Raw genomic sequence first — 55,914 nt, 5'->3', positions numbered from 1 at the left:
ATCGCACCACGGCCGCCTGTGGGCAGACCCCAATCCCGCCGGCGGCACCATTTTCCGCTTTACCCTGCCCTGCGCTGCACCCCAGCCGCAGGCCCAGAATGACCAGTCAGAGGAGTTGCACGCATGAACACGCCCCACCTGTCGAGCACGGTATTCATTGTTGACGACGACGAAGCGGTCCGCGATTCGCTGCGCTGGCTGCTGGAGGCCAATGGCTATCGCGTCCGTGCCTACGCCAGCGGCGAGTCCTTCCTGGAAGACTACGATCCGGCCCAGATCGGCGTGCTGATCGCCGACGTGCGCATGCCCGGCATGAGCGGCCTGGAACTGCAGGAACAGCTGATCGCCCGCAACGCCCCGCTGCCTATCGTCTTCATCACCGGCCACGGCGACGTGCCCATGGCCGTATCCACCATGAAGAAGGGCGCGGTCGACTTCCTCGAAAAGCCGTTCAACGAATCGGACCTGCGCGAGATCGTGGCGCGCATGCTGGAGCAGGCGACGCAGCGCGTCAGCAAGCACCAGGCCCAGAAAGACCACGAAGCCATGCTGGCGCGCCTGACCGCGCGCGAGCAGCAGGTGCTGGAGCGCATCGTCGCCGGCCGCTTGAACAAGCAGATCGCCGACGACCTGGGCATCAGCATCAAGACCGTCGAGGCGCACCGCGCCAACATCATGGAAAAACTTGAAGTGACCACCGTAGCAGACCTGATGAAGGTTGCCCTGGCCAAGCCCGAGGCGCATGCATGACAGCAAGAATCATTGACGGCGTCGCGCTCTCGCAGCGTATCCGCGAAGAAGTCGCCCAGCGCGTTGCCGCGCTGGCCGCGCAAGGCGCCCGCCCCGGCCTGGCCGTGGTGCTGGTGGGCGAAGATCCCGCCTCCCAGGTGTATGTGCGCAACAAGGTCGCCGCCTGCGAAAAGGCCGGCCTGCATTCCGTGAAAGAGCAGTACCCGGCGGACATGACCGAGGCCGATCTGCTGGCCCGCATCGACACGCTGAACCGCGATCCGGCCATCCACGGCATCCTGGTGCAGCTGCCGCTGCCCAAGCACATGGACGCGCACAAGGTCATCGAGGCCATCGCCGCCGAAAAGGACGTGGACGGTTTCCACGTCAGCAACGCCGGCCTGCTCATGACCGGCCAGCCGCTGTTCCGCCCCTGCACGCCCTACGGCGTGATGAAGATGCTGGAATCCGAAGGCGTGGCCCTGCGCGGCGCCGAGGCCGTCATCGTGGGCGCCAGCAACATCGTCGGCAAGCCCATGGCCATGCTGCTGCTGCAGGCGGGCGCCACCATCACGATCTGCAACTCCAAGACCCGCGACCTGGCCGCGCAGACGCGCCGCGCCGACGTGCTGGTCGTGGCGACCGGCAAGCCGGGCATGATCGACGGCTCGATGATCAAGCCGGGCGCCGTCGTCATCGACGTGGGCATCAATCGCGGCGCCGACGGCAAGCTGTGCGGCGACGTGGACTTCGCCTCCGCCAGCCAGGTGGCCGGCGCCATCACGCCCGTGCCGGGCGGCGTGGGCCCCATGACCATCGCCATGCTGCTGGTCAACACGGTCGAGGCCGCCGAGCGCGCGGCCGGGCTGACCGCCTGAGCGACCGGGGCCGTCCGGCCCCACTCCCGTCCGCCCTATCCCGGCCCGTCGCGGCCCGGCGGGCGGGCGGCTCTCCCCAGCCAGCGCGACAGCACAGGATGTTCTATCCTGCCCTTGCGTTCGGGCCGATCGCCCCTACCTGTTAGGCATATGCCGCGCCGCCATCCGCCGCGTCCCGCAACCCCTTCCCACCCGCTACCGCCATGACCCAGAATCCCCTGCTTGCCCCCGTCTCCGACCTGGTCGACTACGCGGCCGTCACGCCCGCGCACATCGTGCCCGCCGTCGAGGAACTGCTAGGCATCGCGCGCCAGGCCGTCGAGCACGCCGCCGACCCGTCGCTGCCGGCCACCTGGGAAGCCGTGGCCGAGCCGCTGGACACCGCGTCCGAGCGGCTGTGGCGCGCCTGGTCGGTGGCGGGCCACCTGAACGCCGTGGTCAACACGCCCGAGCTGCGCGAGGCCTACAACGCCGCGCTGCCGCTGGTCACCGAATTCTCCACCTGGGTCGGCCTGCACGAGGGCCTGTACAAGCAATACCAGCGCCTGGCCGCCGCGCCGGACTTCGCCGCCTGGACGCCGGTGCGCCGCCGCATCGTCGAGATGGCGCTGCGCGACTTCCGGCTGAGCGGCGTCGAGCTGCAGGGCGCCGACCGCGAGCGCTACGCCGCCATTTCCGACCGCGAGGCCCAGGCCTCGCAGAAGTTCTCCGAGAACGTGCTGGACGCCATCGACGCCTGGTCGCTGTTCGTCGAGGACGAAGCGCGCCTGGCCGGCATCCCGGCCGACGTGCTGGCCGCCGCCCGCGCCGCCGCCGAGGAAGACGGCAAGCCGGGCTGGAAGCTGACGCTGAAAATGCCCTGCTACCTGCCGGTGATGCAGTACGCCCGCGACCGCGACCTGCGCGAGGCGCTGTACCGCGGCTATGGCACCGTCGCGTCGGAACAGGGTGACGCGCAGTTCGACAACTCGCCGCTGATCGAAGAGCTGCTGTCGCTGCGCGCCGAGGAAGCCGGCCTGCTGGGCCTGGGCACCTTCGCCGGGCTGCGCCTGCAGACCCGCATGGCGCGCGACGCCCGCGAAGTCACCGAGTTCCTGCGCGACCTGGCCGCGCGCGCCAAGCCCTACGCGCAGCGCGACCTGACCGAGCTGCGCGCCTATGCCGACGCCGAGCTGGGCCTGGCCGAACTGCAGCCCTGGGACGTGCCCTATGCCTCCGAGCGCCTGCGCGAATCGCGCTACGCCTACTCGGAAGACGAGGTCAAGCAGTACTTCACCGAGCCGCGCGTGCTGGCCGGCCTGTACGAGGTCATCGAGACCCTGTTCAACGTGCGCCTGGTGGAAACGCCGGTATCGTCCTGGCACGCCGACGTGCGCGGCGTGCGCGTGGAAAGCCCCGAGGGCGCGCTGATCGGCCATCTGTACCTGGACCTGTACGCGCGCGCCGGCAAGCAGAGCGGCGCCTGGGTCGACAGCGAACGCACCCGCCGCCTGGCCGGCGGACGCCTGCAGACGCCGGTGGCCTACCTGACCTGCAATTTCTCGCGCCCCAACGGCGAGCGCGCCGCCGTGCTGACGCATGACGACGTGATCACGCTGTTCCACGAGACCGGCCATGCACTGCACGCGCTGCTGTCGGAAGTGGACGAACCCGGCGCGGCCGCCTTCTCCAGCGTGGAATGGGACGCCATCGAACTGCCCTCGCAATTCATGGAGAACTTCTGCTGGGAATGGGCCGTGGTGCAGAAGCTGTCGGCCCACGCCGACACCGGCGAGACGCTGCCGCGCGCGCTCTACGACCGCATGATCGCGGCGCGCAACTACCAGAGCGGCATGCAGACCGTGCGCCAGATCGAGTTCGCGCTGTTCGACATGCTGATGCACGACCGCGCCCAGGGCATTTCCATCGCCCAGGTGCTGGCCCTGCTGCAGGAAGTGCGCCAGGAAGTCGCGGTGCTGTTCCCGCCCGCCTGGCACCGGCTGCCGCATGCCTTCTCGCACCTGTTCGCCGGCGGCTATGGCGCCGGCTACTACAGCTACAAGTGGGCCGAGGTGCTGTCGGCCGACGCCTACGAGGCCTTCGAGGAAGCCGCCGCCCGCCAGCCGTCCGGCTCGGCGCTGGGCACGCTGGACCCGGAGACCGGCGCGCGCTTCCGCCGCGAAGTGCTGGCCGTGGGCGGTTCGCGTCCGGCGGCGGAATCCTTCGCCGCCTTCCGTGGCCGCGCGCCGCGTATTGACGCGTTGCTGCGCCACAGCGGCATGAGCGCCGCCTGACGCGACGATGCAGGTTGCAGGACAAGACGGCCCGCGCACGCGGGCCGTCTTTGCGTGCGCCGGGACTGCGCGGGCCGCGCGGCGCCACGGCATGCGCGCCTGCGGCCCGTCCCTGTCAGGCCGCCATGTCCTCGACCGACCGCCGCGCCGACACCACCAGCCAGCGGCCATGCACCGACTGGTCGCGCGCGGCTTCGCGCCAGAACTGCCGCGCTTCCTCGCTTTCGGCGCGCTTGATCCGCTGCCGGTAATACAGGCGCGACGGCAGCGCCAGCAGATGCTCCAGCATCCGCTTGGGCTTGACCTCGTCGACCTCGTGCAGCGTGATGTCCACGTAGCCGTAGTGCGACAGCAGCAGATGCAGCTGCGGATAGCTCCAGGGGAAATACGTGATGTAGTCCTGCCCGCGCTGGCGGCCCACCATGGGCCGGAAGCCGGAATGGAAGCCGCGCAGCAGGAACTGCAGGCGCGAGCGGAAGTACCAGGTGTTGGGCGTGGTGATGACCACGGTGCCGCCCGGCCGCAGTGCGCGCCGCAGGCTCTCGACCAGCACGCCGGGATTGGTCACCAGGTGGATGGCTTCGCAGCAGACGGCGGCGTCGTACTGGCGATTCAGCGACAGCGGTGTTTCCAGGTCATGCTCGATGACCTCGCGGTAGCCGCCGCCGACTTCGGGAAACTCCCACAGCCCCACGCCGTCCAGTTCGACGCTGCCCCGGGCCGTCGCGTGCAGGTTGTCGCCAAGCCAGCCGGTGCCGCAAGGCGCGTCTAGCACCTGCTCGGCGGCGCGCGAATGAAGAATGTCGAGGACGACGGGAAAGTATGGATAGTACGGGTAGCGCATGGTCCAGCCTCGTGTGCTTGCAGTCATCGGCCTGACCGATGGCTGAATATAGTTCGGCCGATGCCGCCGCCAAGCCCGAAAACGCTTTTCACGACAAAGCTCCGACAAAACTTCACAAACGCCCGCGCGCGGGGCTTGCGCCAGCGCAAGCGGTTCGCGTGCGCCCGGCGCGTCCGCCCCCGGGCATACGGGTAGAATCGACGGGTTTATCTTTCTCGACCGGCCTTGGGATACATGAGACACCTCACTTGCGGCCGCGCCTGGCGCGGCCTGCTGCTGACCCTGTTCATCCTGCTCGCCGCCTGCGGCGACCGGAACGTGAACTGGACCCTCTACGACGTCAAGGGCCACCTGCCCGACCTGAAGTTCTCGCTGCCCGGCGCGGGCGGCAAGACCGTCAGCAGCGACGACCTGAAGGGCAAGACCGTGCTGCTGTTCTTCGGCTACGCCAGCTGCCCGGACATCTGCCCCACCACCATGGCCCAGCTGACCGCCGTGCTGCAGAACCTGGGCGACAAGGCGCGCGACGTGCGCATCGTGTTCGTCAGCGTGGATCCGCATCGCGATACACCCGACATCCTGCAGGCCTATGTGGACGCGTTCAACAAGAACGCCATCGGCGTGACCGGCGACGAAAAGCAGATCGCCGACCTGGCGCGCCGCTACCGCGTCGCCTACCAGATCGAAAAGCCCAAGCCCGGCGACGACGCCGAGATCTACGATGTGACGCACAGCCGAGGCGTGTACATTTTCGACAACAAGGGCCGCGCGCGGCTGCTGGCCTCGGAAACCGACAGCATCGAGGCGCTCACCCGCGACATCCGCCAGCTCATAGACATGACGTCATAGACCCGTCGGCGTCCATCGCGATGCAGCATGTTGCGGGCGCGCCGCGCATACGTGTTGTTACACCCCATGAACGCGGCGCGTGAGTATGATCGGGACGCATCGCAACCTTTTCCTTACGCAAGGAGCACGCGCATGAGCATCATCATCATGATCATCGTCGGGTTCATCGTCGGCCTGATCGCCCGCGCCGTCATGCCCGGGGACCAGCCCATGGGCATCGTCATGACGACCATCCTGGGCATCGTCGGCTCGGTGGTCGCCGGCTTCCTCGGCCGTCAGCTCGGCTGGTACCACGACGGCGAGCCGGCAGGCTGGATCGCCTCGGTGGTGGGCGCCATCATCGTGCTCTTCGTGGTCGGCCTGATCGCCAAGAAACGCGCCTGACGCAGCGCCCTGCCCGGCCAGTTCCGGCGCGCAGGAAAACGGGCCGGCCCCTCGCGGGGTCGGCCCGTTGCTTTTGCTGCCTAGCCGCCAGCCGGCCCGCGGATCAGCCGCCGGCGGCTTGCGCCGGTTGCGCCGCGCCCGCCGCCGAGGCGGTGCGCTCGGTCCAGCCGCCGCCCAGCGCCTTGTACAGGTTCACCAGGTTGGACAGACGCGCGCGGCGCGTGTCCACCAGAGACTGCTGGGCGCTGTACAGCGAACGCTGCGAATCCAGCACGCTCAGGTAGTTGTCGATACCCTGGCGGAAGCGCTGGTCGGACACATCGTAGGCGCGCTGGCTGGCGTCCACCAGCAGGCGCTGCGCCTGGATCTGCTCGTCCAGCGTGCCGCGCCCGGCCAGCGCGTCGGCCACTTCGCGAAAGCCCGACTGGATCGCCTTTTCGTACTGCGCGATCTGCACGTTCTTCTGCACATGGGCCAGGTCCAGTCCGGCCAGCAGCGAGCCGCCGGCGAAGATCGGCACCGTGATCTGCGGCGTGAAGCTCCAGGCCCCCGAACCGCCATCGAACAGGCCGCCCAGGCTGGAGCTGGCCGTGCCCGCCGTGCCGGTCAGGCTGATGGTCGGGAAGAAGGCCGCGCGCGCCGCGCCGATGTTGGCGTTGGCGCCCTTGAGCTGGTGCTCGGCCGCGCGGATGTCCGGGCGGCGCGCCAGCAGGTCGGACGGCAGCCCGGCCGGCAAGGCGGTGGGCAGCATGCCGTCGTCCAGCCTCACGGCCTGGTCCAGCGCCGCCGACAGGTCGTCAGGCAGCGGCTGGCCCGCCAGCAGCACCAGCGCATTGCGGTCCTGCGCGGCCTGGCGCGTGTACTGCGACAAGTTGCGTTCGGCGGTGCGCAGGCCGACCTCGGCCTGGCTCAGGTCCAGCGCGGTCGACAGGCCGATGTCGTAGCTCTGCTGCGTCAGCTTGAACGAATCCTGCTGGCTCTTGAGCGTGTCGCGCGTCAGCGCCAGCAGCTCCTGGTCGGCGCGCAGCGTCAGGTAGGCGTTGGCGACTTCGGCGACCAGCGACAGCTGCGTGGCCGTGCGCGTCTCGTCCAGCGCCAGATACGACTCCAGCGCCTTGTCGCTCAGGCTGCGGATGCGGCCGAACAGGTCCAGCTCCCAGGTCGACAGCGCGGCGCCCACCTGGTAGTTGTGGCTGGTGGTGGCCTCGCCGCTGGGCGTCAGGCTGCCCGGCGTGCGCTGCGCGGTTTCCTTGCCGGCCAGGCCGACGCTGGGCATCAGGTTGGAACGCTGAATGCGGTATTGCGCGCGCGCGGCCTCGACGTTCAGCGCCGCCACGCGCAGGTCGCGGTTGTTGGCCAGCGACATCTCGATCAGCCGCTGCAACAGCGGGTCGGTGAAGAAGTCGCGCCAGCCGACGTCGGCCGTGGCCACGCCGGGGGGGTTGACCGCGTCGGGCTTGTAGGCCGCGCCGGCCGGATAGGCGGCGCTGACCGGCGCGTCCGGGCGCTCGTAGGTCGGGGCCAGCGAGCAGCCCGCCAGGGCCGCCGCCAGGGATACGGACAACAGGGTTCTCATCGGAATCATCATTGCGCAGGTCCCTCCGCCGCGACGTCGGTTTCGTGCTTGTCGCGCTGTTCGCTCATGCGCTTGACCTTGAACAGCTTGAGCATGACCACGAAGAAGGTGGGAACGAAGAAAATGGCCAGGAAGGTGGCGGTCAGCATGCCGCCGATCACGCCGGTGCCGATGGCGTTCTGGCTGCCCGAGCCCGCGCCCGAGGAAATCGCCAGGGGCACCACGCCCAGGATGAAGGCCAGCGAAGTCATCAGGATGGGCCGCAGGCGCTGGCGCGCGGCATGGATGGCCGACTCGATCAGCCCCGCCCCCGACTCGTAGTGCTCCTTGGCGAATTCCACGATCAGGATCGCGTTCTTCGCCGCCAGGCCCACGGTGGTCAGCAGCCCCACCTGGAAGTACACGTCGTTGGACAGCCCGCGCAGCAAGGTCGCGGCCAGCGCCCCGATGATGCCCAGCGGCACCACCAGCATCACCGCCGACGGGATCGACCAGCTCTCATACAGCGCGGCCAGGCACAGGAACACCACAATCAGCGAGATCGCGTAGAGCGCCGGCGCCTGCGCGCCCGACAAGCGCTCTTCGAACGACATGCCGGTCCATTCGTAGCCCACGCCGGTCGGCAGCTGCGCGGCCAGGCGCTCCATCTCCTGCATGGCGGCGCCCGAGCTGTAGCCCGGCGCGGCCTGGCCCTGGATGTTGAAGGACGGCGAGCCGTTGTAGCGGTTCAGCTTCTGCGGGCCGTAGGTCCAGCTGGCAGACGAGAAGGCCGAGAACGGAACCATGTCGCCGTTCTTGTTGCGCACGTACCATTTCTCCAGGTCCTCGGGCAGCATGCGCGCGGATGCGTCGCCCTGCACGAACACCTTTTTCACGCGACCGCGGTCGATGAAGTCGTTGACGTAGGACGAACCCCAGGCGGTGGCCAGCGTGCTGTTGATGTCGGACACCGCCACGCCCAGCGCGCGCGCCTTCTCGCGGTCGATGTCGAGCTGGTACTGCGGCGCGTCCTCGATGCCGTTCGGGCGCACGCCCTGCAGCACCGGGCTCTTGGCCGCGGCGCCCAGCAGCTGGTTGCGCGCGGCCAGCAGCTTCTCGTGGCCCACGCCGGCGCGGTCCATCAACATGAAGTCGAAGCCGGTCACGTTGCCCAGCTCCATCACCGAGGGCGGCGGCACCACGAACAGCATGGCGTCGCGCACGGTCTTGCGGAAGTGGGCGTTGGCGCGCGCGGCCACGGCGCGGGCCTTCAGGCTGGCGGCGCCGCGTTCGTCCCAGTCGCGCAGCTTGATGAACAGGATGGACGCGTTCTGGCCACGGCCGCCGAAGTTGAAGCCGTTGACGGCGAACACCGAGGTGACAGCGTCCTTCTCTTCTTCCAGCAGGTACTTGGTGGCCTCGTCGATGACAGCCTTGGTGCGCTCGGCGGTGGCGCCCGACGGCGTCTGGATCTGGGCGAAGAGAATGCCCTGGTCCTCATCCGGCAGGAACGCGGTCGGGATGCGCGTGAACATCCAGGCCATGGCGATGACGATGGCCAGATAGACCAGCATCAGCCGCTTGCCACGGTTCAGCACGCGCGACACCGTGTTGGCATAGCCCTCGGTGCTGCGGTCGAACGTACGGTTGAACCAGCCGAAGAAACCGCGCTTGGCGCCATGATGGCCCTTGGGAATCGGCTTGAGCATGGTGGCGCACAGCGCCGGCGTGAAGACGATGGCCACGATCACCGACAGCACCATGGACGAGACGATGGTGATCGAGAACTGGCGGTAGATCACGCCCGTCGAACCGCCGAAGAAGGCCATGGGAATGAACACGGCGGCCAGCACCATGGCGATGCCGATCAGCGCGCCCGTGATCTGGGTCATGGACTTGCGCGTGGCCTGCTTGGGCGTCAGCCCTTCCTCGGCCATCACCCGCTCGACGTTCTCCACCACCACGATGGCGTCGTCCACCAGCAGGCCGATGGCCAGCACCATGCCGAACATGGTCAGCGTGTTGATGGAATAGCCGAAGGCCGCCAGCACGCCGAAGGTGCCCAGCAGCACCACCGGCACCGCCAGCGTCGGAATGATGGTGGCGCGGAAGTTCTGCAGGAACAGATACATCACCAGGAAGACCAGCACGATGGCCTCGGCCAGCGTCTTGAACACTTCCTCGATCGACAGGCTGACGAACGGGGTCGTGTCATACGGATAGACCACGTCCATGCCCGGCGGGAAGAACGGCTTCAGGCTGTTGATGGTGTCGCGCACCGCCTGCGCCGTGTCCAGCGCATTGGCGCCCGGCGCCAGCTTGACCGCCAGGCCCGAGGCCGGCTTGCCGTTGAAGTAGCTGTCGATGGCGTAGGTCTGGCCGCCCAGCTCGATGCTGGCCACGTTGGCCAGGCGCACCTGCGAGCCGTCCTGATTGACCTTCAGCAGGATGCGGCCGAAGTCTTCCGGCTTCTGCAGGCGCGACGGTCCGATGATGGTGGCGTTGAGCTGCTGGCCGCGCACGGCCGGCAGGCCGCCCAGCTGGCCGGACGACACCTGGACGTTCTGCTCCTTGATGGCGTTGACCACATCGGTGGTGGTCAGGCCGTAGTTGATGAGCTTGTCCGGATTCAGCCAGATGCGCATCGCGTACTGCGAGCCGAACAGCTGGAAGTCACCAACGCCTTGCGTGCGGCTGATCGGATCCTGCACATAGGACGCCACGTAGTCCGCCAGATCGTCCTTGGTCATGGTGCCGTCGGTGGAGACGAAACCCGCCACGATCAGGAAGTTCTTGGTGGCCTTGGTGACGCGGATGCCCTGCTGCTGCACTTCCTGCGGCAGCAGCGGCTGCGCCAGCGACAGCTTGTTCTGCACCTGCACCTGCGCGGTGTCGGGGTTGGTGCCCTGACGGAAGGTCAGCGTGATGGACATGCTGCCGTCGGAGTTGCTTTCCGACGAGATGTACTCCAGCCCGTCCAGGCCGTTCATCTGCTGCTCGATCACCTGCACCACGGTGTCCTGCACCGTCTGCGCCGAGGCGCCGGGATAGGTCACCGCGATGCCGATGGCCGGCGGCGCGATGTTGGGGTACTGCGAGACCGGCAGCTTCAGGATGGAAAGCGCGCCGGCCATCATCAGCACGATCGCGATCACCCAGGCGAATACCGGCCTGTCGATAAAAAACTTTGCCATGCGTGGCTCCCTGACTTACTGCTTCTTCGCGTCGGCGGCCGCTGGCGGCTGCTGCGCCGTCTGCGGCTTGGCGCCGGCCTCGGTGGCCACGACCTCGACGCCGGGACGCACCATCTGCAGACCCTCGACGATCACCTTGTCGCCCGCCGCCAGCCCCGAGCTGACCAGCCACTGGTCGCCCACGGCGCGGTCGGTCTTCAAGGTGCGCAGTTCGACCTTGTTCTCGGCGTTGACCACCATCGCCGTCGGCTCGCCGCGCTGGTTGCGCGTCACGCCGCGCTGCGGCACCAGCAGGCCCTGGCTGGCCACGCCGTCGACCAGGCGGGCGCGCACGAACATGCCCGGCAGCAGCCGGCGGTCAGGATTGGGGAACACCGCCCGCAGCGTGACCGAACCCGTGCCCGGATCCACCGTGACTTCCGAGAACTGCAGCTTGCCCTGCTGCTTGTACTGCGTGCCGTCTTCCAGCGTCAGCGTGACCACCGCGGACTGCTCGCCGTCGGCGCGGGTCAGCTGGCCGCTGGCCAGCGCTTCCTGCAGGCGCAGCAGTTGCACGCTGGACTGCGTCACGTCGACGTACATCGGATCGATCTGCTGCACGGCGGCCAGCGCGGCGGCCTGATTGGCGGTCACCAGCGCGCCCTCGGTCACCGAGGAGCGGCCAATGATGCCGTCGATGGGCGACAGCACCTTGGTGTAGACCAGGTTGATGCGCGCCGTGTCCAGCGCGGCCTTGGCCGACAGCACATCGGCGGCCGCCTGGTCGCGCGAGGCGACGGCGTTGTCATAGGTCTGCTGGCTGACGGCGCGCGTGGCCACCAGCGGCTTGTAGCGTTCGACCAGCAGCGCGGCGGTCTTCTGCTGCGCCTGGGCGCGCGCCAGGGCGGCCTTCTGGCTGTCCAGCGTGGCCTGGTACAAGGCGGGATCGATCTGGTAGAGCTGCTGCCCGGCCTTGACGTCGCCGCCTTCGGTGTACAGCCGCTTCTGCACGATGCCGTTGACCTGCGGCCGGACCTCGGCCACGCGGAACGGCGAGGTGCGGCCCGGCAGCTCGGTGGTCAGGGAAACCGCCTTGGTGGACAGGGTCACGACCGAAACCTGCGGCTTGCCCGCCTGGGGCGCGTCCTGCTTCTTGCCGCAAGCGGCCAGGGTGAGGGCCGATGCCGTCAGCGCGACGACCGCCGCGCCGCGCCACATAGCGCTTTTCTTGTTCATACGTTCAGTTCCCAATCACGATAAAAGTTGCCCCCCGACCGGCCGCGCGGACTGACGCGCGACGCAACGGCGGAAGACGGCCTTGCCCGGAAGCGCCGAGCGTACCTCGCCCGGACGGCTTGTGTACGGCCCGCCCGCTCTACATTTTGGAAAACAACAGCTCTGGGTCCACGCGGCGCGCGGATCGGGTAGCGGTTCGGGGAAATGGTGGACTCGGACGGTCAGGCAGGGCGTTGCTGCAATGCAGAACTCGCATTCTGCGTTATCCCGCACGAGAAACAAAGAGCAATCAAGAGAAAACATCATTCCATCTGTGGGACAATCTTACGACTCCCTCTATGACAAAATTCCGCCATGAAACGTTTACAAGGCATGGAGCTCTTCGTCGAAGTGGCCAAGACGCATAGTTTCAGCCGCGCCGCCGCCAGCCTGGGCATCCCCAAGTCGACTTTGTCTCGCCAGGTGGCCGAACTCGAACGCTCCGTGGGGCTGCGCCTGCTCAGCCGCACCACGCGCAAGGTCGAACTGACCGACGCCGGCCGCCTGTACTTCGAACGCTGCCAACTGATCGTGGCCGAGGCCCAGATCGCCCATGAAGAATTGCAGAAGCTGGTCGACACCCCGGTCGGCCCGCTGCGGGTCAACATGCCCGCCGACTTCGGCACGGACTTCCTGGCCGAATCGTTCATGGAATTCTCCCTGCGCTATCCGGACGTCACCTTCTATCTCGACCTCGCCAACCCGGACCACGCGCAGCGCGTGTTCCAGACCTGCGACGTGTCCATCGAGATCGGCGAACTGCCCGACTCGACGCAGATCGCGCGCCTGCTGGGCATGCTGCCGGCCTATCTGTACGCGTCGCGCGAGTACCTGGAAAAACACGGGGAGCCCAAGCATCCCAGCGACCTCACCCGCCACGAGTGCATCGAGTTCCGCGCGGAAGGCGCCGGCCGCGTCACGCGCTGGCCGCTGAACAACGGCGACCAGCACATCGAGTTCACGCCCGGCAACCGCTTTTCGGTCAACGGCGTCGCCATGGCGCGCCGGCTGGCGATGCTGGGCGCGGGCATCGCGGTGCTGGTCGGCGGCCAGCGCGAGGAACAGCGTTCGGGCCAGCTGTTGCGGGTGCTGCCCGACTGGCAGCTGGGGCCCTTCCCCGTCTATGCGGTCACCGAGACCAGGCTCCTGCCCGCCAAGACCCGGATCTTCATCGAATTCCTGATGGAGCGCCTGGGTAGCGGGCCAACGAAGGATAGCGCCGCTTTCATGAAATGACGGCGCGCTGGAAACAGACTGAAAAATCTGTGTGCGGATAAGGCCCGGGGCGGCGCCCGGACCGGGACGGGGCAGACCTAGAAGCGCTCGTCCTCGCGCAGATAGCGCCACTGCCCCAGCGGCAGGTCGCCCAGCGCCACGCGGCCGATGCGCACGCGCTTCAGGCCCACCACCTTGAGGCCGACCAGCTCGCACATGCGGCGGATCTGACGCTTCTTGCCCTCGCGCAGCACGAAGCGCAGCTGGTCGCTGTTCTGCCAGCGCACCTGGGCCGGCCGCAGGGCCTTGCCGTCCAGCGACAGGCCGTGATTCAACAGTTCGAGGCCGCGATCCGACAGGCTGCCCTGCACGCGCACCAGGTATTCCTTGTCGACCTCGGAATCCTCGCCGATCAGCTGCTTGGCGATGCGACCGTCCTGCGTCAGCACCAGCAGGCCCTGGGAATCGATGTCCAGCCGGCCGGCCACGGCCAGGCCGTCCAGATGGCCGCGCTCGAAGCGCTGCGGCGCGCGGTCGGCGGCGAAGCGCGAACGCGCGTCGATCAGCGCCACGGCCGGGGTATAGCCCTTCTCGGCCTGGCCGGACACATAGCCCACCGGCTTGTTGATCAGTATCGTGACGCGCGAGGTCTGGCGCGCCTGCGCGGCGCGTTCCAGCGTGATGACCTGGTCGGGAAACGCGCGGGCGCCCAGTTCGGACACCACCACGCCGTCGACGCGGACCCAGCCGCGCTCGATATAACCATCGGCCTCGCGGCGCGAACAGAGCCCACGCTCGGACATGAGCTTGGAGATGCGTACTTTTTCCATGGCCGCCATTGTATGCCCAGCCCCGCCGCCGCCCGGCCTGCGGCATCACGCCGCAAGGGCCCGGGCGCGGCTCTTGGCATAATACGCAGCCATGATCCTTCCCGCAGCATTCCGCCCTCCTCTCGCCGCCGGCTGGCTGGCCAGCGCGCCGCCCGCCCTCACCCCCGCCCAGCGCCACTGGCTGTTCCGTCCTGGCGCCCTGACCGCCGGACTGCGCCAGGTGGGCCAGGTGCGGCTGCGGGTGCTGGCCGAGTACGCCGACGGCGCGCCGCAGGATGAAGCGCGCGCCATGCGCATCGCGCCCGGCGCGCCGGTCTGGATCCGCGAAGTGCTGATGTCCGTCGACGGCGTGGACAGCGTGCCGGCCCGCAGCCTGACGCCGCTGGCCGCCTCGCACGGCGCCTGGCAGGGCATGCGGCGCCTGCGCACGCGGCCGCTGGCCGACATGCTTTATCACGATCGCACGGTCATCCGCTCGCCTTTCGCCTGCCGCCGGCTGGCCTCGCCCGTGCCCTTTCACGCCACCGCCATCGGCGCGCTGCCGCCCGACGCGCGCGAACTCGATGCCGCCCGCATCTGGGCGCGCCGCTCGGTGTTCTGGCGTCAGGGCCGGCCGCTGCTGGTGGCGGAGTGCTTCCTGCCCGCCTTCTGGCAACTGGTCGCCGGCAAGCCCGTGCCGCCGCTCATGCCGCACCAGCGCACGCCGCGCTGAGGCCCGCCTCAACGCGCCGGCCTTGCGGCGGGCGTCGCGGTCGGCCTCGTGTCCACCGCCAGGCACAGCAGCCCCGTCAGCAAGGCCAGGCCCACATGCGCCATGTACAGCGGATCGAAATCCGCGTGGCTCAGCGCACCCTTGCCCAACAGCAGCACCGTGATCGCCACGCCCAGCACGGCGCCGATCTGGCGCGTGGCCTGATTGACGGCGCTGCCCACCGCATAATGCTGCGCCGGCAGCCGGCTGACGGCCGCGCCGGCCAGCGAAGGCAGCACCATGCCCACGCTCAGGCCGCTCAGCACCAGGCCCGGCAACCAGGCGCCCAGATAGTCAGGCTCCGCGCCCGGCACCAGCAGGAACCACAGCCCGGCCACCGCGTACAGCAAGGCGCCGCCGACCAGGAACGGCCGATGCCCCATGCGCGCGGCCAGCCTGCCGGTCACGATGGCGGTGGGCATGACCAGCAACGGCCCCGGCGTCACCGCCAGCCCGGCCTTGGGCAGGCTGTAGTGCCAGACGCCCATCATGTAGAAGAAGAAGGCGAAGAACATCATCGCGAAGGCGATGCCGAAGCTCAGCGTCGCCAGGTTCGCGTAGCGATAGCTACGGTGCTGGAACAGCGCCAGATCCACCAGCGGCTGCGGCGCGACGCGGGCCCAGGCCACGAAGGCGGCCAGCGCGCCCGCGCCGACGGCGGCGGCAACCCATAGCTCGCCGGCCGACCAGGCCGGCGACTCCGACTGCACGATGGCCAGCGCCACCGCGCCCACGCCCAGGATCAAGAGGGCCATGCCCACCCCGTCCAGGCGCCGCCGCGACTCGGGCCGCACCGATTCCTGCAGCAGGCGCGCGCCGCGCCACAGCGACAGCGCGCCCAGCGGCACGTTGATGTAGAAGGCCCAGGGCCAGCCCGCCGCGTCCACCACGAAAGCGCCCAGGCTGGGGCCGACCGCCGCCGCCAGCCCCGCCACCGCGCCCCACAGGCTCACGGCCACGGTGCGCTGCGCGACCGGAAAGGCGGCCAGCACGATGGACAGCGACGCCGGCGTCAGCAAGGCCGCGCCGACCGCCTGCGCCACGCGCGCGCCCACCAGCCAGCCCACGCCGCCGGCCAGGCCGCAGGCCGCCGATGCCGCCAGGAACAGGGCCACGCCGGTCAGGAACATGCGCTTGCGGCCATAGGCGTCGGCCAGCCCGCCGGAAGGGATCAGCATGGCGGCATAGACCACGGTGTAGCCGTTCAGCACCCACGACATATCGGCCGCCGAGGCCTGGGGAAAGCCTGCTCGCAGCGCGCCGAAGGCGGCGTACAGCAAAGTGGCGTCCAGCGACACCAGGAAGACCGCGACGCTGGCGATCCAGAAGACCGGCCAGGGAGACCCCGCGAATTCCGCCGAAGACGGCGCGGGCGTATGAACCGAGGAAGACATGATTGAACGGATTCCAGGAAAACCGCGCCTTGCGGGGCGGGCGTTGCGCTTCACGCGCGGAAAAATATGATGATCATCATATTCAGGAATAAGAAAATGGCCGCGCACGGCGGCCGCGACTTGCATCCCATCAATGCGGCGCGCGTTCACCCTCCGGTTCGTAGCGCGACAGCAGCGCCTGGCTCGCCTCGGCCAGCACCGCCCGCCCCTCGGCGTTGTCGCCCAATGCGCGTGCCAGTTGCAAGGCGCCCACCAGGGTGCTGGTCACGGCCGTCGCCGCGCCGGGCCGGGCATCGGCCGGCAGGAAACGCCGCACCAGATTCATCAGCCCGCGCACCCGGCCCGCGCCGGACTCGCGCAGCTCCGGCGACTGGCGCGGCATTTCGGACACCAGCGACGACACCGGGCAGCCGCCCTCGCAGCCGCCCAGATGCGCTTCCGACAGATAGGTCTCGACCAGCGCGCGCAGCGGGCTGGCGCCCTGCTCGCGCCATTGTTCCATCCGCTGCATCAGGCGCGCGGCGCCATCCTGCCCGGCGCGCTCGACCGCCTCGACCAGCATCGCGTCGCGCGACGGAAAGTGCGCGTAGAAGCCACCGTGGGTCAGCCCCGCTTCCTTCATGATGTCAGCCACGCCCACGCCGGCGTAGCCCTCGCGGCGCACGGCGCGCGCGGCGACCTCGACGATGCGCTCGTGGGTCTGCTCTTTGCGGGGAGTGGAACGGGACATGGCGGCGACAGTAAATATGATGATCATCATATTAATGAGCCGCGACATCGGCGCGCAAGCATTTTTTATTCGTGCCGTCCTCCGCAAGGCGGAATGGGCTTGCGCAATATAATTCACCACACAACGTTTTCACCGCCAGACCCACCCCCGGCGAGCCTCGCGCCCGCCCCACTCTGAGAGATGGTTCATGACTGAAGCGCAGCAAACGGAATTACTGTTTTCTTACGGCACCCTGCAGCAGGAAAGCGTGCAGCTGTCGACCTTCGGCCGCCCCCTGGGCGGCGAGAACGACGCCATGATCGGCTACCGCCTGGACATGGTCGAGATCACCGATCCCGAGGTGCTGCGCGCCAGCGGTCAGAAATTCCATCCCATCGTGTCGCCCACCGGCATGCCCGCCGACGAGGTCGCCGGTCAGGTCTTTCGCATCACGCCCGCCGAGCTGGCGGCCGCCGACGACTATGAAGTCTCGGACTACAAGCGCGTGCTCGCGCCGTTGAAGTCGGGGAAGAAAGCCTGGGTGTACGTGCGCGCGCAATAGCGCGTTGCTCGCATTCTTGCTAGTGGGAGCCAGCGGCCAGCTGCCGCCTCCCTCGCTCGGCGATATCTGCCACGTCGAAGGTCGTGACCCGCCCGGCCGCCATATCAGCCAACCCCTTGGCGATATCCGCTTCCAGAGATGCCGACTTGATGGACACAGACTCGCGCCGACATGCCCATTCGCGCAGCGCCTCCCGCACGACTTCGCCAATCGAGGCGTAGCCCATGTCTTGCGCCGCCAGCCTGATTTCAGCAAGCAGCACCGGGGGCAAGGCAACGGTCAATCGTTTCTGATCTGCACTCATGCCTGCTCCCGTTTCACGAATCAACGCCAGGTTTCCGGCTCGATCGTAGCCTCGCCCTTGTCGGCCGAGAAATAAACGATGCCGTCAGAGATATTGACGTTGACCTGCATCGTGCGCTCGGCCAGCTGCGCCAGCGCGCGGCTCTGTTCGGACGGCAGGTTGACGATCTTCAGGTTGCGGGCGCGTTCCAGCTTGTTGCGCACGCCGTCCCACCAGATCTTGCTGGCCGAGCCGCCATAGCAATAGACGATGACCTGCTCGGCGCGGCCGCAGGCGCGCAGGATGCGGCGTTCCTCGGGCTGGCCGACTTCGATCCACAGCTTGACCGCGCCGGTCAGGTCCTTTTCCCAGAGGTCCGGCTCGTCGGTATCGCTCAGTCCCTTGGTGAAGGCAAGCTCCTCGCTGGCGTGCAGCGCGAACGCGACCAGGCGCACCATCATGCGCTCGTCGGTCTCGGACGGATGGCGGGCCACGGTCAGGCCGTGCGTGCCGTAATAGTGGCGGTCGGTGTCGGCCACGTTGAGGTCGGCCTTGTAGATGGTGGCGCGCAGGGCCATGATGGAATTCCGGAAGTGAACGCGTATCGCGAAACCCGCCATGATACCGCCAGCCGCCTTCCCCTGCCGCGCCCCGGCGCGCGGCGCTACACTGCGTTCAGGCCGCGCCCGGCCCGTGTCCCATTGCAGTCGCGGACGCAGCGCCGATGACCATCGCGACCGCCCCTCATCGCAAGCCCTACTGTCGCCCGCCCACCCGCGAACCCCGCCATGACCGCCACCGCCGCCCTGCTCGCCTTCACCCTGGCCGCTGCCATCCTCACCGTCACGCCAGGCCTGGACAACGCCCTGGTGCTGCGCACCGCCGCGGTCGAGGGCGGACGGCGCGCGCTGCTGGCCGGACTGGGCATCAGCACCGGCTGCCTGGCCTGGGGCGCGGCGGCCGCGTTCGGGCTCGGATCGCTGCTGGCCGTGTCCACCTTCGCCTACGACGTGCTGCGCATCGCCGCGGCCGCCTATCTGTTCTACCTGGGCGCGCGACTGCTGTGGAACACCTGGCCCGGATGCCGCCAGGCAGGCCAGGCCGGCGGCTCCGCGCTGCTGGCGGCGGAACTGTCCGCCCGTCCCGCCTCCGGCGGCGCCGGCTGGTTCATGCGCGGCTGCCTGACCAACGCGCTCAATCCCAAGATCGGCGTGTTCTACGTCACCTTCCTGCCGCAATTCATCCCCGCCGGCGCCGACGTGATGCGCTTCAGCCTGCTGCTGGCCGCCGTGCATGCCGTGCTCGGCATGCTGTGGTTCGGCCTGCTGGTCGCGGCCACGCGCCCGCTGGCGCGCTGGCTGTCGCGCCCGGCCGTCATGCGCGGGCTGGACCGGATGACGGGCGCGGTGTTCATCGCGTTCGGGCTGAAGCTGGCGCTGGAGAAACGCTGAGCAGGAAGCTCTCGATGGCGGCCGCCAGCGCCAGCGGCGTTTCGTTCATCGGATAGTGGCCGGCGTTCTCCAGCACTTCCACGCTGGCCAGCGGATAACGGCGCGCATAGGTGTCGGCCATCAGGGCGGCGTTGAACACGGGATCATGTCGACCCACCAGCGCCTTCAGCGGATGCCTGCCGTCGATCGCATCGCTGAAATCCGTGTCGGCCCAGGCGTGAAAATAGGCGGCGAAGGCCGCTGGCATCGAGCGTGCCGCCGAATACGCCGCCTTCCACGCCACCCACGATGCCGGCAGGCGCCCGCCGGTGCTGCGGTCGATGATGGTCCGGCGCTGTTCCACCTGCACAGCCGCGCCCTCAAACAAGGCCCGTCGCGCCGCATCCATCCGTATCCCGCCGCAGGGAACGGGCGCGACGGCGACCAGCGCGCGCACGCGCTCGGGCGCGAGCGCGGCGATCCGCTCGATCGCCATGCCGCCCATCGAATGCCCGATCAGGCTGAACGACGCGAACCCCAGCTCGTCCGCCAGCGCGAGCGCGTCCGTGGCGATTTCGTCGATCGTGTAGTCGCCCGGCGCGTCCCGCATGCCGCCATAGCCCCGGTAATCCATGAACACATAGCTGAACGCGCCGCCGTCCAGCCAGGCTTCGATCGGCTCGAAGGCATGCGCATCGCCAAACCAGCCGGGCAGGACCAGGACGGGATGGGGGCCATTGCCCACGCGGTGAAAAGTGTTTGCCATACGGACTCCATGATGATCGCGCCGCCCTGGCGCCCGGCCGCAACGCGGGCCTGGCACTGAACGGCAACATAAAAACCCATCGTAGAAGCGCGCGCGACGGCCCGCCTTCGATGGCGGGCCAATCGCTATAGAATCCGGGCCATGCGCAATACCCTGCTCGATCCCTACGAACACCTGCCGCGCAGCGTGGTCGTCACCGCCAACGACTATCCCGCCGGCTCGACCTTTCCCGCGCACACGCATCTGCGCGGCCAGTTCGCCTATGCCTCGCGCGGCGCCATCAGCGTGGCGACGCCGCAAGGCCGCTGGCTGGTGCCGCCGCAACGGGCCTGCTGGCTGCCGGCGGACATGGCGCATGAGATGACGATGAACGGGCCGGTCACGATGCTCAACGCCTTCATCGCCCCGCCTGCCGCGCAAGCCGCGCGCCTGCCGGACCATTGCTGCGTCCATGGGGTGTCGCCCTTGCTGCGCCTGCTGCTGGATCAGGCGGTCGACCTGCCAGCCCTGTACGACGTCGAGGGGCGCGACGGCAAGCTGATGGCGCTGCTGATCGCGGAAATCGCGGCCATGCCGCGCCTGCACCTGCACGCGCCGCTGCCCGAAGACCCGCGCCTGGCGCGCGCCTGTCTGCGCCTGTTCGCCGCGCCCTCGATCGGCGCGAGCCTGGACGAGATGGCGGCCGACGCCGGCATGAGCCGGCGCACTTTCACCCGGCTGTTCCGCGCGCAGACCGGCGCCAGCTTCGCCGCGTGGCGGCAGCAGGTCTGCCTGCAGGCGGCGATCGCGCGCCTGACACAGGGACAGTCCGTGACCCGCGTGGCGCTGGACCTGGGCTATGCCAGCCCCAGCGCCTTTGCCTCGGCGTTCCGCCGCGTCCTGGGCGCGACGCCTAGCGCCTATCTCGACATCGGATAGCGCTCAGTACACCCCGATAGGGTGCCGCGCCACGTAGTGCCCCTCGCCCACCTGCGCCAGCGGCTGGACCAGCGGATCGTCGCCCAGCTTGCGCATCGGGCTGGGAATCTCGTCCACCAGCAATGAGCGCTCGCGGTGGCGGCGCGCGGGATCGGCGATCGGCACGGCCGCCATCAGCTTCTTCGTGTACGGATGCTGCGGGTTCTCGAAGATCGCGCGGCGCGGGCCGATCTCGACGATCTGGCCCAGGTACATCACCGCCACGCGATGGCTGACGCGCTCGACCACCGCCATGTCATGCGAGATGAACAGGAAGGACACGCCCAGCTCGCGCTGCAGGTCCAGCAGCAGGTTCACGATCTGCGCCTGGATCGACACGTCCAGCGCCGACACCGATTCGTCGGCGATCACCACCTTGGGGTTCAGCGCCAGCGCGCGCGCGATGCAGATGCGCTGGCGCTGGCCGCCGGAGAACTCGTGCGGATAGCGGTCGATCATCTCGGGCAGCAGGCCGCACTTGTCCATCAGCCAGCGCACCCGCTCCTCGGCCGCCTTGCCGCGCGCCACGCCGTGGATCAGCAGCGGCTCCATGATGGAGTAGCCGACCGTCATGCGCGGATCCAGCGAGGCGAAGGGGTCCTGGAAGATGAACTGGATGTGCTGGCGCAGCGTCTGCATGGCGCTGCCGCGCAGCGCGCCGATGTTCTTGCCGTCGAATTCAATGGTGCCGGCCCGGCTCTTGACCAGCTGCAGCAGCGAACGGCCGGTGGTGGTCTTGCCGCAGCCGGACTCGCCCACCAGCGACAGCGTCTCGCCGGGGTACAGGTCGAAACTGACCTTCTCGACCGCGTGCACGCGCTTCTGCACCCGGCCCAGGATGCCGCCGGTGATGTCGAAAGTGGTGGTAAGGTCGCGCACCTTCAGCACCGGGCCGTTCTCGCGCCGCACGGTCGAGGGCTGGGCGACAGGGGCCGGGGCTGGAGCCGACGCTTGCGGCGCGCCCTTGACCGCGTCGTCCACGCGCAGCAGCGGAAATGGCGCGGGCTCGTCCGTGCCGTGCATGGCCCCCAGGCGCGGCACCGCCGACAGCAGCGCGCGCGTGTAGGCGTGCTGCGGCCGGGCGAAGACCGCGTCCGAACCGCCCTCCTCAACCTTGTCGCCGCGATACATGACCAGCACCCGGTCGGCCACCTCGGCCACCACGCCCATGTCGTGCGTGATGAAGATCACGCCCATGTCCATTTCCTCCTGCAGCTGCCGGATCAACTGCAGGATCTGGGCCTGGATGGTCACGTCCAGCGCGGTGGTGGGCTCGTCGGCGATCAGCAGCTGCGGCTTGCAGGACAGCGCCATGGCGATCATCACGCGCTGGCGCATGCCGCCGGACAGCTGGTGCGGATAACGGTCCAGGATGGCGCGGGCCTCGGGGATGCGCACGCGTTCGAGCATGCGCAGCGTCTCGGCGCGCGCCGCCGCCGCGTCCAGGCCCTGGTGCAGCCGCAGCGCCTCGGCGATCTGGTTGCCGGCCGTGAAGCTGGGGTTCAACGAGGTCATCGGCTCCTGGAAGATCATTGCCACGTCGGCGCCGCGCACGCGCTGCAGCGTCGCGTCGGACGCCGCCACCAGGTCCAGCACCTCGCCGCTGCGCCGGCGCAGCAGCATGCCGCCGTTGACGATGCGCCCGCCGCCGTACTCCACCAGCCGCATCAGCGCCAGCGACGTCACCGACTTGCCCGAGCCCGACTCGCCGACGATGGCCAGCGTCTCGCCCCGGTCCACATGGAACGACACGTTGCGCACCGCTTCCACGACGCGGTCCGGGGTCTTGAAGCGCACGGTCAGGTCATTGACCTGGACCACGCGTTTGGAATCCATTGTTGCCATGATGATTACTTTTCCTGGCGCGGATCCAGCGCGTCGCGCAGCCCGTCGCCCAGCAGGTTGAAGCCCAGCACCACCAGGAAGATGGCCGATCCGGGGAAGATCGACATCCACGGCGCCTGGGTCATGAAGTTCTTGGCGGTGTTCAGCATCGAGCCCCAGGACGGGTTCGGCGGCTGCAGGCCCAGGCCCAGGAACGACAGGCTGGCCTCGGCGATGATGGCCGTGGCGATGGTGATGGTGGCCTGCACGATCAGCGGCGGCATGACGTTGGGGAACACGTGGCGCGCGATGATGCGCAGGTCCGACGCGCCCAGCGCGCGGGCGCTCTGCACATAGTCCTCGCTCTTGACCGCCAGCACCTGCCCGCGCGTCAGGCGGATGAACTTGGGCGCGGCCGACACGCCGATGGCGATCATGGCGTTCATCAGGCTGGGCCCCAGGAAGGCGGCCAGCGCGATCGCCAGGATCAGGAAGGGAATGGCCAGCAGCGCCTCGGTGGCGCGCGAGATGCAGCTGTCGGTCCAGCCGCCGAAATAGCCGGCGGCCAGGCCGAACGGCACGCCCACGGCCAGCGCGATCAGCACCGACACCAGGCCGGCCATGAGCGAGGCGCGCGCGCCATAGACCATGCGGCTGAAGATGTCGCGGCCCAGCTCGTCCGTGCCCAGCCAGTATTGCGCCGACGGCGCCTTGCGGATGGTGGTGAAGCTGGTCTGGAAGGGATCGTGGTTGGCCACCAGCGGCGCCAGCAGGGCCAGCGCCACGAAGAACAGCACGATGGCCAGGCCCAGCATGGCGATGTGATTGCGCTTGAACTTGCCCCAGGCGCGGTTGCGGCTGCGCGGCGGCGCGGCGGCGGCGGGATTTGCGGAAATGGCGCTCATGCGTGCCTCAGGCGGGGATTGACCAGGATGTACAGGATGTCGGCCAGCAGGTTCATCAGGATGAAGCCCACCGCCACGCACAGCACCACGCCCTGCACCACGGCGTAGTCGCGCGTGAACACGGCATCCACCACCAGCTTGCCGAAGCCCGGGATGGTGAAGACCTGCTCGGTCAGCACGGCGCCGGCCAGCAGCTCGCCGAACAGCAGCGTCACCAGCGTGACGATGGGCATGAGCGCGTTGCGCAGCGCGTGCCGCAGCACCACGCTGCGCGCCGGCACGCCCTTGGCGCGGGCCGTGCGCACGTAGTCGGCCGACAGCGCTTCCAGCATGGCCGAGCGCGTGTGCCGCATCAGGTAGGCGGCGATGGCCGTGGACAGCACCAGCGCCGGCATCAGCATGGTCTTGATCGACAGCCAGAAATCCTCGGCCGGCGACACATAGCCCGAGGCCGGCAGCAGCTTCCACTGCACCGACACCACCATGATGAGGATGATGCCCAGCCAGAAGTTGGGAATGGACATGCCCGACAGCGCCGCGATGTTGGCGCCCATCTCGACGGGCTTGCCCTTGCGCACCGCGGCCACGATGCCCATCGGAATGCCGACCAGCAGCGCGAAGAGCATGGCCATGGCCGCCAGTTGCAGCGTGACCGGCAGCTTCTGGCCGATCAGCGTGGTGACGGGCACGTCGGTGCGCAGCGACTTGCCCAGGTCGCCCTGCAGCACCTGGCCGGCCCAGGCCGCGTACTGCATGGGCAGCGGGTCGTTGAGCCGGTATTTGTCGCGCAGGTAATCGAGCACGGCCGGGTCGCGCTCCTCGCCGGCCAGGGTCAGTACGGGATCGCCGGGCAGGATCTTCTGCAACATGAACACGATCATCGACACCAGTATCAGTGTCGGGATCGCAACCAGCACGCGGCGCAATATGAGTTTGAGCATGGGAAAAACCGTAAGGGCAAGACGGCGGACGGAACCGGGCCGCGACAGCCTGGCGCGCGTCCGCCGGGAACAGCGGCCGGCGCCAGGGACGGCGCCGGAACGGGCGGCGGCGCCTGGCCGCCACCCGCTACATCATCAAGACAGGGATCGCGACGCCCCCTACTTCTGCGCGAAGGTCACGCCCTTCAGGCGGATCATGCCGTCCGGATAGGGCACGAAACCCTTGACCTTCCTGGCCAGCGCGAAGGGCCAGGGCTGGTAGTAGTTGTACACGCCCGGCAGCTCGTCCTGGATGATGGCCTGGGCCTGGTCGTAGATGGCGCGGCGCTTGGCCTCGTCCGGCACGGTGCGGGCCTCGTTGAGCAGCTTGTCGACTTCCGCGTTGCAGTAGTGACCGTCGTTCAGCGCGCCCTTGCAGGTGACGAAAGCGTGGATGTTGCCGTCCGGATCGACGCGGCCGGACCAACCCAGCATCACCACCTGGAAATTGCCGCCGGCCGATTCCTTTTGCAGCGCGGCGTACTCGGTCGGGCGCAGCGACAGGTCGAAACCGGCCTCGGACGCCATGGCCTGCACCATCTCGGCGACCGACGAGGTGGTGGTGTTGTTGCCGAACATGACTTCGGCCTTCACGCGCTCGAAGCCCGCCTGCTTGAGCAGCGCGCGGGCCTTGGCCACGTCGCGCTGGGTCGGCGGGAACTTGTCGCTGTGATAGGGACTGGCGGGCGGGAACGGCTGCTGCGCCGGCTCGAAGATGCCGCCGCCGGCCACTTCGTTGATGGCGTTGCGGTCAATCGCGTACTGGAAGGCCTGGCGCACCAGCTTGTTCTTGAACGGATTGTCCTCGGCGCGCTTGCCGTTGGCCACGTTGAACATGAACTGCTGGAAGCCCAGGCCCGCCACTGGCGCGAAGGTCAGGCTGGCGTCGGTCTTGACCTGGGGCACGTCGGACGGGTTCAGGCGCTCGAGCAGGTCCAGGTCGCCGGCGCGCAGGTTGGACAGGCGCACGGTGGTGTCCGGGATCGGCAGGAAGGTCAGGCGCTTGAAGGCGTAGTCCTTGGCGTCGTAATACTGGTCGAACTTGTCCAGCACGATGCGGTCGTTCTGGATGCGTTCGACGAACTTGTACGGGCCGGAGCAGACCGGCTTGCGGCCCACGGCGGCCACGTCGTCGCCGAAGGTCTTGGGCGACAGCATCATGCCGGCGCGGTCGGACAGCTGGGCCAGCAGCGTCGCGTCGGGCTGCTTGAGCGTCAGCACCAGCGTGGCGGCGTCCGGCGCCTCGACCTTGGCCACCGAGCCCAGCTCGCCCCTGCGCAGGCTGTCCGGCAGGGTCATGGCGCGGTCCAGGTTGGCCTTGGCGGCGGCGGCGTCGAACTTGCTGCCATCATGGAACAGCGCGTCCTCGCGCAGCTTGAAGGTCAGCGTCTTGTTGTCTTCGCTGAACGTCCACGAGGTGGCCAGCTGCGGCACGAAATGCAGTTTGGGATCGATGTCGATGAGCTTGTCGCACAGCGAGGTGAAGACGATGCGGCCCACATAGGTGCGGGCGCGGTGCGGATCCAGCACGTCCGGATCCTCCTGCAGGCCGATGCGCAGGTTCTGCGCGCTGGCGGCGCAGGCGCCCAGCGCCAGGAGGCCGGCGCCGAAGGTCAAGGCAAAGCGTTTCATCGTGGTATTTCCCCTTGTATGTGCAATGCGCCGGCCCGGTGTCCCCGGGTCCGGCTGACGGCCGTCAGAAACCCACGGCCTGGCCGTCGCGGCGGCTGTCGCTGGCGGCCACGTAGCCCAGCTCGTTGTCGTTCTCGGACATGCGCCAGATGAACTGGCCGGCGCCGAAGTCCATGTACGGATCCTGCACCGACTTCAAAGGATGCCCCAGGTCCTTCAGGCCGGTGACGGTGGCGCCGGCCATGTTGGTCTCGATGTCCAGCGTGAAATCGCGGTTGACCTTCCAGCGCGGCGCGCAGCAGGCGGCCTGCGGTTGCTGGTGGTAGTCGATCATGCGCACCACGGTCTGCAGGTGGCCTTGCGGCTGCATGTCGCCGCCCATCACGCCGAAGCTCATGACCGGCTTGCCGCCGCGCGTCAGGAAACCCGGGATGATGGTGTGGAACGGACGCTTGCCGCCCTCGACCACGTTGGCCGACTTCGGATCCATCGAGAAGCCCACGCCCCGGTTCTGCAGGCTGATGCCGGTGCCCGGCACCACCACGCCCGAACCGAAGCCCATGTAGTTGGACTGGATGAACGAGATCATCATGCCGTTCTCGTCGGCGGCGGTCAGGTAGACGGTGCCGCCGGCATGCGGACGGCCCGCCTCGAAATGCGTGGCGCGGTCCAGGCGAATCAGCTTGGCGCGGCTGTCCAGGTAGGCGTCCGACAGCATCTGCTCGGGCGTGACTTCCATCGAGCGCGGGTCGGCCACGTACTTGTACAGGTCGGCGAAGGCCAGCTTCATGGCTTCGATCTGCACGTGCTGCGACTGCACCGAATCCACCGGCATCGAGGCCATGTCGAAGCGCTCGACGATGCCCAGCGCGATCAGCGCGGCGATGCCCTGCCCGTTCGGCGGGATTTCGTGCAGCTCGTAGCCGCGATAGGACCGGGAAATCGGCTTGACCCATTCCGGCCGGTAGCCGCGCAGGTCTTCCAGCGTCATGGCGCCGCCGCATTCCTTGCTGAAGGCGGCGATGCGCTCGGCCAGCTCGCCTTCGTAGAAGTCGCGGCCCTTGGTCGCGGCGATGCGGCGCAGCGTGTAGGCGGCGTCGGGGAAGCGGAAATGCTCGCCCACCTTGGGCGCGCGGCCCTCGGGCATGAAGGCCTGGGCGTAGCCGGGCTGCGCGCTCAGCTCATTGGCGGCGGCGGCCCACTTGTGCGCCACCACCGGCGGCACGGCGTAGCCGCGCTCGGCGATCTCGATGGCCGGCTCGAACAGTTGCTCGAACGGCAGCTTGCCCAGCTTTTCATGCAGCGCGGCCCAGCCCGCCACCACGCCCGGCACCGTGACCGAGTCCCAGCCGCGCTTGGGCTGCACCGCCAGCCCGTTCGGGCCGACGCCATGCTTGCGCTTGAAGTATTCGACGTTCCAGGCGGCCGGGGCCACGCCGGAGGAATTCAGGCCATGCAGCTGCTGGCCGTCCCAGACGATGGCGAAGCAGTCGCCGCCCAGGCCGCAGGAAACCGGCTCGACCAGCACGATGGCGGCCGCGGCGGCGATGGCCGCGTCCACGGCGTTGCCGCCCTTGAGCAGCATGCGCAATCCGGCCTGCGCCGCCAGCGGGTGCGAGGTGGACACCACGTTGCGGGCGAACAGCGGAATGCGGACGGAGGGATAGGGATTGCTCCAGTCGAAGGCTTTCATGTCTCGGGTCTCTGCGGATGGGATTCGTTATGTTGAACCGGATGACATTACTCTTGGGATTTGATTAAATCAATTTGATTTTTTTTTCGGTCATAAAAGAAAATTTTGTGAATCGAAGATCTATTTTCCCCGCCTTCCCGACGCGCCGCGAGCAGCCCGCGACCACCCACGCCACGGCGGCGGCAACACCGTATTAACCCTTAGAAGACGCCATGAGCACCATCCGTTTCCTGCGCACTTTCCTGGCGGTGGCGCATCACGGCTCCTTCTCCGAAGCAGCCGAGCAGGTCGCCCTCACCCAGGCCGCCGTCAGCTTCCAGATGCGCTCCCTGGAAACCGAACTGGGCCGCGAGCTGTTCGACCGCAGCGGCCGGCTGGCCATCCTCAACGCCGCCGGCCGCGAGCTGCTGCCCGAAGCCAGGCAGCTGCTGGACATGTACGACCGCCTGCGCCTGCCTCGCACCGCGCCGGGCGAGCTGGCCGGCTCGGTGTCGGTGGGCAGCATCGTGTCCTGCATGGGCACGCTGTCCAAGGTGGTGTCGGGCCTGAAGAAGGCGCATCCGAAGCTGGACGTGCGCGTGCTGTCGGGCAAGGCCAGCGAGCTGGCCGGCCGCGTCGAGGACGGCGACCTGGATGCCGCCTTCCTGGTCGAGGCCGGCCGCAAGATGGCCAGCACCCGCTGGACGCCGCTGTATGAAGAAGAGCTGGTGGTGATCGCCCCGCCCGGCGCGCCCGGCAAGGACGCGCGCCAGGTGCTGGCCAACAATCCATTCCTGCGTTTCGACCGCACCCAGCGCACGGGACTGCAGATCGACCGCCTGCTGCGCCGCCTGGCCGTGCCGCTGAATGAATTCCTGGAATTGAACGCGATCGAGACCCTGATCGAGCTGGTGCGCCAGGAAGTCGGCGTGACGTTGCTGCCGCTGATCAATGGCTCGAACTGGCAACAGAGTCCGCAGTTGCGCATCCTGCCGCTGCCGGCCGACCTGGGGCCCTCGGCGCGCGCGATCGGCATGCTGGAACGGCGCGAGCATGCGCGCCAGGGCATCACCGCGGCGATTTGCGCGGCCTGCCACGCGGCCTTCGAGGCGCGCGCGGCGCAAGCCGCGCGCTGAGGCCGGACACGCCGGCCCACGGTCCCATGGACCGCGCGCCCGCGTCCGCCTGGACGGGGCGCGCGGCGGGACTCAGGTGCCCATCGCGGGATCGGACGAGCCGTGCCTGCCGGTTTCCACACGGCCGGCGAAGCGGCGCAGATAGGCCGGATCTTCGTTCAGCGTGACGCTGAAGTCGTACCAGGCGTTGCTGTTGGCCAGCGGCCAGGCCTGTTCCACCTGCCCGCCCGCCGGCACGGTCAGCGTCCAGCGCTCGTGGTTCACGTAGTAGGCGTTGGGCGTGACCACGAAGGTGCACGGCGCGACGCCATTGTTCATGAACTTGGCGTAGACATCGCCGTTGGCGATGTCGTAGCAGACGCGGATTTCGGCATCCAGCTGCGCCGTGCGCGCCAGCGCCAGGTCGCCAGCGAAATGCCGCAGGAAACCGTTGTGGCCCATCACCCACAGATCGTACTTGCCGCCGTCGGCGGCGGCATCCCAGCGGCCCTCGAGCTGCTTGCCGGGTTCCACCGTATAGCGGCGCGGGATGCGGTCCAGATGCAGCTTGTCATAGACATGGAACACCGAGGCCGGCACCGACATCTTGGGAAAGTCCGCCGTGTTGGCGAACACCAGGCCCACGGCGGAAGCACCCGCTTGCGCGCGGCAGCTGACGTGCTGCTCGTAGGGCAAGGCGCGCGAGTAGCGCACGCCGGTGCGCTGCTGCGGCTTGGCCTGCACGCTGGGATCGGGCACCGTGACCTGCGGCAGGGCCTGCTGGTCCGTGCGCAACTGATCGGCGCCGGCGCGCGTCAGCAGCTTCAGGTCCGGCAGCGTTTCATTGTTGGGCGTGACGAAGTTGAAGGCCGAGGTCAGGTCGCCCAGCACCGCGCGGCGCCACGGGCTGATGTTCTCTTCCTTGATCTTGAAGCGCGCCTCCAGGAAGCGCAGCACCGAGGTGTGGTCGAAGGACTGCGAGTTGACCCAGCCGCCGCGGCTCCAGGGCGAGACCACATACATCGGCACGCGTGGGCCCGGGCCATAGACGCGGTGATCGGCCGGGTCCTGCTGCGAGGGCCGGGTGTGACGATCCAGATCGGTATTGACCGTCGACGCGCCGGCCAGCGCGCCGCTGACGGCGCCGGCGGGCAGCGTGCCGTCGGCGGTATCGAGCGAGGGCGCGGCGGGCGGCGGCACATGGTCGAAATAGCCGTCGTTCTCGTCGAAGTTGATCAACAGCACCGTCTTGCTCCAGACGTCCGGATTCGCGGTCAGCGCGTCCAGCGTCTCCTGGATGTACCAGGCGCCCTGCACCGGGCTCGACGGGCCGGGGTGCTCGGAGTAGTTGGCCGGCGCCACGATCCAGGACACCTGCGGCAGCGTGCCGTTGAGCGCATCGTCGCGCAGCGCCTTCAGGAAGCCGCCGTCCGGCATGGTGTTGGCCACGCCCTTGTACAGCGGATTGGCCGCGTCCACCGACGGCGACCACGGGGCGTTGGGATTGTTGCCCGCCAGCTCGTTGGCGCGGCGGAACTGCTTGAAGCCGGCCAGCGGGTTGTCGGTGAAGTTGTCCGGCAGGTTCTGGTAGACCTTCCAGGTCACGCCGTTTTCCTGCAGGCGCTCGGGATAGGTCTTCCAGCTCCAGCCGGTGCTGGACGCGCCCATGCTGTCCCACTGGTTGCGGGTCGACGGGCCGTTGCTCATCGCCAGCGGGTCATTGGTGCCGGTCCAGTGGAACAGGCGGTTGGTATTGGTGCCACCATGCGTGGAACAGTGATAGGCATCGCACAGCGTGAAGGCTTCGGCCAGCGCGTACTGGAACTCCACCTCCTGCTGCTCGTAGTAGCCCATCGACTGGTTCTGCTTGTAGCGCGGCCATTGGTACATGCGGCCGCCGTCCCAGGCCTGCTGCGCGTCCATGTAGTCGTGCGGCGTGCCGGACACGCGCTGGGCATTGCCCTGCTTGCTGTCCAGGTGGTACGGCATGACCACGCGGGTGCCATTGTGCTGTTCCCAGACGCTGCGGTTCTGCGGCAGCGGGATGGTGATGCGGTCGCCGAAGCCGCGCACGCCCTTGTAGGTGCCAAAGTACATGTCGAACGAGCGGTTCTCCTGCATCAGGATGACCACGTGCTCGACGTCGTTGATGGTGCCGGTGCGGTTGTTCGCCGGAATCGCCAGCGCGCGCCGGATGGCCGGCGGGAACATCGACATGGCGGTCAGGCCCGCGGTCGAGGCGGCGGCGTTGCGCAGGAAGCGGCGCTTGCCGGCATGGACCAGGTCTTTATCGGACTTCACGGATTTCTTTCCTTTCGCGGTATTGGGCTGGGCGCGGCTCAGGGCGCGCAACGCAGTTCGGGCTTGGCCGGCGGCTGCGGCGTCACGGGCGGGTTGCCCGGATCGGCCTTGTCGTCGTCCTTGTCGCTGCCGCAGGCGGCCAGCGACACGCTCAGCGTCAGCGCCGCGCCCAGGCGCAGGGCATGGCGCAGGATCAGAGGGAGGTTCATGCTTTCTTTATCCTTGGAACATCAGGGGAACAGTTCGAACATCGACTTGCCGGACAGCGCCAGCGACTTGACCTCATCCTCGGTCAGCGCGCGCGACCAGAAGGCCAGGTCGTCGAAATACATGGTGTAGGGGCCCTTGGTGCCGGCGCAGCACACGCCGTACTTGCCGGTGCCGTCCTCGTTCAGCCCCAGGAAGGGACCGTAGCTGCCGGCGATCTGGGCGAAGTTGACCGCGCCCGTGGCGACCGAGCGCTTGGAAAAGCCCAGCTCGCTGTCATACACATAGGCGGTCATGGTCTTGGCCGGCTTGTCGATCACCATGGCGATATAGACGGGCTTGTTCGGCGTGAACTTCATGCCGGGACTCTGGACGTCCACGCGGGAGCCGCCGCCGGCCAGGTTGAAGCGCAGCTCCGGACCGGACCACTGGGCGATGGTGATGCCGGGGTTGCCGCCGGAGTTGTAGTCCTTGTTGCCCAGGATCGAGCGGTCGTTGGCGGTGCCATCGGACTGGTACCAGAAACCAATGGTGAAGACCTGCGTGGAGGTCAGCAGCCCGGCCGGGTATTGCCACTTGAACGCGCCCACGGGATCGCCGCTGCGCTCGTTCTGGAAGGTCTTGCCGAACACGCCCGGGCTCTTGAAGACGGGCGCCTGCACGCCGTCGAACGGCACGATGGAGCCGCCGCCAACCGCCTTGTCGGCGAGATCGCCCTCGAACGGGAAGTACATGGTCAGGCCGGTGCGCAGCGAGGCCAGCAGCTGCGGCGGCTTGACGTACACCACCGTGGCGCGCAGCGCGCTGGTCACGCCGCCCAGGGTGATGCCGTAATTGAGCACATGCGTGCCTTCCTCGGTGAAGGTGAAGCCGCTGTCCTCGTACTGCGTCGCCGTCGCGGGCAGCGTCGCGATCTTGGCGCCGTCGCGGGTGATCGTGATTTCGCCAGAGGCATCGCCCAGGCGCACCCAGCTCAACGCTACGCGCTTGTTGTCCATGGACGTGCGCACCGATGTGCGACGCACCGAAGCGGCGCCCGACAGGGTCGAACCCGCCAGGTCGTTCTTATCGGCGGCGGGCAAGGCGCCCAGGTAGCCCAGCACCGTGGGCGCGACATCCGCCGCGCTCGGCAGGTCGTACCAGCCCGAGTCCCAGCGGCCGTCATAGGAGGCATCGTCGGCGCGGCCGCCCAGCATGGCGATGTTCATCGCCAGCGGCACGGTCTTGTTCTGCGACACCGGCGTGCTGTCGACGGCGCCCGGCCGGCCCGAGCCGCCCAGGCCATAGGCGCTGGTGGCGACCAGCAGCCAGTTTTCCTTCGGGTTCTGCGCGCGACGCTCGGCGATCTGCTTGAGCAGCGCCGCCACGGCCGCGTCGGTCTTGCGCAACTCGGCGTCGTAGCCGGCGCCGAAGCCGGACTCGGCCGCCACGCGCGCCGGCCCGCCGAACTGAGCCACGACCACGTCATAGCCTTCATTGATGCGGTCGCGCGCCTGCGAGGCGACACAGTCGTCGGCGCCGGCGCAGTCGCTCAGGCTCAGCAGGTTGCCGGCCTTGCCGTCGGCGGCGAACAGGCCCGCCACGTCCGTGGAATTGAACGCCGCCGCGCTGCGCAGCGCCGGCTTGGCCTGCTTCAGGCGCGCGAACAGCGTCGCGCTCTTGATGACCTGGCCCGCCGTGTCGGCGCGCACGCCATGCTGGTCGGCCCATTGGCCAGTCAGCAGCGTGGCCCAACCCGGCGCCGGCAGCGTGGGCTGCTGCGTCGGCGCGCCGTTCACGCCGCCGGTCCAGGCGCGCGACAGCGTCAGCTGGGCCAGGCCCGGCAGCGACTTGTCGGCCACGCCGCGATGCCAGGCGTCATAGGTCGCGCCATCGACGCCGACGAACAGCACCTTGGTGGCCGCGACCGGATCGGGCTTGGTCGGCGGCGGCGCGACGGGCGCGGCCTCGTCATCGCCATTGTCTCCGCCGCAGGCGGCAAGCGATCCCAGCATCGCTAGCGCGACGCTCCATCGCTTCCAGTTCTTCAATTGCATGGTTCTTTCCCTTGTGACAGCACACTGATGTGATGGCCGACATGGTGCGGCCCCAAGGTGAAAGGTCAGTTAAGGGTAAGGAAGATTCGCTGATCGACGGATCAGGATTTTTTGCTTCAAGCCTCGAAGATCCCAAGCGCGCCGCTGTCGTTCACGGCCAGGACGCGGCCCTGTCATCAAGACCCGCTATAGTCGCGCGCATCGCCACACGCTCGCGCCTTGCCGCGCCGCACCCGCCATGCTGTCCTTGCGCCCCGCCCTGCCCTCCGCTCCTTCCCTGCTGCGCGTGCTCGCCATGCTGGCCGCCGCCGGCGGCATCGGCCTGTGGGGCGCGACGCTGTTCGCGCCGCGTCCCGCCGCCATGCCGCCCGCGCTGGCCCCCGCCGCGCCACGCGCGCCTGACAATGGCCCGGTGGCGCTATGGTTCGGCAAGGACGAGGCGCTGCGCACGCAGATCAGCGTGCTGGGCGTGATCGCCGGCAATGACGGCGCGGCCGTGCTCAGCGTGGACGGCGGCCCGCCGTCGGCCTGGCGGCTGGGCGACGAGATCGCGCCCGGCATCGCGCTGCGCGGCATCGAGGCCGGCGCCGTGATCGTCGAGCAAGGCGGGCGCAGCAGCCGCCTGCCCGCGCCCCTCATGCCTCCAGCGCCCGCCGCGATCACGCCGGCGCGTTGACCACATATTGCTGTCATATTTCATGTCCACAATTCCCGTCTTCGAATTCAGACCGGAGTTGTAAAGTGCGTCAGTCAGCGCGCGGGCTAGCCCGCCAGCGGGGGTTCACCCTGATCGAGATCATGGTGGTCATCGTCATCATGGGCATCCTGGCGGCCCTGATCGTGCCCCGCGTGCTGGACCGGCCCGACCAGGCCCGGCAGGTCGCCGCGCGCCAGGACATCGCCGGCATCATGCAGGCGCTCAAGCTCTACCGGCTCGACAACGGCCGCTATCCGACCACGACCCAGGGCCTGCGCGCGCTGGTCGAGAAACCCGAGGGCGCGGCCAACTGGCGCGGCTATCTGGACAAGCTGCCCAACGATCCCTGGGGCCATCCCTATCAATACCTGAGCCCCGGCGTGAAGGGCGACATCGACGTGTTCTCGTTCGGCGCCGACAACAAGCCGGGCGGAGAAGGCGGCGATGCCGACATCGGCTCCTGGGAACTCTGAGCGCGGCTTCACGCTCGTCGAGGTGCTGGTCGCGCTGGTGATCGTCGCCATTGCCGCCAGCCTGGTCAGCCTGTCCGTGGGCCGGGGCGACAACCGGCTGCGCGCCGACGCCCAGCGCCTGGCCGACGCCTTCGCGGTGGCCCAGGGCGAGGCCCGCAGCGACGGCCGCCCCATCCGCTGGCTGGCCGACGCGCAGGGCTGGTCCTTCGAGCGGCCCGGCCGCGCCGACGAGCCGGCCGCGTCCACGCATGCCGCCGCGCCCGCCGACAGACTGGAACGCGATCCGATCCTGCGCCCGGCGCGCTGGAGCGCCGGGTCCGTGGACATCCGGCTCGATCCGTCCCGGCCGCTGGTCTTCAACACCGAGTGGGTCGCCGATCCGCTCGTCCTGCATCTGCGCGCGGGCGAAGCCAGCGTGACGCTGCTGCGCGACGCCGCCGGCCGCTATGAAGTCCGCTGACGATGCCGCACGCTGACATGCGCCGCGCGCGTCAAACAAGCCGCACGCGCCTGCGCCGCCAGCGCGGCCTGACCCTGATCGAGGTGCTGGTGGCGCTGGCCATCATCGCGGTCGCGCTGGCCGCCGCGCTGCGCGCCACCGGCCTGATGGCGGCCAACAACCGCGCCCTGCAGGACAAGGCGCTGGCCCTGATCGCCGCGCAGAACGCGCTGGTGCAGCTGCGGCTGGAACAGACCCTGCCCGCAGCCGGCTCGCGCACCCAACCCTGTCCGCAAGGCGGACTGCGGCTGGAGTGCGAGCTGGTCTTCACCAATTCCGTGAACCGCAGCTTTCGCCAGGTCTCCGTGCGCGTGCGCGACGCGGATGCGCCGCGCGGCGGCGCGCTGGCGCAGCTGGACGGGCTGCTGTCGAGCCTGCGATGAGAGCGCCCCCCGCCCGCCGCGCCCAGCGCGGTTTCACGCTGATCGAAGTGCTGGTCGCGCTGGCGTTGATGGCGCTGGTCAGCCTGATCTCATGGCGTGGCCTGGCCAGCGTCTCCAGCGCGCGCGACTGGATCGAATCGCAGGCCGAGGACACCGACGCCATCGTGCGCAGCCTGGGCCAGCTGGGCCGCGACGTGGAGCTGTCCTACGATGGCCCGGTGTTCGATCCCGTCGGCGGCGACGCGGTCGCGCTGTCGGCTGGCGTGCGCCTGCTGCGCCCGCCCAGCGGCGGCGCCGTGCTGGAGATCCTGCGCCCGCATCCGGACAGCCCCGGCCTGTGGCAGCGCGTGCAATGGCGCGTGCGCCCCGATGGCCTGTGGCGCGCCAGCGGCGCCGCGTCCGCGCGCGGCCCGCTGCCGCCGGTCGGCGACGGCGCGCTGCTGCTGCCCGGCGCCAGCAGCATGACGCTGCGCGTCTGGATTCCCGGCACCGGCTGGGCCGAGGCCGCCCGCGCCGCGTCGGCCACCGCCGCGACCGGCCTCGAAGTCACCGTGCAGCGCGGCGACGCGCAGGCCCCGCAACGCTATTCGCGCGTGATGGAGCTGCCATGATCCGCCCCATCCCCGCCCCGCCCCGGCGCGATCAGCGCGGCGCCGCCGTGATCAGCGCGCTCATCATCGTCGCCATCGTGGCGGCGCTGACCACCAGTCTGTTCCAGCGCCAGACCGCCAGCGTGCGCCGGCTGGAGAACGAGCAGTCGCGCCTGCAGGCCCGCATGCTGCTGGCCGGCGGCATCGACTGGGCGCGGCTGGTGGTGCGCGACCACGGCAAGCGCGAGGCGGTCACGCGCAAGGACCAGATCTGGGCCACCCCCATCCTGGACACGCGCATCGAGCGTCCCGGCGACGAGCGCGTGGCCGTGTTCTCCGGCGGGCTGGAGGACGAACAGGGCAAGTACAACCTGTACAACCTGGCGCGCGCCGGCGTGCCGCAGCCGGCCGAGGAACAGGTGCTGCTGCGGCTGCTGGGCCTGCTGCGCCTGCCGGACACGCTGGCGCCGCGCATCATCGACATCGTGGCCATGGGCCAGCCGCCGGCGCAGCCCGCCGAAGCCCCAGCCGCGGCCGCGCAGCCGCCCGCCCGCGCGCCGCTGCCGCGCGGCGTGCAGGAACTGGGCGCCGCGCTCGGCCTGGATCCCGCCGTGCGCGACGAACTGCAACGCACCATGACGCTGCTGCCCGCGAACACGCAGGTCAACGTCAACACCGCCCCGCCCGAAGTCATCGCCGCGCTGGCGCCCGGCCTGTCGATCAGCCAGGCCCGCGCCATCGCCGGCGAACGCGACCGGGGCAACGCCTTCAACAATAGCGGCGACTTCGCCAACCGCCTGGCGGGCGCCGGCTTCAAGGGCACGCCGCCCGCCGTCGTCACCGCCAGCGGCTGGTTCATGGCGCGCGGCGTGGTGGTCTACGAACGCGCCCGCCTCACCGCGCAGGCGCTGCTGCGCGCCACGCCCGGCGCCGCGCCCGCGACCGTCTGGATGAGAGAAGACAATTGAAGAACACCTTACGCATCGCCCTTCCCCCCTTGGCGACGCTGGACGCGGACACGCCGCTGCCCTATGCCTGGTTCGACCGGCGCGGCCGTTGCGCGCGCCAGGGCGAGCTGGCGCTGCGCGCGCTCGGCCAGGCCTATGCGCAGCCGGCCTGCGAGGCGGTGCTGCACCCCGAGGACGTGATCGCGTCCTCGCTGCAGATCCCCGCCCTGCCCAAGGCGCGCCAGGCCGCCGCCGTGCGCAGCGTGCTGGAACCCATGATCCTGGGAGACATGGACGACCTGGCCATCGGCCACGGCCCGCGCGCGGCCGATGGCAGCGTGGCGCTGGCCTGGACGCCGCGCGAACCGCTGCGGCGCGCCTGGGCGCTGCTGGGCGAACATGGGCTGCGCGTGCGCGCGCTGATCGCGCCGCAGACGCTGGAACCCGTGACCGACGCGCCGCTGCGCGAACCCGGCGATCCGCGCTGGCAGGCGGCCGCGCCATCCTGGTCGCTGGCCACGCCGCAATGGGCGCCGACCCGCGTCTCGCGCTGGCGTCCGGTGTGGCGCTGGACCGCGATCGCCTGCGCGATCTGGCTGGGCGGCCTGAACCTGTATGCCGCGCAGTTGCGCGGCGAGGCCCGCTCATTGCAGACACAGATGCGCGAACAAGTGCAGAAGGCCTACCCCAGGCTGCCCGTGGTGCTGGATGCCGCGCGCCAGGCGCGCCAGGAGCTGGACGCGCTGCTCGCCAGACAGGGCTCGTCGTCGGCCGGCGACTTCCTGCCGCTGGCGCGCGCCACGGCCCAGGCCATGCCCTTCGCCGCCGACCGCGTCGCGCGCCTGTCCTACGCCGACCACGCCCTCACGCTGACCCTGGCCGATGCCGGCGAGCAGGCGCAGCGCGTGGCCGAAACGCCCGCGCTGGTGCAACAAGCCGCCGCGCTGGGCCTGAAACTCGAACGCGGCGACAAGGACGCCACCTGGCGCATCACGCCCGCCCAACCATGAACCTGATCGACAAACTCCACGCTTCCTGGCGCGCCAGCCAGCAACGCTACGCCCCCGCCGTCCACCGCGCCCGCCAAGGCTGGCAGGCGCTGGCGCCGCGCGAACGCCGGCTGGTCCTGTGCGCCGGCGCCGTGCTGGGCGCCGCGCTGGTCTGGACCCTGCTGATCGAGCCGCCGTTGAAGACGCTGAATCAATACCGCGACGAGCTGCCGAAGCTGCGCGCCCAGGCCGCGCAGGTGGCCGACCTGACCGCCCAGGCCGACCTGCTGCGCCGCCGCGCCCCCGCCGCCTCCAGCGCCATGCCCGCCGCCGAGGAGCTGGCCGCCAGCCTGACGCGCGCGGGCCTGTTGGCCGAGCAATGGAAGCTGGAACCGGCCGAAGGCAAATCCCCCACGCTGGTCCTGACCGTGCGCCAGGCGCCGTCGTCGGTGCTGATGAACTGGCTCGATGGCGCCAGCCGCGACTGGGGCCTGACGGTGGCCGGCGCGGAACTGGAGCGCGCCGCCAATCCCCATGGCCGCCCGCTGCCGGGCCTGGTCAACGGCCGCGTCACGCTCGCGCCCGCCGCCGGGCAGGCATCCTGATGATCCTGCCCCGCCCGTCCCGGCGCGGCCTCATCCTGGCCCTGGCCTGTTCCGTCGCCGCGCTGCTGGCGGCGCTGTCCGCGCTGCCCGCCCGCTGGCTGCTGCTGGCCGCGCCGCAAGGCGGCATCGTCAGCCTGGCCGACGCCGGCGGCACCATCTGGAACGGCAGCGCCTGGATCGCGCTGGGTCCGCCCGGCGCGCGCCGCGTGCTGCCGCAGGCCCTGCAATGGCAATGGCATTGGCGCACGTTGGAAATGGAACTGCGCCATCCCTGGCTGCAAGGCCCGCTGCGGCTGAGCCCCGGCTGGACCGGCGCCACGCTGTCGGCGCAGTCGCTGCGCGCGCCGGCCGCCGCGCTGTCGGCGCTGGGCTCGCCCTGGAACACGCTGGCGCCGCAAGGCACGCTGGAACTCAAGTGGCAGACGCTGCCGCTGGGCGGCCGCCTGCCCGCCGGGCCATTGGCCGAACTGCGCTGGCGCGACGCCGCCACCGCGCTGGCGCCGGTCAATCCGGTGGGCAGCTACGTGTTGCGCCTGCAGGGCGATGGCAAGTCCGGCGGCGCGCTGGCCTTGAGCACGGAAAGCGGCTTGCTGGACGTCAGCGGCCAGGGCAGCCTGAGCCCGCGCGGCGCGAAGTTCCAGGGGCGCGCGACCTATGCCCCCAAGGCGGACGTGGCCGAACGCGCGGCGCTGGACGGCCTGCTGTCCGCGCTGGGACGACGGTCGGAGGATGTGGTGACGTTCGGGACGGGCGGCTGAGCAACGCGGCCGGATAGCCGGTCTCGGCCCGGCATCGTCATGGCCCGTGCAACGACTACGCGGCCCCCCGGTCCGCGCCTTCCCACGCGGTGTCCGCTTCCAGCCGCTGCCGCAGGCTGGCGACGAAGGCCGTGACTGCCTCCGGCAGCACGCGTCCGGCCAGCGTCTGCACCTCGAAATGGCGCTCGTTCATCTCGCGGTCGCGCAGCGGCACCGCCGCCACCTGGCTCCAGCGCAGGCGATGGCGTATCGCCAGCTCCCCGCAGAACGCCACGCCGCCGCCCGCCGCCGCGAAGGCCACCAAGGCATTGACGCTGCCGCTGGAAAACACCGGCTCGAATTGCAGCTGCTGGCGGCTGCAGCTGATATCGATCAATTGACGCAGCGTGGATTCGGCGTGGGGAACGGCCAGCGGATAAGCCATCAGCTGCGCCAGCGACAGCTCGGCCTGCCGTGCCAGCGGATGGCCGGCGGCCACCACTGCCCGCACCGGCGCCGCCATGCGCCACTCCACCCGCACGTCGCGATGAGAAACCAGGCTGAGCGTGATGCCGATGTCCACGGTGCCGTCGCGCACGCGCTGCGGTACCTCGCGCTGCGAGCAGACATCCACCGTGTACCGGATCCCGGCGTGCTGTTCGTGAAAGGCCGCGATGGCCCCCGGCACGAAATCATGCGCGAAGCCCTCGGTGCAGGCGATCCTGACCAGCCCTCGCCGCAGTCCGCGCAGGCCGGCGATCTCACCCGCCACGCGTTCCATGTCCTGATGCGCCCGCTTGGCGTGCGCGGCCAGCAGTTCGCCAGCGGCGTTCAGCATCATCCCGCGCGCGCGCCGCTCGAACAGCAGCGTGCCCAGCTCGCGCTCGAGCCGCGCGATCTGCCGGCTGACCGCGGAAGGCGCCACATCCAGCCGTTCCGCCGCGACGCTAACCGAACCGCAGCGGGCGACTTCCAGAAAGTAGCGGACCGCCATTTCCTGCAAGACTTGCGCGTTCATAGGTATTTACCCGCATCTTTTGCGTTTTTCGCAATGAATGATTCTAGCAATTCATATTGCTGCAACACAGAGCGCACGCCTAGGATGACATCGGTCAATGACGCGATGGATCCGCCGCCGGCCAGCCCAGGCTCCGCCGGGTCCCCCCCCCTCTGCGAGCACGATCATGAAGACAACCCTGCTTACCCTCGGTCTCGGCGCCACTCTCGCCGGCGCCCTCGCGCTTGCCATGCCCGCCGACGCCCAACCAGCCTACCCGAGCCGGCCGATCACGCTGGTGGTGCCGTTCCCGCCCGGCGGCGCCACGGACGCGCTGGGCCGCGTCATCGCGCAAAAACTCGGGCAGCAGCTCGGCCAGACCATCGTGGTGGAGAACCGCGCCGGCGCGGGCACCGCGATCGGCGCCGGCTACGTCGCCAAGGCCGCGCCGGACGGCTATACGCTGCTGGTGACGTCAGGCACCACCTTCACCGTCAATCCTGCAATCCAGAGCAAGCTGCCCTACGATCCCGTGCAGAGCTTCGAACCCATCGGCATCGCCGGTCGCACCGGGCTTGCGCTGCTGGCCAATCCCCACGTGCCGGTCAAGGATCTCAAGGAACTGATCGCCTACGTCAAGGCGCGCGGTGCCGAACGGCCGGCCTACGGCTCCTATGGCGCGGGCACCACCTCGCATTTCGTGGGCGAAGCCTTCCTGGCCGTCGCCGGCATCGAGATGACGCACGTGCCCTACAAGGGCAGCGCCCCGGCGATGACCGACCTGATCGGCGGCCAGATCCCGTTCTCGATCGACACGGTGGCTGCCGCGCTGCCGCAGAGCAAACTGGGCAAGGTGCGCGTGCTCGCCATATCGGCCCCCGGCCGGTCGACGTTCCTGCCCGACGTGCCCACCTTCGCCGAGCAAGGCTATCCCTCGGTCGTCATGGACACCTGGCTGATGTTCGCCGCCCCGCGCGGCCTGCCCGCGGACGTCAAGAACCGACTCGAAACCGCGCTGCGCACGGTCGTCGAAGCGCCGGACGTGCGCAAGAGTCTCGAAGCCCAGGGCTTCGAACCGGCCTTTTCCGACAGCGCCGCCGGCGAGGCCCTGATCCGGAAAGAGCTGCCGCTGATGCGCGAACTCGCCCAGCGCGCCAACATCAAACTCGACTGAAGGAAGAAACCCATGCCCCTGGACGACTCGCTGGTCGGCCTGACGGCGGTGGCGCTGCGGCGCCTGATCGGCGCCCGCCAGCTTTCCCCCGTGGAACTGCTGGAGGCCTGCATCGCCCGCATCGAGGCCGTCAACCCCTACGTCAACGCCGTCACCGCGACCGCCTTCGAACGCGCTCGGCAAGAGGCGCGCGCCGCCGAGCGCGCGGTGATGGCCGGCGAGGCGCTGGGCCTGCTGCATGGCCTGCCCCTGGGCGTCAAGGATCTGGAGCCCACGGCCGGCCTGCTCACCACCTACGGTTCGCCGATATACCGCGACCACATCCCCGCCGAGGACGTGACCCTGGTGGCGCGCCTGCGCCGCGCCGGCGCCATCGTCGCCGCCAAGACCAACGTGCCGGAAATGGGCGCGGGCGCGAACTCGCGCAACGCGGTCTGGGGCGCCACCGGCAATCCCTTCAATCCCAACCTGAATGCCGGCGGTTCCTCCGGCGGTTCGGCGGCCGCGCTGGCCTGCGACATGCTGCCCGTCTGCACCGGCTCGGATACCGGCGGCTCGCTGCGCATTCCCGCCGCGAAATGCGGCGTGGTGGGCTTTCGTCCCTCGCCCGGCGTGGTGCCCAGCGTGCGCAAGCTGCTGGGCTGGACGCCGATCTCCGTGGTCGGCCCCATGGGCCGCACCGTGGCCGATGCCTGCCTGCAGATGGCGGCCAGCGCCGGCCCGGACGCGGGCGATCCGCTCAGCTATCCGCTGGACCCGCTGCAGTTCCTGGCGCCCACCGCCGCCGATCTGGGCCGCCTGCGCATCGGCTACAGCGAGGACCTGGGCCTGTGCGACCTCGACGACGACATCCGCGTCGCCTTCCGCGCCAAGATCGCGGCCATGCGGCATCTGTTCGCCGCCTGCGATCCGGTGGACATCGACTTCGGCGACGCCCACCGCTGCTTCGACATCCTGCGCGCGGAAGCCTTCGTGGCCGGCATGCGCGACGCCTATGAAAAGGACCCCGCCAGCCTGGGCCCCAACCCGCGCGCCAATTTCGAGATGGGCGCGGCGATGAGCCTGAAGGACTGCGCCTGGGCCCAGGCAGAGCAGACCCGCCTGATCAAGCGCTTCCAGCGCGTCTACGAAGACTACGACCTGATCTTCACGCCCACCACGCCCGTCTCGCCCTTCCCCTGGACCCAGCTGTACGCGCAAGCCATCAACGGCCGGCCCCAGGAGAACTACTACCGCTGGCTGGCGCTGACCTACGTCATCACGCTGACCACCCACCCCGCGCTCACGCTGCCCTGCGGCCGCGACGGGCACGGCATGCCCTTCGGCCTGCAGATCGTGGGCCGCTTCCGGGGAGACCGCGAGGTGCTGGCCGCCGCGCTGGGCATGGAGCAGGCATTCTCCGGCATCGCCGAGCTGCAACGCCCGAGACCGGACCTGCATGCGCTCAAGCCCGCCGACCCGCCGCTGCGGTCGATCGTGTCGGCGCCCGCCCCGGCGACGAGCGCGCCGGCGTCCGGCAAGACGGGAATTGCCGCCGTGTAGCCGCGCGCTCGCCCTTGAAATCGCGCCTCCTGCCGGCCGGCCAAGCGACTCGCGCTCGCAGTTCGACGCAATAGCTCACGCTCATCTCCGCCTTGCCCGACGGCGTGAGCGCCGGCCGCGCCTCCCCCGCTTGCGCGAATCCCGCCCGCGCCGGCGCCGCGCGTGTCGTCCAATCCAGCCATCGATGCTCCAGGCGTTGTTTCAACTGCCCCGGACTATGCCTGCTGCGGCTGCGGGGCCAGCCGCCGCGCCGCGCACGTCCGCGCGCCACCACTCGTCCCTGAACCTGCCCTTCAGCCACGCGACCAGTTCCCGCACCTTGGCCGGCACCATGCGCGGCGACGGATACACCGCGTGGATCTCCTGGCCGGGCAGGCGCCAGTCCTCCAGCAGCGGCAGGATGGCGCCCCGGCGCAGGTCTTCGTCGGCCACATAGCGCGGCAGCACGGCGATGCCGAAACCGTCGCGGGCGGCGCCCAACAGCACGGACAGGTTGTTCGAGCGCAGCCGTTCCCTCACCGGAATGGCCAGGGTCTGCGCGCCGCCGCCGGCGAAATGCCAGATGGCGTCGCCCTGCGCGGTGCTGTAGACCAGCGCCTCGTGATCGGCCAGCGCTTCGGGCCGGACGGGCGCGCCGCGCCGTTCCAGGTAAGCGGCCGACGCGACCACGACCCAGGGGCTGTTGCCCAGGTAGGTCGCGCCCAGCGAGGAATCGGCCAGCCGGCCCATGCGCACCGCCACGTCCACGCCCTGCTCGACCAGATTGACGTAGCGGTCGTCGAAGCTCAGGTCCACCGTCAGCAGCGCATGGTCGCGCATGAAGTCCAGCACCATCGGCGCCAGCACGCGGCGGCCGAAGGCGACCGAGGTGCTGATGCGCAGCGTTCCTTGAACCTGCGACTGCGTCAGCGCGGCCACGGAGCGAGCTTCCTCGTCGTGGTGCACGATGAGCTTGCATTTCTCGTAGTAGCGGATGCCGACGTCGGTGGGCGACACGCCATGCGTGGACCGATGCAGCAGGCGCGCGCCGAGTTCCTGCTCCATGCGGGCGACCTGCTTGGTCGCCGCGGGCTGGCCGATGCCCAGCTCGAGCGCCGCGCGGCTGAAGGAGCCCAGGTCCACCACCCGGGTGAACAGGCGTAGCGCTTTGATCCGATCCATGTCGCGATTAGAGTCCGAGTCGCCTTCGATCCGGTATTCCACCATGGAATATGCGTCATTCGCCATACCCGTCTTCCGTCGCCGGGCCCGACTTGGGACCATCTGTCCCACCCCTAGTCGGCACCGCAGGAGATGCGCATGGCCAAGATGAGGGCGGCAATGGCCGCCGTGCTGGTTCTTGAAAAGGAAAACGTCACGCAGGCGTTCGGCGTGCCGGGCGCCGCCATCAACCCGTTCTACGCGGCCCTGCGCGAGCGGCAGAGCATCGCCCACGTGCTGGCGCGCCACGTCGAGGGCGCCTCGCACATGGCCGAGGGCTATACCCGCGCCCAGGCCGGCAATATCGGCGTGTGCATCGGCACCTCGGGGCCGGCCGGCACCGACATGATCACGGGGCTGTACTCGGCCAGCGCCGACAGCATCCCCATCCTGTGCATCACCGGCCAGGCGCCGCGCGCCCGCCTGTACAAGGAGGACTTCCAGGCGGTGGATATCGAGTCCATCGCCAAGCCGGTGACCAAGTGGGCGGTCACCGTGCGCGAGCCGGCGCTGGTGCCGCGCGTGCTGCAGCAGGCCTTTCACCTGATGCGCTCGGGCCGCCCCGGCCCGGTGCTGGTGGACCTGCCCTTCGACGTGCAGATGGCCGAGATCGATTTCGATATCGACACCTACGAGCCCTTGCCGGTGTACCAGCCCCGCGCCACGCGCAAGCAGGTCGAGAAGGCGCTGGACATGCTGGCCGCGTCCGACCGGCCCCTGATCGTGGCCGGCGGCGGCGTCATCAACGCCGACGCGTCCGCGCAGCTGGTGGAGCTGGCCGAACTGACCGGCGTGCCGGTCATCCCCACGCTGATGGGCTGGGGCGCGATACCCGACGACCATCCGCTGATGGCCGGCATGTGCGGCCTGCAGACCAGCCACCGCTACGGCAACGCCACGCTGCTGGCCAGCGATTTCGTGCTGGGCCTGGGCAACCGCTGGGCCAACCGCCACACCGGTTCCGTCGAGACCTATGTGCGCGGCAGGAAGTTCGTGCACGTGGATATCGAGCCCACGCAGATCGGACGCGTCTTCAACCCGGACCTGGGCATCGTGTCGGACGCCGGGGCGGCGCTGGCGCTGTTCATCGAGGTGGCGCGCGAGCGCAAGGCCGCCGGCCGGCTGCGCGACTACACGGAGTGGGCGGCGCGCTGCGCCGAGCGCAAGCGGCTGATGCGGCGCCGGACGGATTTCGACAACGTGCCGATCAAGCCGCAGCGCGTCTACGAGGAAATGAACGCGGCGTTCGGCCGCGACACGATCTATGTGTCCACCATCGGCCTGTCGCAGATCGCCGGGGCGCAGTTCCTGCACGTCTACGGCCCGCGCCGCTGGATCAACTGCGGCCAGGCCGGTCCGCTGGGCTGGACCGTGCCGGCCGCGCTGGGCGTGGTCGCGGCCGATCCGTCGCGGATGGTGGTGGGCCTGTCCGGCGACTATGACTTCCAGTTCATGATCGAAGAGCTGGCGGTGGGCGCGCAGTTCAACCTGCCCTACGTGCAGGTGCTGGTGAACAACAGCTACCTGGGCCTGATCCGCCAGGCGCAGCGCGGCTTCGACATGGACTACTGCGTGCAGCTGGCCTTCGAGAACCAGAACGTATCGGACCCTGCGCTGCAGGGCTACGGCGTGGACCACGTGCAGGTGATCCAGGGCCTGGGCTGCAAAGCGATCCGCGTCACCGACCCGGGCAAGCTGCGGGCCTCGCTGCTGGAGGCGCAGGCGCTGGCGCGCAAGCACCGCGTGCCCGTGGTGGTGGAAGTGATCCTGGAACGGGTCACCAATATCGCCATGGGCACCGAGATCGACAACATCGTCGAGTTCGAGGACATCGATTGCCGCCATCCGGAAGGCGCCAAGGGCCTGGCCGAGGCCGGCCTGCTGGCCTAGCGCCGTCCGGTCGCGGCCGGCCCCCAAGGACGGCCGCATTCCGTTTCCCGCCATCTTGCTTCAGTGAGAGTTCCATGCCCCGCTATGCCGCGAACCTGACCATGCTGTACACCGAAGTCCCCTTCCTGGACCGCTACGCCCTCGCCGCCGAGGACGGCTTCGAGGCCGTCGAGTTCCTGTTTCCCTACGCCTGGCCCGCCTCGGAGATCCGCCGCCGCCTCGACGACTACGGTCTTGAGCTGGTCCTGCACAACCTGCCGGCCGGCGACTGGGACGCCGGCGAGCGCGGCATCGCCTGCCACCCGGACCGGGTCGAGGAATTCCGCGCCGGCGTCGACCGCGCCATCGAGTACGCCCAGGCGCTGGGCGTGAAGCAGCTGAACTGCCTGGCCGGCAAGGCGCCCGCCGGCGTCGAGGACGCGCGCCTGCGCGCCACCTTCATCGACAACCTGCGCCATGCGGCCAGCGCCCTGAAGCAGGCGGGCCTGAACCTGCTGATCGAGCCGATCAACACGCTGGACATTCCCGGCTTCTACCTGAACCGCACGGCCCAGGCCGCCGCCATCCTGGCCGAGACCGGCGCGGACAACGCCTTCCTGCAGTACGACATCTATCACGCGCAGCGCATGGAGGGCGAGCTGGCGGCCACGCTGCGCCAGTACTTCCCGCTGATCCGCCACGTGCAGCTGGCCGACAACCCGGGCCGCAACGAACCCGGCACCGGCGAGATCAACTATCCCTATCTGCTCGCCCTGCTGGACCGGCTCGGCTACGCCGGCTGGGTCGGCTGCGAATACAAGCCCGCCACCACCACGGCCGCCGGCCTGGGCTGGCGGCAAGCGCTGGCGCGGTGACGCCCGTCCGGCTCCGCCTTCACAACAACACGCGTTTTCCCTTCCGCAGGAGACAAGCAATGACTGCATCGCCGCTCAAGATCGGTTTCGTCGGCCTGGGCATCATGGGCGCGCCCATGGCCGGGCACCTGGCCCGCGCCGGCCACCCGCTCTACGTGCACACACTGGGCAAGCTGCCCGGCGAGATCGCCGAGACCACCGCCGTGCCCTGCCTGAACGGGCGCGACGTGGCCGAGCGCTCGGACATCGTCTTCATCATGGTGCCGGACACGCCCGACGTGGAGTCCGCGCTGTTCGCGCAGCACGGCATCGCCGCCGGCCTGGCCGAGGGCAAGACCGTGGTCGACATGAGCTCGATCTCGCCGATCGCCACCAAGCGCTTTGCCGAGAAGATCCGGGCGCTGGGCTGCGACTACCTGGACGCGCCGGTCTCCGGCGGCGAGGTCGGCGCCCGCAACGCCACGCTGTCCATCATGGCCGGCGGCGACGAGGCGGTCTTCGCGCGCGTGAAACCGCTGTTCGAACTGATGGGCAAGAACATCACCTTGGTGGGCGGCAACGGCGACGGCCAGACCGCCAAGGTGGCCAACCAGATCATCGTGGCCCTGAACATCCAGGCGGTGGCCGAGGCGCTGCTGTTCGCGGCGCGCGCCGGCGCCGACCCGGCGCGCGTGCGCCAGGCGCTGATGGGCGGCTTCGCGTCCAGCAAGATCCTGGAAGTGCACGGCGAGCGCATGATCAAGCGCAGCTTCGACCCGGGCTTTCGCATCGAGCTGCACCAGAAGGACCTGAACCTGGCGCTGTCCAGCGCCCGCGCGCTGGGCGTGTCGCTGCCCAATACCGCCACGGCCCAGGAAATGTTCAACGCCTGCGCCGCGCACGGCGGCAAGGCCTGGGATCATTCGGCGCTGGTGCGCGCGCTGGAGCAGCTGGCCAATTTCGAGATCGGCCAGCAGGGCTGAGCCATGCACAGTCCCGACGCCCTGCTGCGCCGCATGTTCGACGCCATGGTCGCCTCCGCCCAGCCGGAGCGCTGCGTGGCCGCGCAACTGCCCGCGCCGGACACGCTGCGCGGCGGCCGCGTCATCGTCATCGGCGCCGGCAAGGCCTCGGCGGCGATGGCCCAGGCGGTCGAATCCCGCTGGGACGGGCCCCTGACGGGCCTGGTGGTCACGCGCCACGGCTATGCAGCGCCCTGCGCGCGCATCGAGATCGTCGAGGCCGCCCACCCGGTGCCCGACGAGGCCGGGCTGCGCGCCGCGCGCCGCATGCTGGACCTGGTGAGCGGCTTGCGCCCGGAAGACACCGTGCTGTGCCTGATCTCGGGCGGCGGCTCGGCCCTGCTGCCGCTGCCGCTGGACGGCCTGACGCTGCAGGACAAGCAGGCCGTCAACCGCGCGCTGCTGGCCAGCGGCGCGACCATCAGCGAGATGAACTGCGTGCGGCGCCACCTGTCCGCGATCAAGGGCGGCCGGCTGGCGGCGGCCTGCCATCCGGCGCGGGTCATCACCCTATTGATGTCCGATGTGCCGGGCGACCGGCCGCTGGACATCGCGTCCGGCCCCACCTGCGCCGATCCCACCACCTGCGCCGACGCGCTGGACATCGCGCAGCGCTACGGCATCGCCCTGCCCGAGGCCGCGCTGGACGCGCTGCGCTCGGGCCGCGCCGAGTCCGTCAAACCCGGCGATCCGCGCCTGGCGCGCGCCGAGATCCGCATGGCGGCCACGCCGCAGATGGCGCTGGAGGCCGCCGCCGTGGCGCGCCAGGCCGGCTACGACGCCCACATCCTCGGCGACGCGCTGGAGGGCGAGGCGCGCGACGTCGGCAAGGTGCTGGCCGGCATCGCGCTGCAGGCCGCCGAGCGCGAACAGCCATTCCGCCCGCCCTGCGTGCTGCTGTCGGGCGGCGAAACCACCGTGACCGTGCGCGGCCAGGGCAGCGGCGGGCGCAATGTCGAATGCCTGCTGTCGCTGGCGCTGGCGCTGCGCGGCCATCCGCGCATCCACGCCCTGATGGCCGACACCGATGGCGTGGATGGCGCCGAGGACATCGCCGGCGCCCGCATCGGCCCGCAGACGCTGGCGCGCGCCTGGGCGCTGGGCATCAAGCCCGCGCAGGCCCTGGCCGACAACGACGGCCACGGTTTCTTCAAGGCGCTGGGCGCCTCGATCGTGACCGGCGCCACGCGCACCAACGTCAACGATTTCCGCGCCATCCTCATCGACGCCAAGCCCGGCGACCCCTGGCCCGACGTCGCGCAAGCCCCCGCCCCCGCTTTCACACAGAGAACCTGAGCCATGTCCCTACGCCGCAACCGCCGCGCCAAGATCGTCGCCACGCTGGGTCCGGCCAGCAGCGACCGCGATACCCTCCGCAGCCTGTTCCATGCCGGCGTGGACGTGTTCCGGCTGAACTTCAGCCACGGCAGCGCCGAGGATCACGCGGTCCGCATGGCCATCCTGCGCGAGATCGAGGCCGAGACCGGCCGCCCCATCGGCGTGATGGCCGACCTGCAAGGCCCCAAGCTGCGCGTGGGCGCCTTCGCGCAGGGGCCGGTGCAATTGCAGCCCGGCCAGCGCTTCCGCCTGGACCTGGACCCGCGCCCCGGCAACGCCGAGCGCGTCTGCCTGCCCCACCCCGAGATCTTCGCCGCGCTGGCGCCCGGCGCCGAGCTGCTGCTGGACGACGGCCGCCTGCGCCTGCGCGTCGACGCCTGCGACGCGACCAGCGCGGATACCCGGGTGCTGGTGGGCGGACGGCTGTCCGAACGCAAGGGCGTCAACGTGCCGGGCGTGGTGCTGCCGATCTCCGCGCTCACGCCCAAGGACCTGCGCGACCTGGACACGGCGCTGGCGCTGGGCGCCGACTGGATCGCGCTGTCCTTCGTGCAGCGGCCCGAGGACATCATCGAGGCCCGCGAGCGGATCGGCGACCGCGCCCGCATCATCGCCAAGCTGGAGAAGCCCTCGGCGGTCGAGCGGCTGGACGAGATCATCGCCCAGGCCGACGCGCTGATGGTGGCGCGCGGCGACCTGGGCGTGGAACTGCCGGCCGAACAGGTGCCCGCGATCCAGAAGCGCGCCGTGCGCGGCTGCCGCCGCGCCGGCAAGCCGGTGATCGTCGCCACGCAGATGCTGGAATCCATGATCGAGAGCCCCGTGCCCACGCGCGCCGAGGCCTCCGACGTGGCCACCGCCATCTACGACGGCGCGGACGCCGTCATGCTGTCGGCCGAATCCGCCACCGGCAAGCATCCGCAGGCCGCGGTCGCGATGATGAGCCGCATCATCGACGGCACCGAGGCCGATCCGCAGTACCGCCAGCTGATCGACGCCTCGCATTCCCCCGCCGTGTCGGGCCAGTCGGACACGGCCCAGGCCGTGTGCTGCGCGATGCGCCACGCCGCCGCGCTGCTCAAGGCGGCCGCGATCGTCTGCTTCACCAGCTCCGGCGCCACCAGCCTGCGGGCGGCGCGCGAACGGCCCGAGGCGCCGGTGCTCAGCCTCACGCCCAGCCTGGCGGCCGCGCGGCGGCTGACGCTGGTGTGGGGCGTGCATTCCGTGCATGTGGACGACGTGGCCGACATCGCGCAGTCCACCCGCCTGGCCTGCGCCGTCGCGACGCAGGAGCGCTTCTGCAGCGCAGGACAGACGCTGGCGATCATCGCCGGCATGCCTTTCGGCAAGGCCGGCACCACCAATCTGCTGCGCATCGCCACCGCTTGAAAAATCAAATATAAACATGGCTCGCGCCGCGATCCCGCGGCCAGCCAAGGAGACAAGATGGGCTTGACCACGCACGTACTCGACACCATGCACGGGTGTCCCGCGCAGGGCATGGAGGTAGCGCTCTACGCCACCGAAGGCGACGACGCCACCCTGATCCGCCGTTTCGCGCTCAACCACGACGGCCGCAGCGACCAGCCGCTATACACCGCGCAGGACCTGAAGATCGGCACCTACCGGCTGGTCTTCGACGTGGCCGGCTATTTCAGGCAGCGGGGCGTGGCCCTGCCCGAACCCAACTTCCTGAACCGGGTCAGCCTGGACTTCGGCGTGGCGCACACGGACCAGCACTATCACGTGCCGCTGCTGGTCAGCCCCTGGAGCTACTCCACGTATCGCGGCTCATGACGCCGGGAGGCAGGCGCCCCGGATCAGGGTATTCCTGATGCCGTCGGGACGCCTGCGGGGGTAGTTTTGCCGCCATACTTTGCATACAATTTTCGTATCTTGATCGCAGCGGTGCGGGGTCTTGCGGACCTTGTGCGCGATCTGTTTTCTGCTTACAGCGCCCGCGGTGGTAAGCAGTGCGGCAGAGCCCATGGCCGGCTCTGCCCACTGCGGGAGCGTAAATGGAAGGCTATTACCTGGATTGGGTCAATCTGCTGCTGCGCTGGGCCCACATCATCGCCGCGATCGCCTGGATCGGCGCCTCGTTCTACTTCGTCATGCTGGACAACAGCCTGGAAAAGCCCCGCGACCAGGAGTCGCTGGACAAGGGCGTCGGCGGCGAGCAATGGGCGGTGCATGGCGGCGGTTTCTACAACATGCAGAAATACGCGGTGCAGCCCAAGCGGCTGCCCGAGCATCTGCACTGGTCGTTCTGGGAAAGCTACAGCACCTGGCTGACCGGCTTCGCGCTGTTCACCGTGTCCTACCTGTGGAACGCCAGCACCTACTTGATAGACCGATCGAAGATGGACTGGCAGCCCGGCACCGCCGTCGCCGTCGCGCTGGCCTTCTTCGTGGTCTTCTGGCTGGTCTACGACGGCATCTGCCGGCTGTTCGGCCGTGGCAGGCACGGCGACGTCGTCGTCGGCGCGCTGGTGGCGGTGTTCATCGCGGCGGCCTCGTGGCTGGCCTGTCACTGGTTCGCCGGCCGCGCCGCCTTCCTGCTGGTGGGCGCCATGATGGCCACCACCATGAGCGCCAACGTGTTCTTCTGGATCATTCCCGGCCAGCGCAAGAACGTCGCCGCGATGAAGGCCGGCCTGCCGGTGGACCCCGTGCACGGCCAGCGCGGCAAGCAGCGCAGCGTGCACAACACCTATTTCACTCTGCCGGTGGTGTTCGCCATGATGAGCAACCACTACAGCGTCACCTACACCCATCCGCAGAACTGGCTGGTGCTGCTGCTGATCATGCTGGGCGGCGCGGCCGTGCGCCAGTTCTTCGTGGTGCGCCACCGCTTCAAGCTGGGCAACGCCCGCAATCCGCTGGGCTATGCGCTGCTGGGCGTCGCCGTGCTGGGCCTGACGCTGATGTGGATGCGCCCCGAGCCGCGCCCCGAGATCCGCGCCGACCGTCCCGCCCCGGCCACATCGGCCGCCGCGACGCTGGCCGCGTCCGTAGTGCCGCCGGCGGCCGCCGCCCCGGCCCCCGGCGCGGATTTCGGGCGGGTGCAGAAGGTGGTGGAACAGCGCTGCCTGCTGTGCCACGGCGCGCAGGTGCAGATGAAGAACGTGCGCCTGGACTCGCCCCAGGAAATCGCCAGCCACGCGCAGGCCATCTACCAGCAGGTGGTGGTGTCGCGCGTGATGCCAATGAGCAATTCCACCGGCATGACCGACGACGAACGCGCGCTGATCGACGCCTGGTTCAAGGCGGGCGCGCCCACGCGCTAGGCCCGCCCGCGGGAGCGGCCTGTTGCCGCTCCCGTTCCGCCCCTTCCCCTTCCATCCTTCCTCCCCCGCCTACATGCCCATCTACGACGCCACGCTGCCCTACCCCCGCGACCTGGCCGGCTACGGCCGCAATCCGCCGCACGCGCGGTGGCCGGGCGGCGCGCGCATCGCCGTGCAGTTCGTGCTGAACTACGAGGAAGGCGGCGAGAACTCGGTGCTGCACGGCGACCCCGGCTCCGAGCAGTTCCTGTCCGAGATGTTCAATCCGGCCAGCTACCCGGACCGCCACCTTTCCATGGAGAGCATCTACGAATATGGCTCGCGCGCCGGCGTCTGGCGCATCCTGCGCGAGTTCGAGAAGCGGCGGCTGCCGCTGACGGTGTTCGGCGTGGGCATGGCCTTGCAGCGCCATCCCGAACTGGCCTCGGCCTGCGTCGAGCTGGGCCACGAGATCGCCTGCCACGGCTGGCGCTGGGTACATTACCAGGACGTGGACGAGGCCACCGAGCGCGAACACATGTTCCTGGGCATGCAGGCCATCGAACAGTTGACCGGCGCGCGCCCGCTGGGCTGGTATACCGGCCGCGACAGCCCCCGCACGCGCCGCCTGGTGGCCGACTATGGCGGCTTCGAATACGACAGCGACTACTACGGCGACGACCTGCCGTTCTGGATGCAGGTGCGCAGAAGCGACGGCGAGGTCGTGCCGCAGCTGATCGTGCCCTACACGCTGGACTGCAACGACATGCGCTTCGCGCTGCCGCAGGGCTATTCCCACGCCGAGCCCTTCTTCCAGTACCTGAAGGACAGCTTCGACGCGCTCTACGCCGAAGGCGACGAGACCCCCAAGATGCTCAGCATCGGCATGCATTGCCGCCTGCTGGGCCGGCCGGGCCGCATCGTGGCGCTGCAGCGCTTCCTGGACTATATCGCGGCGCGCGATCGCGTCTGGATCTGCCGCCGGCTGGACATCGCCCGCCACTGGCGCGCCATCCATCCCTTCCTCTCCACCCGTTGATGTCGACTCCGACCCACATGGCCTACACCCTGGAACAGCTCAATGCCGCCACGACCGACGAGGCCGTGGCCATGCTCGACGGCCTGTACGAGCATTCGCCCTGGATCGCCCGGCAGGCCCTGGCCTCGCGGCCGTTCCGCTCGCTGCCGCAGCTGCAGGACGCGCTGCGGCGCGTGCTGGACGAGGCCGACGCCGAGGCCGGCCTGGCGCTGATCCGCGCCCACCCGGAGCTGGCCGGCCGCGCCATGCAGGACAACAGCCTGACGGCCGAATCCACCAATGAGCAGAACAAGGCCGGCCTGACCCATTGCTCGCCCGAGGAACTGGCGCGGCTGCGGCAGCTCAACGCCGACTATCTGGCCCGCTTCGGCTTTCCCTTCATCCTGGCCGTGCGCGGTCCGCGCGGCATCGGCCTGACGCGCGGCCAGATCATCGCCACCTTCGAACGCCGGCTGGACAATCCGCCCGATGTCGAATTCCGCGAGGCGCTGCGCAACATCCACCGCATCGTCGAGATCCGCCTGGCCGACAAGTTCGGCCTGGATCTGACACTGGGCAACGACATCTGGGACTGGCATGAGCGGCTCAGCGTCCACAGCGATCCGGGCTACGCCGAACAGGGCCAGCTCACCGTCACCTACCTGACGGACGCGCACCGCGCCTGCGCCCAGCGCATCAGCCACTGGATGCGCGACTGCGGCTTCGACGAAGTCGAGATCGACGCCGTCGGCAACGTGGTCGGCCGCTATCGCGCCGAGCGGGCCGACGCCGCCACGCTGATGACCGGCAGCCACTACGACACGGTGCGCAACGGCGGCAAGTACGACGGCCGGCTGGGCATCTTCGTGCCCATGGCCTGCGTGCGGGAACTGCACCGCCAGGGCCGGCGCCTGCCCTATCACCTGGAAGTGATCGGCTTCGCCGAGGAGGAAGGCCAGCGCTACGCCGCCACCTTCCTGGGCTCGGGCGCGCTGGTCGGCGACTTCAGGCAGGAATGGCTGGACCAGCGCGACGCCCAGGGCACCACGATGCGCGAAGCCATGCAGCATGCCGGCCTGTGCATCGACGACATCCCCACGCTGCGGCGCGATCCCGCGCGCTACCTGGGCTTCGTCGAAGTGCACATCGAGCAAGGCCCGGTGCTGTTCGAGATGGGCCTGCCGCTGGGCGTGGTCACCTCGATCAACGGCAGCGTGCGCTACCGTGGCCGCATCGTCGGCATGGCCAGCCATGCCGGCACTACCCCCATGGACCGCCGGCGCGACGCGGCCACCGCCACGGCCGAGCTGGCCCTGTATCTGGAACGGCGCGCGGCGCGCGACGGCGACTCGGTCGGCACCATGGGCATGCTGGACGTGCCCAACGGCTCGATCAACGTGGTGCCCGGCGAATGCCGCTTCAGCCTGGACCTGCGCGCGCCCGGCAACGCCCAGCGCGACGCGCTGGCGACCGACGTGCTGGCCGAGCTGGCCGCCATCTGCCAGCGCCGGGGCCTGCGCTGCGAACTGGAAGAGACCCTGCGCGCCGCCGCCGCGCCCAGCGCGCCGGCCTGGCAGGCGCGCTGGGAACGCGCGGTCGAGGCGCTGGGCCTGCCCGTGCATCGCATGCCCAGCGGCGCCGGCCACGACGCCATGAAGCTGCACGAGGCCATGCCGCAAGCCATGCTGTTCGTGCGCGGCCAGAATTTCGGCATCAGCCACAATCCGCTCGAATCCACCACCGCCAACGACATGCAGCTGGCGGCGCAGGCCCTGCGCCACCTGCTCGATGCGCTGGCGCATGAGATGACACGTTGAACCCGGAGACACACAAGATGACAGACTATTCGAAACTCGACGCCTGGGTGGACGCCCACTTCGACGAGGAAGTGCGCTTCCTGCAGGAACTGGTGCGCGTGCCCACCGATACCCCGCCGGGCAACAATGCCCCGCATGCCGAACGCACCGCCGAGCTGCTGCGGGCCTTCGGCATGCAGGCCGAGGCCCACCCCGTGCCCGAACAGGAAGTACGCGACTACGGCCTGCAATCGATCACCAACCTGATCGTGCGGCGCGAGTACGGCCCTGGCCGCCGCGTGGCCCTGAACGCCCACGGCGACGTGGTGCCGCCCGGCGAAGGCTGGCGCCACGACCCCTACGGCGCCCAGATCGAGGATGGCAAT

The 55,914-nt window shown here is 69.4% G+C and carries 53 protein-coding genes (2 of these 53 running past the window's edge); 33 read left to right on the top strand and 20 right to left on the bottom strand.

Features of this window, described 5'->3' with window-relative positions; genetic code table 11:
- The 4 genes from C2U31_RS17880 to C2U31_RS17865 form a co-directional block, all read left to right on the top strand.
- On the top strand, positions 1-127 hold the end of the coding sequence (locus C2U31_RS17880; protein WP_103273994.1) for a PAS domain S-box protein. 1,628 nt of this gene lie to the left of the window's left edge; 127 of the gene's 1,755 nt are visible here — the last part of the coding sequence; the start codon falls outside the window, past its left edge; the stop codon is at positions 125-127.
- Positions 124-750: a response regulator transcription factor gene (locus tag C2U31_RS17875; protein WP_103273993.1), complete on the top strand. Its 627-nt coding sequence runs from the start codon at positions 124-126 to the stop codon at positions 748-750. Before C2U31_RS17880 ends, C2U31_RS17875 begins: the two co-directional genes overlap by 4 nt.
- A complete protein-coding gene (gene folD, locus C2U31_RS17870) occupies positions 747-1,607 on the top strand; it encodes a bifunctional methylenetetrahydrofolate dehydrogenase/methenyltetrahydrofolate cyclohydrolase FolD (RefSeq protein ID WP_103273992.1) in 861 nt (286 codons plus the stop codon). The genes C2U31_RS17875 and folD overlap by 4 nt, the downstream gene beginning before the upstream one ends.
- A gap of 203 nt (positions 1,608-1,810) precedes the next feature.
- Positions 1,811-3,880 (top strand): M3 family metallopeptidase, encoded by a 2,070-nt coding sequence (locus C2U31_RS17865; RefSeq protein WP_103273991.1) that lies wholly within the window; start codon positions 1,811-1,813, stop codon positions 3,878-3,880.
- A gap of 115 nt (positions 3,881-3,995) precedes the next feature.
- Here C2U31_RS17865 and C2U31_RS17860 read toward each other — a convergent pair whose 3' ends face one another.
- A complete protein-coding gene (locus tag C2U31_RS17860; RefSeq protein WP_199770845.1) occupies positions 3,996-4,751 on the bottom strand; it encodes a bifunctional 2-polyprenyl-6-hydroxyphenol methylase/3-demethylubiquinol 3-O-methyltransferase UbiG in 756 nt (251 codons plus the stop codon).
- 207 nt (positions 4,752-4,958) lie between these two features.
- Between C2U31_RS17860 and C2U31_RS17855 the strand changes: the two genes are divergently transcribed.
- Together C2U31_RS17855 and C2U31_RS17850 are read left to right on the top strand one after the other, a co-directional pair.
- The gene (locus C2U31_RS17855; RefSeq protein WP_103273990.1) at positions 4,959-5,573 is read left to right on the top strand and encodes an SCO family protein; all 615 of its coding nucleotides are present in this window, start codon (positions 4,959-4,961) and stop codon (positions 5,571-5,573) included.
- Between the two features lie 132 nt (positions 5,574-5,705).
- Entirely contained in the window at positions 5,706-5,957 is a 252-nt protein-coding gene (locus tag C2U31_RS17850; RefSeq protein WP_103273989.1) for a GlsB/YeaQ/YmgE family stress response membrane protein, read from the top strand.
- Positions 5,958-6,060: 103 nt separating this feature from the next.
- On the opposite strand, the gene adeC is transcribed toward C2U31_RS17850, so the two are convergent.
- Genes adeC through C2U31_RS17835 form a run of 3 tightly spaced genes read right to left on the bottom strand, consistent with a single transcriptional unit; the run spans position 6,061 to position 11,921 of the window.
- On the bottom strand, positions 6,061-7,545 hold the full coding sequence (gene adeC / locus C2U31_RS17845; RefSeq protein ID WP_369869675.1) for an AdeC/AdeK/OprM family multidrug efflux complex outer membrane factor: 1,485 nt from the start codon (positions 7,543-7,545) through the stop codon (positions 6,061-6,063).
- The gene (locus C2U31_RS17840; RefSeq protein WP_103273988.1) at positions 7,542-10,706 is read right to left on the bottom strand and encodes an efflux RND transporter permease subunit; all 3,165 of its coding nucleotides are present in this window, start codon (positions 10,704-10,706) and stop codon (positions 7,542-7,544) included. The genes adeC and C2U31_RS17840 overlap by 4 nt, the downstream gene beginning before the upstream one ends.
- A 15-nt stretch (positions 10,707-10,721) precedes the next feature.
- Positions 10,722-11,921 (bottom strand): efflux RND transporter periplasmic adaptor subunit, encoded by a 1,200-nt coding sequence (locus C2U31_RS17835; protein ID WP_369869674.1) that lies wholly within the window; start codon positions 11,919-11,921, stop codon positions 10,722-10,724.
- A 372-nt stretch (positions 11,922-12,293) separates the two neighbouring features.
- Here C2U31_RS17835 and C2U31_RS17830 point away from each other — a divergent pair, with 372 nt between their 5' ends.
- Entirely contained in the window at positions 12,294-13,196 is a 903-nt protein-coding gene (locus tag C2U31_RS17830; RefSeq protein ID WP_103273986.1) for a LysR family transcriptional regulator, read from the top strand.
- Between the two features lie 77 nt (positions 13,197-13,273).
- On the opposite strand, the gene C2U31_RS17825 is transcribed toward C2U31_RS17830, so the two are convergent.
- The gene (locus C2U31_RS17825; protein ID WP_103276430.1) at positions 13,274-14,005 is read right to left on the bottom strand and encodes a pseudouridine synthase; all 732 of its coding nucleotides are present in this window, start codon (positions 14,003-14,005) and stop codon (positions 13,274-13,276) included.
- 91 nt (positions 14,006-14,096) lie between these two features.
- Here C2U31_RS17825 and C2U31_RS17820 point away from each other — a divergent pair, with 91 nt between their 5' ends.
- Positions 14,097-14,717, top strand: a complete 621-nt coding sequence (locus C2U31_RS17820; protein ID WP_103273985.1) for a chorismate lyase — start codon at positions 14,097-14,099, stop codon at positions 14,715-14,717.
- A gap of 8 nt (positions 14,718-14,725) precedes the next feature.
- Here C2U31_RS17820 and C2U31_RS17815 read toward each other — a convergent pair whose 3' ends face one another.
- On the bottom strand, positions 14,726-16,150 hold the full coding sequence (locus C2U31_RS17815) for an MFS transporter (protein WP_103273984.1): 1,425 nt from the start codon (positions 16,148-16,150) through the stop codon (positions 14,726-14,728).
- A 130-nt stretch (positions 16,151-16,280) separates the two neighbouring features.
- The gene (locus tag C2U31_RS17810; RefSeq protein ID WP_233772411.1) at positions 16,281-16,910 is read right to left on the bottom strand and encodes a TetR/AcrR family transcriptional regulator; all 630 of its coding nucleotides are present in this window, start codon (positions 16,908-16,910) and stop codon (positions 16,281-16,283) included.
- A gap of 157 nt (positions 16,911-17,067) precedes the next feature.
- Here C2U31_RS17810 and C2U31_RS17805 point away from each other — a divergent pair, with 157 nt between their 5' ends.
- On the top strand, positions 17,068-17,421 hold the full coding sequence (locus C2U31_RS17805) for a gamma-glutamylcyclotransferase family protein (RefSeq protein ID WP_103273982.1): 354 nt from the start codon (positions 17,068-17,070) through the stop codon (positions 17,419-17,421).
- Positions 17,422-17,440: 19 nt separating this feature from the next.
- On the opposite strand, the gene C2U31_RS17800 is transcribed toward C2U31_RS17805, so the two are convergent.
- Positions 17,441-17,725: a type II toxin-antitoxin system ParD family antitoxin gene (locus C2U31_RS17800; RefSeq protein WP_103273981.1), complete on the bottom strand. Its 285-nt coding sequence runs from the start codon at positions 17,723-17,725 to the stop codon at positions 17,441-17,443.
- A gap of 20 nt (positions 17,726-17,745) precedes the next feature.
- Positions 17,746-18,282: a YaeQ family protein gene (locus C2U31_RS17795; protein WP_103273980.1), complete on the bottom strand. Its 537-nt coding sequence runs from the start codon at positions 18,280-18,282 to the stop codon at positions 17,746-17,748.
- 210 nt (positions 18,283-18,492) lie between these two features.
- Here C2U31_RS17795 and C2U31_RS17790 point away from each other — a divergent pair, with 210 nt between their 5' ends.
- Positions 18,493-19,155, top strand: coding sequence for a LysE family translocator (locus C2U31_RS17790; protein ID WP_103273979.1), 663 nt, complete (start codon positions 18,493-18,495; stop codon positions 19,153-19,155).
- Here the strand turns inward: C2U31_RS17790 and C2U31_RS17785 are convergent.
- Positions 19,115-19,900 carry an alpha/beta fold hydrolase gene (locus C2U31_RS17785; protein WP_103273978.1) on the bottom strand — a complete coding sequence of 262 codons (786 nt, stop codon included), beginning with the start codon at positions 19,898-19,900 and terminating at the stop codon, positions 19,115-19,117. The genes C2U31_RS17790 and C2U31_RS17785 overlap by 41 nt on opposite strands.
- A gap of 141 nt (positions 19,901-20,041) precedes the next feature.
- Between C2U31_RS17785 and C2U31_RS17780 the strand changes: the two genes are divergently transcribed.
- Positions 20,042-20,818 (top strand): helix-turn-helix domain-containing protein, encoded by a 777-nt coding sequence (locus tag C2U31_RS17780; protein ID WP_103273977.1) that lies wholly within the window; start codon positions 20,042-20,044, stop codon positions 20,816-20,818.
- 3 nt (positions 20,819-20,821) lie between these two features.
- On the opposite strand, the gene C2U31_RS17775 is transcribed toward C2U31_RS17780, so the two are convergent.
- The 5 genes from C2U31_RS17775 to ggt all read right to left on the bottom strand — a co-directional run bounded on the left by C2U31_RS17775 (position 20,822) and on the right by ggt (position 27,891).
- Positions 20,822-22,693 (bottom strand): dipeptide ABC transporter ATP-binding protein, encoded by a 1,872-nt coding sequence (locus C2U31_RS17775; RefSeq protein WP_103273976.1) that lies wholly within the window; start codon positions 22,691-22,693, stop codon positions 20,822-20,824.
- Between the two features lie 14 nt (positions 22,694-22,707).
- Positions 22,708-23,586: an ABC transporter permease gene (locus C2U31_RS17770; protein ID WP_103273975.1), complete on the bottom strand. Its 879-nt coding sequence runs from the start codon at positions 23,584-23,586 to the stop codon at positions 22,708-22,710.
- Positions 23,583-24,527 (bottom strand): ABC transporter permease, encoded by a 945-nt coding sequence (locus C2U31_RS17765; RefSeq protein ID WP_103273974.1) that lies wholly within the window; start codon positions 24,525-24,527, stop codon positions 23,583-23,585. The genes C2U31_RS17770 and C2U31_RS17765 overlap by 4 nt, the downstream gene beginning before the upstream one ends.
- Positions 24,528-24,686: 159 nt before the next feature.
- Positions 24,687-26,198: an ABC transporter substrate-binding protein gene (locus C2U31_RS17760; RefSeq protein ID WP_103273973.1), complete on the bottom strand. Its 1,512-nt coding sequence runs from the start codon at positions 26,196-26,198 to the stop codon at positions 24,687-24,689.
- 64 nt (positions 26,199-26,262) lie between these two features.
- On the bottom strand, positions 26,263-27,891 hold the full coding sequence (gene ggt, locus C2U31_RS17755) for a gamma-glutamyltransferase (RefSeq protein WP_103273972.1): 1,629 nt from the start codon (positions 27,889-27,891) through the stop codon (positions 26,263-26,265).
- A gap of 212 nt (positions 27,892-28,103) precedes the next feature.
- Between ggt and C2U31_RS17750 the strand changes: the two genes are divergently transcribed.
- Positions 28,104-29,006: a LysR family transcriptional regulator gene (locus C2U31_RS17750; RefSeq protein ID WP_103273971.1), complete on the top strand. Its 903-nt coding sequence runs from the start codon at positions 28,104-28,106 to the stop codon at positions 29,004-29,006.
- 72 nt (positions 29,007-29,078) lie between these two features.
- Here the strand turns inward: C2U31_RS17750 and C2U31_RS17745 are convergent, their stop codons facing one another.
- The 3 genes from C2U31_RS17745 to C2U31_RS17740 are packed head-to-tail and all read right to left on the bottom strand — an operon-like array spanning position 29,079 to position 33,529.
- Positions 29,079-31,286, bottom strand: a complete 2,208-nt coding sequence (locus C2U31_RS17745) for a phosphocholine-specific phospholipase C (protein WP_103273970.1) — start codon at positions 31,284-31,286, stop codon at positions 29,079-29,081.
- A gap of 38 nt (positions 31,287-31,324) precedes the next feature.
- Positions 31,325-31,495 carry a hypothetical protein gene (locus C2U31_RS30810; RefSeq protein WP_199770843.1) on the bottom strand — a complete coding sequence of 57 codons (171 nt, stop codon included), beginning with the start codon at positions 31,493-31,495 and terminating at the stop codon, positions 31,325-31,327.
- A gap of 21 nt (positions 31,496-31,516) precedes the next feature.
- A complete protein-coding gene (locus C2U31_RS17740; RefSeq protein ID WP_103273969.1) occupies positions 31,517-33,529 on the bottom strand; it encodes a LamG-like jellyroll fold domain-containing protein in 2,013 nt (670 codons plus the stop codon).
- A 238-nt stretch (positions 33,530-33,767) separates the two neighbouring features.
- Here C2U31_RS17740 and C2U31_RS17735 point away from each other — a divergent pair, with 238 nt between their 5' ends.
- The 9 genes from C2U31_RS17735 (at position 33,768) to C2U31_RS17695 (ending at position 39,470) form a co-directional block, all read left to right on the top strand.
- Positions 33,768-34,205 carry a general secretion pathway protein GspC gene (locus tag C2U31_RS17735; RefSeq protein WP_103273968.1) on the top strand — a complete coding sequence of 146 codons (438 nt, stop codon included), beginning with the start codon at positions 33,768-33,770 and terminating at the stop codon, positions 34,203-34,205.
- A 122-nt stretch (positions 34,206-34,327) separates the two neighbouring features.
- On the top strand, positions 34,328-34,699 hold the full coding sequence (gene gspG, locus C2U31_RS17730) for a type II secretion system major pseudopilin GspG (RefSeq protein ID WP_233772880.1): 372 nt from the start codon (positions 34,328-34,330) through the stop codon (positions 34,697-34,699).
- Positions 34,671-35,159, top strand: a complete 489-nt coding sequence (locus C2U31_RS17725; RefSeq protein ID WP_103273966.1) for a GspH/FimT family pseudopilin — start codon at positions 34,671-34,673, stop codon at positions 35,157-35,159. Before gspG ends, C2U31_RS17725 begins: the two co-directional genes overlap by 29 nt.
- 2 nt (positions 35,160-35,161) lie before the next feature.
- A complete protein-coding gene (gene gspI, locus C2U31_RS17720) occupies positions 35,162-35,581 on the top strand; it encodes a type II secretion system minor pseudopilin GspI (RefSeq protein ID WP_103273965.1) in 420 nt (139 codons plus the stop codon).
- Complete coding sequence (locus C2U31_RS17715) at positions 35,578-36,192, top strand: type II secretion system protein J (RefSeq protein ID WP_103273964.1); 615 nt, start codon at positions 35,578-35,580, stop codon at positions 36,190-36,192. The genes gspI and C2U31_RS17715 overlap by 4 nt, the downstream gene beginning before the upstream one ends.
- The gene (gspK, locus tag C2U31_RS17710) at positions 36,189-37,139 is read left to right on the top strand and encodes a type II secretion system minor pseudopilin GspK (protein WP_103273963.1); all 951 of its coding nucleotides are present in this window, start codon (positions 36,189-36,191) and stop codon (positions 37,137-37,139) included. The genes C2U31_RS17715 and gspK overlap by 4 nt, the downstream gene beginning before the upstream one ends.
- Positions 37,136-38,128 carry a type II secretion system protein GspL gene (gene gspL / locus C2U31_RS17705; RefSeq protein WP_103273962.1) on the top strand — a complete coding sequence of 331 codons (993 nt, stop codon included), beginning with the start codon at positions 37,136-37,138 and terminating at the stop codon, positions 38,126-38,128. The genes gspK and gspL overlap by 4 nt, the downstream gene beginning before the upstream one ends.
- Entirely contained in the window at positions 38,125-38,712 is a 588-nt protein-coding gene (gspM, locus tag C2U31_RS17700; protein WP_103273961.1) for a type II secretion system protein GspM, read from the top strand. The genes gspL and gspM overlap by 4 nt, the downstream gene beginning before the upstream one ends.
- Positions 38,712-39,470 carry a general secretion pathway protein GspN gene (locus C2U31_RS17695; RefSeq protein ID WP_103273960.1) on the top strand — a complete coding sequence of 253 codons (759 nt, stop codon included), beginning with the start codon at positions 38,712-38,714 and terminating at the stop codon, positions 39,468-39,470. Before gspM ends, C2U31_RS17695 begins: the two co-directional genes overlap by 1 nt.
- 55 nt (positions 39,471-39,525) lie before the next feature.
- Here the strand turns inward: C2U31_RS17695 and C2U31_RS17690 are convergent, their stop codons facing one another.
- Positions 39,526-40,467, bottom strand: a complete 942-nt coding sequence (locus tag C2U31_RS17690) for a LysR family transcriptional regulator (RefSeq protein WP_103273959.1) — start codon at positions 40,465-40,467, stop codon at positions 39,526-39,528.
- A gap of 166 nt (positions 40,468-40,633) precedes the next feature.
- On the opposite strand from C2U31_RS17690, the gene C2U31_RS17685 reads away from it, so the two are divergent.
- Entirely contained in the window at positions 40,634-41,620 is a 987-nt protein-coding gene (locus C2U31_RS17685; RefSeq protein ID WP_199770842.1) for a tripartite tricarboxylate transporter substrate binding protein, read from the top strand.
- A gap of 12 nt (positions 41,621-41,632) precedes the next feature.
- On the top strand, positions 41,633-43,162 hold the full coding sequence (locus tag C2U31_RS17680) for an amidase (protein ID WP_103273958.1): 1,530 nt from the start codon (positions 41,633-41,635) through the stop codon (positions 43,160-43,162).
- A gap of 201 nt (positions 43,163-43,363) precedes the next feature.
- On the opposite strand, the gene C2U31_RS17675 is transcribed toward C2U31_RS17680, so the two are convergent.
- Positions 43,364-44,323 (bottom strand): LysR family transcriptional regulator, encoded by a 960-nt coding sequence (locus tag C2U31_RS17675; RefSeq protein ID WP_103276428.1) that lies wholly within the window; start codon positions 44,321-44,323, stop codon positions 43,364-43,366.
- A gap of 138 nt (positions 44,324-44,461) precedes the next feature.
- Between C2U31_RS17675 and gcl the strand changes: the two genes are divergently transcribed.
- From gcl to C2U31_RS17625, 10 genes are all read left to right on the top strand, one after another.
- A complete protein-coding gene (gene gcl, locus C2U31_RS17670; protein ID WP_103273957.1) occupies positions 44,462-46,252 on the top strand; it encodes a glyoxylate carboligase in 1,791 nt (596 codons plus the stop codon).
- Positions 46,253-46,326: 74 nt separating this feature from the next.
- Positions 46,327-47,106: a hydroxypyruvate isomerase gene (gene hyi, locus C2U31_RS17665; protein ID WP_103273956.1), complete on the top strand. Its 780-nt coding sequence runs from the start codon at positions 46,327-46,329 to the stop codon at positions 47,104-47,106.
- A gap of 59 nt (positions 47,107-47,165) precedes the next feature.
- Entirely contained in the window at positions 47,166-48,068 is a 903-nt protein-coding gene (gene glxR, locus C2U31_RS17660; RefSeq protein ID WP_103273955.1) for a 2-hydroxy-3-oxopropionate reductase, read from the top strand.
- Positions 48,069-48,071: 3 nt separating this feature from the next.
- Positions 48,072-49,403, top strand: coding sequence for a glycerate kinase (locus C2U31_RS17655; RefSeq protein ID WP_103273954.1), 1,332 nt, complete (start codon positions 48,072-48,074; stop codon positions 49,401-49,403).
- A 3-nt stretch (positions 49,404-49,406) separates the two neighbouring features.
- Complete coding sequence (pyk, locus tag C2U31_RS17650) at positions 49,407-50,834, top strand: pyruvate kinase (protein ID WP_103273953.1); 1,428 nt, start codon at positions 49,407-49,409, stop codon at positions 50,832-50,834.
- Between the two features lie 57 nt (positions 50,835-50,891).
- Positions 50,892-51,242, top strand: a complete 351-nt coding sequence (uraH, locus tag C2U31_RS17645; RefSeq protein WP_103273952.1) for a hydroxyisourate hydrolase — start codon at positions 50,892-50,894, stop codon at positions 51,240-51,242.
- A gap of 221 nt (positions 51,243-51,463) precedes the next feature.
- A complete protein-coding gene (locus C2U31_RS17640) occupies positions 51,464-52,735 on the top strand; it encodes a urate hydroxylase PuuD (RefSeq protein WP_103273951.1) in 1,272 nt (423 codons plus the stop codon).
- A 73-nt stretch (positions 52,736-52,808) separates the two neighbouring features.
- Positions 52,809-53,753 carry an allantoinase PuuE gene (gene puuE, locus C2U31_RS17635; protein WP_103273950.1) on the top strand — a complete coding sequence of 315 codons (945 nt, stop codon included), beginning with the start codon at positions 52,809-52,811 and terminating at the stop codon, positions 53,751-53,753.
- Between the two features lie 17 nt (positions 53,754-53,770).
- Positions 53,771-55,549 carry a 2-oxo-4-hydroxy-4-carboxy-5-ureidoimidazoline decarboxylase gene (gene uraD / locus C2U31_RS17630; RefSeq protein ID WP_103273949.1) on the top strand — a complete coding sequence of 593 codons (1,779 nt, stop codon included), beginning with the start codon at positions 53,771-53,773 and terminating at the stop codon, positions 55,547-55,549.
- A 17-nt stretch (positions 55,550-55,566) separates the two neighbouring features.
- Positions 55,567-55,914: the start of an ArgE/DapE family deacylase gene (locus tag C2U31_RS17625; RefSeq protein ID WP_103273948.1), read on the top strand. Its footprint extends 882 nt past the window's final position; the window shows 348 of its 1,230 coding nt (coding positions 1-348); its start codon is at positions 55,567-55,569; its stop codon lies off the right edge, out of view.

This window comes from Achromobacter sp. AONIH1, from assembly GCF_002902905.1.
Lineage (GTDB): Bacteria > Pseudomonadota > Gammaproteobacteria > Burkholderiales > Burkholderiaceae_B > Achromobacter.
Note: the sequence above shows the minus strand (reverse complement) of the source record. Positions and strands in the feature narration are given on the sequence as shown.

Coding starts and splice junctions, on each gene's coding strand:
- C2U31_RS17875 (WP_103273993.1), top strand. CDS start 124: ATGAACACGCCCCACCTGTCGAGCACGGTATTCATTGTTGACGACGAC.
- folD (WP_103273992.1), top strand. CDS start 747: ATGACAGCAAGAATCATTGACGGCGTCGCGCTCTCGCAGCGTATCCGC.
- C2U31_RS17865 (WP_103273991.1), top strand. CDS start 1,811: ATGACCCAGAATCCCCTGCTTGCCCCCGTCTCCGACCTGGTCGACTAC.
- C2U31_RS17860 (WP_199770845.1), bottom strand. CDS start 4,751: ATGACTGCAAGCACACGAGGCTGGACCATGCGCTACCCGTACTATCCA.
- C2U31_RS17855 (WP_103273990.1), top strand. CDS start 4,959: ATGAGACACCTCACTTGCGGCCGCGCCTGGCGCGGCCTGCTGCTGACC.
- C2U31_RS17850 (WP_103273989.1), top strand. CDS start 5,706: ATGAGCATCATCATCATGATCATCGTCGGGTTCATCGTCGGCCTGATC.
- adeC (WP_369869675.1), bottom strand. CDS start 7,545: ATGATGATTCCGATGAGAACCCTGTTGTCCGTATCCCTGGCGGCGGCC.
- C2U31_RS17840 (WP_103273988.1), bottom strand. CDS start 10,706: ATGGCAAAGTTTTTTATCGACAGGCCGGTATTCGCCTGGGTGATCGCG.
- C2U31_RS17835 (WP_369869674.1), bottom strand. CDS start 11,921: ATGAACAAGAAAAGCGCTATGTGGCGCGGCGCGGCGGTCGTCGCGCTG.
- C2U31_RS17830 (WP_103273986.1), top strand. CDS start 12,294: ATGGAGCTCTTCGTCGAAGTGGCCAAGACGCATAGTTTCAGCCGCGCC.
- C2U31_RS17825 (WP_103276430.1), bottom strand. CDS start 14,005: ATGGAAAAAGTACGCATCTCCAAGCTCATGTCCGAGCGTGGGCTCTGT.
- C2U31_RS17820 (WP_103273985.1), top strand. CDS start 14,097: ATGATCCTTCCCGCAGCATTCCGCCCTCCTCTCGCCGCCGGCTGGCTG.
- C2U31_RS17815 (WP_103273984.1), bottom strand. CDS start 16,150: ATGTCTTCCTCGGTTCATACGCCCGCGCCGTCTTCGGCGGAATTCGCG.
- C2U31_RS17810 (WP_233772411.1), bottom strand. CDS start 16,910: ATGATGATCATCATATTTACTGTCGCCGCCATGTCCCGTTCCACTCCC.
- C2U31_RS17805 (WP_103273982.1), top strand. CDS start 17,068: ATGACTGAAGCGCAGCAAACGGAATTACTGTTTTCTTACGGCACCCTG.
- C2U31_RS17800 (WP_103273981.1), bottom strand. CDS start 17,725: ATGAGTGCAGATCAGAAACGATTGACCGTTGCCTTGCCCCCGGTGCTG.
- C2U31_RS17795 (WP_103273980.1), bottom strand. CDS start 18,282: ATGGCCCTGCGCGCCACCATCTACAAGGCCGACCTCAACGTGGCCGAC.
- C2U31_RS17790 (WP_103273979.1), top strand. CDS start 18,493: ATGACCGCCACCGCCGCCCTGCTCGCCTTCACCCTGGCCGCTGCCATC.
- C2U31_RS17785 (WP_103273978.1), bottom strand. CDS start 19,900: ATGGCAAACACTTTTCACCGCGTGGGCAATGGCCCCCATCCCGTCCTG.
- C2U31_RS17780 (WP_103273977.1), top strand. CDS start 20,042: ATGCGCAATACCCTGCTCGATCCCTACGAACACCTGCCGCGCAGCGTG.
- C2U31_RS17775 (WP_103273976.1), bottom strand. CDS start 22,693: ATGGATTCCAAACGCGTGGTCCAGGTCAATGACCTGACCGTGCGCTTC.
- C2U31_RS17770 (WP_103273975.1), bottom strand. CDS start 23,586: ATGAGCGCCATTTCCGCAAATCCCGCCGCCGCCGCGCCGCCGCGCAGC.
- C2U31_RS17765 (WP_103273974.1), bottom strand. CDS start 24,527: ATGCTCAAACTCATATTGCGCCGCGTGCTGGTTGCGATCCCGACACTG.
- C2U31_RS17760 (WP_103273973.1), bottom strand. CDS start 26,198: ATGAAACGCTTTGCCTTGACCTTCGGCGCCGGCCTCCTGGCGCTGGGC.
- ggt (WP_103273972.1), bottom strand. CDS start 27,891: ATGAAAGCCTTCGACTGGAGCAATCCCTATCCCTCCGTCCGCATTCCG.
- C2U31_RS17750 (WP_103273971.1), top strand. CDS start 28,104: ATGAGCACCATCCGTTTCCTGCGCACTTTCCTGGCGGTGGCGCATCAC.
- C2U31_RS30810 (WP_199770843.1), bottom strand. CDS start 31,495: ATGAACCTCCCTCTGATCCTGCGCCATGCCCTGCGCCTGGGCGCGGCG.
- C2U31_RS17740 (WP_103273969.1), bottom strand. CDS start 33,529: ATGCAATTGAAGAACTGGAAGCGATGGAGCGTCGCGCTAGCGATGCTG.
- C2U31_RS17735 (WP_103273968.1), top strand. CDS start 33,768: ATGCTGTCCTTGCGCCCCGCCCTGCCCTCCGCTCCTTCCCTGCTGCGC.
- gspG (WP_233772880.1), top strand. CDS start 34,328: ATGGTGGTCATCGTCATCATGGGCATCCTGGCGGCCCTGATCGTGCCC.
- C2U31_RS17725 (WP_103273966.1), top strand. CDS start 34,671: ATGCCGACATCGGCTCCTGGGAACTCTGAGCGCGGCTTCACGCTCGTC.
- gspI (WP_103273965.1), top strand. CDS start 35,162: ATGCCGCACGCTGACATGCGCCGCGCGCGTCAAACAAGCCGCACGCGC.
- C2U31_RS17715 (WP_103273964.1), top strand. CDS start 35,578: ATGAGAGCGCCCCCCGCCCGCCGCGCCCAGCGCGGTTTCACGCTGATC.
- gspK (WP_103273963.1), top strand. CDS start 36,189: ATGATCCGCCCCATCCCCGCCCCGCCCCGGCGCGATCAGCGCGGCGCC.
- gspM (WP_103273961.1), top strand. CDS start 38,125: ATGAACCTGATCGACAAACTCCACGCTTCCTGGCGCGCCAGCCAGCAA.
- C2U31_RS17695 (WP_103273960.1), top strand. CDS start 38,712: ATGATCCTGCCCCGCCCGTCCCGGCGCGGCCTCATCCTGGCCCTGGCC.
- C2U31_RS17690 (WP_103273959.1), bottom strand. CDS start 40,467: ATGAACGCGCAAGTCTTGCAGGAAATGGCGGTCCGCTACTTTCTGGAA.
- C2U31_RS17685 (WP_199770842.1), top strand. CDS start 40,634: ATGAAGACAACCCTGCTTACCCTCGGTCTCGGCGCCACTCTCGCCGGC.
- C2U31_RS17680 (WP_103273958.1), top strand. CDS start 41,633: ATGCCCCTGGACGACTCGCTGGTCGGCCTGACGGCGGTGGCGCTGCGG.
- C2U31_RS17675 (WP_103276428.1), bottom strand. CDS start 44,323: ATGGATCGGATCAAAGCGCTACGCCTGTTCACCCGGGTGGTGGACCTG.
- gcl (WP_103273957.1), top strand. CDS start 44,462: ATGGCCAAGATGAGGGCGGCAATGGCCGCCGTGCTGGTTCTTGAAAAG.
- hyi (WP_103273956.1), top strand. CDS start 46,327: ATGCCCCGCTATGCCGCGAACCTGACCATGCTGTACACCGAAGTCCCC.
- glxR (WP_103273955.1), top strand. CDS start 47,166: ATGACTGCATCGCCGCTCAAGATCGGTTTCGTCGGCCTGGGCATCATG.
- C2U31_RS17655 (WP_103273954.1), top strand. CDS start 48,072: ATGCACAGTCCCGACGCCCTGCTGCGCCGCATGTTCGACGCCATGGTC.
- pyk (WP_103273953.1), top strand. CDS start 49,407: ATGTCCCTACGCCGCAACCGCCGCGCCAAGATCGTCGCCACGCTGGGT.
- uraH (WP_103273952.1), top strand. CDS start 50,892: ATGGGCTTGACCACGCACGTACTCGACACCATGCACGGGTGTCCCGCG.
- C2U31_RS17640 (WP_103273951.1), top strand. CDS start 51,464: ATGGAAGGCTATTACCTGGATTGGGTCAATCTGCTGCTGCGCTGGGCC.
- puuE (WP_103273950.1), top strand. CDS start 52,809: ATGCCCATCTACGACGCCACGCTGCCCTACCCCCGCGACCTGGCCGGC.
- uraD (WP_103273949.1), top strand. CDS start 53,771: ATGGCCTACACCCTGGAACAGCTCAATGCCGCCACGACCGACGAGGCC.